Here is a 57,671-nt window from a genome sequence, read left to right as displayed (position 1 = left end):
CAAATCTCTGCGCGACTTGAGCTGGTTTTTGCGCTACATCACCTACGCAATTGTCGCTGGCGACCCGAACATTATTTCGGTGAACGTGCGCGGATTGCGGGAAATCATCGAAAATGCTTGCTCTTCGGCGGCCACAATTGTGGCAATGCAGGAAATGAAGGCAGCATCTTTGGGCTATTTCCGAAACAATGCAGAGGCAAGCGCGATCGTCGGACAGTATTTCGACGTAGCAATTACCGAATTCAAAGCTCCCACACCTTCAGACAAGGTGCGGCAGCGCGAAAGCAACGACCAGCAAGGGCTGCAACTGCCTCAAATCTACTTCAACGCAGCCGAGCGGCGATCGAAATTCGTCATGAAAACCGGTCTGTCGTCGGCCGAAAAGATAGAAGTAATCAAAGCAGCTTACCGCCAAGTATTCGAGCGCGACATTAGCCGCGCATACAGCCAAAGCATTTCTGACTTGGAATCCAAGGTCAAAAATGGCGAAATCTCGATGAAAGAGTTTATTCGCCGCCTTGGTAAATCTCCTCTGTACCGTCAGCAATTCTACGAGCCGTTTGTCAACAGCCGCGCTGTAGAACTTGCTGCCCGTCACTTCCTAGGTCGCGGTTTGAGCTCGCGGGAGGAATTTAGCAAGTATTTTGCGATCGTCAGCAAAGGCGGCCTGCCAGCCCTTGTAGACGCGATGGTTTATTCCCAGGAATATTCCGATTACTTCGGCGAAGAAACAGTGCCTTACCTACGCGGTTTAGGCCAAGAAGCTCAGGAGTGTCGCAACTGGGGGCCGCAAATTGATTTGTTCAATTTCAGCGCTCCGTTCCGCAAGGTTCCTCAGTTCATCACCTTGTTTGCCGGCTACAACCAGCCTCTGCCAGACCAGCACGTTTACGGTGTTGGCAATGACCCCTTAGAAATTCAGTTTGGCGCGATTTTCCCGAAAGAAACTCGCAACCCCAAGAGCCGTCCGGCTCCCTTCGGCAAAGACACTCGCCGTATCCTGATCCGTCAAGGTGCGGGGATTGACAATCAGTTGAGCAATCCGGCGGCTCGCGGTGCTGCTCCTGGTTCTCTGGGCCCCAAGGTCTTTAAATTAGACCAGTTACCGAGCAACTATGTTGCTTCCAAGAAAACTGCCCGCGGTGCCTCCAGCAGCTACAGCAATGCTTCCAGTGTCAAATATACCGAAAGTTCCACCCAAGCTGTGATTCGGGCAGCTTACCTGCAAGTGTTCGGTCGCGACGTGTTCGACGGCCAGCGCCAAAAGGTGGCGGAAATTAAGCTGGAAAACGGCGAGATTCCGATGCGCGAGTTTATTCGGATGTTGGCGAAGTCTGACGTGTTCCGCAATATGTACTGGAGCAAGCTCTACGTTTGTAAGGCGATCGAGTACATTCACCGCCGACTCCTGGGACGCCCTACCTATGGCCGTCAGGAAATGAACGCTTACTTTGACATTTGCGCCAAGAAGGGTTTCTACGCGCTGGTCGATAGCATCATGGACAGCATGGAGTACAACGAAGCTTTCGGGGAAGATACAGTGCCCTACGAGCGCTATGTGACTCCCGGCGGTTTGTCGATGCGGACGATGCGATCGGGTTCCGTCGCTGAGCAAAATGTCCAAGCTCAGACGCCCGAAACTCCTCGGTTTATCGAACTCGGCACTGCGCTCGATCGGGGCGATTTCGAGTTACAAAATAGCCTCGCTCAAGGTGTCAGCAAGCGGCGCGAACAAACTAAGGTGTTCAAGCTGACGAATACTTCGGACAAAGTAGCTTTGAAAACTTTAATTCAAGCTGCTTACCGTCAAATTTTTGAGCGCGACATCAACCCCTATGTTGTGAAGAATGAATTCACAGCGCTGGAAAGCAAACTTGGCAACAATGAAATCAATCTCAAGGAGTTCATTGAGGCTTTGGGCTGCTCGTCGCTGTACGTCAAACAGTTCTACGCACCTTATCCCAATACTAAGGTGATTGAGTTGGGAACGAAGCACTTCTTGGGCCGCGCTCCCCGCAATCAAGCGGAGATTCGCACGTACAACCAAATCTTGGCAAGTAAAGGGATTAAGGGCTTTATCAACGCCATGTTGAACAGCGTTGAATATGCCGAGGCGTTTGGCGAGGATACTGTTCCTTACCGTCGCTTCCCGACTCTGCCTGCTGCGAATTTCCCGAATACCGAAAGGCTGTACAATCAACTCACTAAGCAGAACGGTGAGTTGGTGGTTCCAAGCTTTGAGCCAGTAGCTGCTACTGACAGAAGCTAGATTGATTTGAGGTTTTAGATGTTAAATTACTGCTAATTTAACGTCTAAAATTAGTTGAAGGGCTGGTGTAATTGCCAGCCCTTTTTTATTACAGGTTTGAAGTAAAGCCTATTGTTTTATCCTTACATCAATTGTTTCAGAATTCCTAAGACTTATGTTTACAGGATAATCCTCAGTTTTTAGTCGCGCTGTCACCTCTATTTCACCATCAATAGATACGTTTGAATCTGGCTTTGTATATCTAATTCGTGCACACGGAAAATAGCTAACAGATTCTAACATTCAAAGAAGATACTCTCTTAATTCTTTCAGATCGAAGTCCTCAATCAAAATTATATGACCGCTTTTTAACTCAATTTCAATCTGATCGTATGTCCCATTAAAGTTTGTTCCAGGGTAATTAGCAATCTCTTTTCGGGTTAGTTGAGTGTAACGTTTGGCTAGCTCGTCACTACCGTAAAGAGTCCCTATCTCTTTTGCTGTAAACTCGATAGATTGAATCTCAGTAATATAAAATATGTGAGTGTTGTTGAGGTTGATAAATTTTCCCATGCTGCTTCACCGAAAGACCTAGTAATAAACCCTTATCTAAGAATATCGCTCCACAACAAAGAAGATTATTCTCTGTTTACGCCATAACCGCCAAGGCGGTTGCTATACATGGCATAAAGACATCTTGTAAATGTAAGTGATTGTTAGCAAAAGTTAGAAAAAATTTTACCGTTAATCAACCCTTTCTTCCCTTCAAAATCTAGTTACCTCCTTGCTCAGTCGTCAAACTCAGGGCAGTAATATTTAGGAGCCAGAGCGTTAAGTGCATCAATTTCAGCATTGCCTTGAGGTTGCAGCAAGTCGATCGACATTCCCGCACTGAGCGCATTACATATCCCGCGCGCACGTTCGATAGTGGCTTGGGGATTTCGCTGAACGCGAGACACGGCATCGGATGAGGCTGAATTGAGCCGTTTGCTCAACGATCGTTGATAACTATTAAGAAATGCCTGGTCATTGGGCTGTAAAGCGATCGGGCGGCCGCTGCCACTACTTCCACAAAGCTTACCTAAGTCGATCGTTCGACCATCACTCGTCTGTATATAGCAAACATAATCAACGGGTATTTGAGCGACTGAATCCCTAGATTGAGATAAATCAACGCCAAAGGCGATCGACACCATTACCAGAGTATAAAACACTCGTTTCCACTGGCGGACATATTGCACGGCTATTTAAACTCCCACAAACCGTTAAAATTTCATAAACTTATAGAGAACCCACACCGGATGTTGCCACAATTGGGGGTGATTTTATTCTGTATAGTGCGAACAACATAAGAGCGTTTTACAGGCAAATAAAATGCTCGCACCATAAGGCAGTAATGTTATGCTCCTCTATGCTCCTCGTTGAGACTTCCAAGGACCCCAAATGGCAAACGTGATGCCTGGGGTTTGCATATTAACGAACAAAGTTTGACCATCCGGCGAGAAGCAGGCTCCCGCAAACTCGCGATCGTTGATAGCATTTTTTGCCAGACGATACAGTTCCCCGTTGGGAGTTACGCCCACCACGAACTGCTCATCATTGCCATCTTCGCAAATAATCAGATCGCCATGAGGTGCCACAACAATGTTGTCAGGACCATCGAGTTCGTCAGCCGATTTAGCCTCAACAAAAAGTTCGATCGTATCTCGATCGGGAAGATACCGCCAAACCTGACCAAATCCGTTCGGTCTGCCATTAGCATCAACAGAACCACCGTTCGTACAACAGAAGTAAACTTCACGATTGCCGTACCAGATGCCTTCCCCACGAGCAAACTGGGCAGCACCTTTACCGAAACCTTCGACCCGTACCGTATCCGTAGCAGGGTCAGGATTGTCAATTGTCACCCATTCCACCGGTATCGGTTGGCCCTTGGGAAAGCCTGCAAAAGTCTTTGCTTGAGGCATATTCTTAATCTTCAGCGCTTGCAGAGTGCCCCCGGCGCTTAAATTATTCGGTTGAGATGGGATAAAGCGATAGAAAAGGCTATCTCTTTGGTCTTCAGTCTCGTAGACAATTCCGGTTTTGGGGTCGATCGCCACCGCTTCATGGTTAAACCGTCCCATCGCAACTAAAGGTACGGGATTCACCGGAACCTTTGCCTCAGCCGGAACTTCAAAGTTGTAGCCGTGAGATTTCGAGACATTTGTGGCATTGCCAGGCCTATTAGTCGCCAGACTAGAGACATTCTCCTCGCAAGTAATCCAAGAACCCCAGGGAGTCGGGCCGCCCGCACAATTTCGATAGGTGCCGCTAAGCGAAGCGTAGTGATTGACGAGCTGACGATTGGGTCCAACCTGTAGTGTTGTTGTCCCCCCTTTGCAAAGAGGATCGTAAGGATTGGGGCCCACAACTTGTGTTGTAGAATTCGGGCTCAGTTCGTGATTGCGAACCAGAATCACCGTGTTTTGGGGACCTGGGAAAGCTGCCATGCCATCGTGACCACCGGGAACAGGGGAACCATCGCTCATCATTTCGCCGGTTCGTGAAAAAGCCCGATACTGAAACCCACGAGGTAAATCTAACAATCCATTCGGATCAGCTACGAGGGGCCCATACCCTCCCCCAAATACTGATTGACCATTCGCCTTTCTGGCATAAAGCGCTTCTAAAGGAGACATCATCAAAGTGCCAGCAGCACTCGCTCCTGCCAAGGTAAAAAACTTTCGTCGTGATAGTTGCATCAGCTTTTCCGGTGAATTAAACAAAGCATACTAAAGTTGCATCAAGGCCAAGATAAGGTTGGTTTAACTTCTCATTAAGGTTGTTTCATAGTTGTTCAATGTCAATCCCAGTGGCTCGTAATTGCGCCGCTAACCTGGCTGTTCGTTGCTCTATCTTTTCAGCCTGTCTCAGTAGGGAATTGTAGGTGGATAGTACCTGGGTTGGCTTTCTTCCAAGACGTTTTTATACAGGAGTGTAGGTCTATTAATTTGTTAAGAATTAGGATAAGTTACTAAAGTTTATCAGCCTTGTGTTACCACAGTTATTTTTTTTACTTTATATTTTTATTTTTTAACAGCTAGTATTTGGGCACCATTTACCCCAATACTAGTTGTGTCACATTTTACACAACGGAGCTGACTTCAAGTATTTCTACAAAAATTGCCTATTTAAAATAGCCGTTTACAATTGGATAAAGTACACCCCAAACGAGGAGCTTATTATTTTCTGTTTTTTTTACCCAAGCAAGCTGCACACAAGTAGTCGGGAAGAACGCTAATTTTAGGAAAGTTCCTAATTTTCAAGTTGGCGTTGTGGCCAGAGGCTCGTCACAGGCCACAATCCCGCTTCGGCAGCAGGTATCGGTCACAAAATGGTAGAATTGATCAAAAATAAGTATATCAAAAAAAAATCACACCGAGAAACCTGGTTTCTTACACCACACCTTCGCGCCTAAGTCAAAATGCTCTAAGAAAGTAGCTTGGGTTGAGGGATTCGTTCCCAACGTCATCAATTTTAGATTTGAGATTTTGGCTCCGATCTAAAATAGCCAATCTAAAATCTTTTGTTTGTTTCGTTCCTCTAGGGTTCAACCTACAAGGTATGATAAAAAAACCTGGTTTATGGATACCTGATTTCTACCTGTTTTTTCTTCGGTTAACCGTACTTCACTACTCACTTTCTTGGAGAACATTACTGCCATTTTTTCGTCGGTGATGTCAATGAAGTCGTGCTCGCTACCGAGGATAAATCACTGAGTTAGGGGAGGCTTGAGTAAGTTTTATTTATTCCCATTACCCCAAAATAAAGTATAATTTGGGAGTGCTGATTTAGGCAGGCATCAAGATATTGATTGCCACGTAATACAGCGAAATAAACTGAGAAGCTGTGCTGATTATTACCAGAGCGAAACGAATAAGCTATGAGGGCATAATGTTGTGAAAGATGGAACAGGGTATGGAACTAAATTTACAGAAATTTTATAGCGCCTGCAATCCCAGCTACACGCTGGCAGTAGCAAATCAAGAAGACCGACAATACTATATCGATTTTTCATCAGTGCGGGGCGGTACAATCGTCGAACAATTGGAGCGTACCATCAGCCGTTTGTCCCCCGATGCACCTACCTGTCAATTATTCACCGGTCACATCGGCTCTGGTAAATCAACAGAATTGCTGCGGCTGCAAGCTCAATTGCAGCAACAAGGATTTCATGTTGTTTACTTTGAGTCTAGTAAAGACTTAGACATGGCAGATGTAGATATCACTGATATTTTGTTGAGCGTTGCTCGTCAGGTGAGCGAAAGCATTGAGAAAATGAAAATCAAGCTGCAGCCAACGGGTTTTAAAGCTTTGCTCAAAGGGGTTGCTGATGTTTTTCAAACTCAAATAGACTTGAGGGCTGAAGCTAATGTCCCTGGTTTTGGGGAAATAAATGCCAGCACGGAGGGAGAGTTTTCTCTGGCGTTGGGAATTGGCAAAATTACTGCTAAGGCGAAAGATGCTCCGAATCTGCGATCGGAGTTGAGGCAATATTTGGAGCCGCGAACTAACGTAATTCTAGATGCGCTTAATAAGGAGTTGCTAGAACCGGCTAATCAAGAACTCAAACGCCAAGGGAAACAAGGACTTGTAGTAATTATCGACAATCTCGATCGCATACACCTGTGCGCGAAACCGACGGGGCGGCTGCAGCCGGAATACCTGTTTGTCGATCGCGGCGAACAGTTGGCAAGACTAAATTGCCACGTCGTGTATACAATTCCTTTGGTGCTGATTTTCTCTAACGATTTGGGCCAGTTGACCAATCGATTTGGGGTAGATCCGAAGGTTTTGCCGATGGTGCCGGTGCAGTTGAGCGACGGTTCAGAGTGCTCTGAGGGTGTGGAATTGCTGCGACAGATGGTTCTGGCGCGGGCTTTTCCGACGGTGCACCCTTGGCAGCGCAATGCTTTGGTTGGCAAAGTTTTCGACTCTGCGGAAACTCTCGATCGCCTCTGTCGAGTCAGCGGTGGCCATGTCCGCAATTTGCTGCAACTACTGTATGGCTGTCTGCAGAAACAAGACCCTCCTCTGTCGCGGGAAACTTTGGAAAATGTGATCGTCCAGCGCCGCCACCAGCTTACTTTGGCGATCGAACCTGATGAGTGGCAATTGCTGCGCCAAGTATCCGCTACCAAAACTGTGAGTGGGGAAACTAAATACCAAATCTTGCTGCGTAGTCTCTGGGTGTTTGAATACCGTTACGGCGAGGATTACTGGTTTGATGTCAATCCGATTTTGGCTGACGCCAAAGAGTTTCGGGAAACAGTTGACAGTTGACAGTTGACAGTTGACAGTTGACAGTTGACGATTGAAATCGCTGTCGAGAGTCAAACGAAGTCCCAGCAGAGGGGGACTAAAGAATAAGGGCGTTATTTTAGCAGGATCTGGTATGAAAACTCACAACAGTCAACCGTTAACAGTCAACTGTCAACACTCAACTAACAAAAATGATTAAAGGCACTACTAAACTGTTGGGAGTAATTGGTCATCCTGTCGAACATTCTCTGTCGCCGGCAATGCACAATGCTGCTATTTCCCACTTGGGAGTCGATTTTGTTTACCTGCCGTTTCCGGTAAAACCAGGGGATTTAAAAGCTGCTCTTGCAGGATTTGCGGCGATCGGCGTTCGGGGATTTAGCATCACAATTCCGCACAAACAAGCAATCTTACCGCTGCTGTCGGAAGTTTCCCCGATCGCCCGCTCGATCGGCGCAGTCAATACCGTATACCTGACTGACAAAGGTTGGTGCGGCACAAATACAGACGTTGAAGGCTTTCTCGCGCCGCTGCAAACCCCCCCAACCCCCCCTTACCAAGGGGGGGCTAAAGACGCGACCTCTCCGTTAGAAAGGGGCAATACGGCTGTTGAATCCTGTCCCCCCCCTGACCAAGGGGGGTCTAGGGGGGGTTCCGATTGGAGTCAGAAAGTAGCGGTAATTTTGGGGAATGGCGGGGCGGCGAGAGCTGTTGTGGCTGGATGCGCTCAATTGGGATGTGCAGAGATTCACGTTGTCGGCCGCAGCGAACAAAATTTAGCGGAATTTAAGCAGAGTTGGGTCAATTCTCCGATGCCCGTGCAGAATTTGCAGGTCCATACTTGGGAGAATTTGTCAATGTTAATCTCGCAGGCAGATTTGCTGGTGAACACGACCCCTGTGGGGATGTATCCGCAGGGGGAAAAGTCGCCGGTTGGGGAGGGTGCGCTCGATCGAATTTCAGCAGGGGCGATCGTCTATGATTTAATTTACACCCCTAATCCTACGCAGTTTCTCAAAGATGCACAGCTTCGGGGAGCACGAGCTATTGACGGACTCGAAATGCTAGTTCAACAAGGAGCAGCCGCCTTAAAAATTTGGCTGGATAAAGAATCCGTCCCAGTCGATGTGATGCGCCAAGCCTTGCGACAGCATTTAGGTCTAGACTAATGCCATTTCTTCAAAAAGTAGCTGTAGTTTTCAGAATTCCTATAAGTAGGAATTTGAGGCTGAATTCGCGCTAAGCTGAGAATTAAAATATACTTGCCCCGCCATTTATGAAATTTCGAGCTATCAGCCTTTTTTTTGCTACTTGCCTAATCGGAATTTTTAGTTTGGTATTCACTCCACCTGCTTGGGCTCTGACGCAGATTAAACTTTCCGACCTTTCTTATCGCGAATGTCCGGCAGAAATGGGAGAAGGAACAGTCACCAGCGGCAGTTCTATGGAAGCTACCTGCTTTTTGATTACTGGGAAAGCTGAAAATAGCACCGGCAAACCAGTTGTCAATGCCGATATTTTTGGCCGCATTTATGATGCCGACGACAATCCGGTGATGCAAAACCGCACTCGCTTGGGTTCTATAGAAGAAGTTCCTCCCGGAGTTAGCGATTTTCAGCTCAGAATTTCGGTTGCCGCCAATCAACGAACACCTTTGAAGCTGAAGCAATTTAAAGCTACAGGTTTTACTGGCGTGGTTCGCCGCTAACGAAACTATTTGAGATTTTAGATTGCTGATTTGAGATTTTGGGTTGGCTGCCCGTGAAACCGCGAGGCAGTTTTGGATTTTAGATTTGAGATTGTTGAGTGGCTGGCAATTTCTCATTTCTCATGTACGATGAACTCCCCAGCTTTTCAACCGGGGAGTTCATCTAAAAATCTCAAATCTAAAATTTAGTTGTCGGCAGCTACGTCTGCCAAACAATTTACGCTCGATGCTGAAAAACTTAAGCTTTTCAAACTACAAAGATGTTTGCAAGCTGGTCAAAAGACCGATCAAGAATTCCGAGCCGAACTGAAGTACAAAAAACGCAATCAGTGGCGAAAAGTCAATCCCTCCCAAGGGGGGGATTATCGATCGGAATAGATTGAGGTAAGGGTCTGTTAACTGACTCAAAATTGAAAACGGGGGGTCGTACCAATTGATATTGGGGAACCAGCTTAACAGCACTCTAAAAATCATCAGGACTAGATAGATTTGCAGAAATGTGGACAGCGTGGTTGCCAAAAGGGCTATTGAAGAACTCATAAATTTTGCTTGTAGTTTGAGTAAAGTTTACAGACACTTTAACTGTGAGTTTAGCATAGCTGGGGGAGTGAGAGAGGACCCAGAGGAGCGAGAGGGGCGAGAGGGGGAGGATTAGGCTTTTTACGGGCGGGCAGGATAGGATGCCCAACCCCTACTCCCCACAATAAAATTCACTCTTTGTGGAACAGACCCAAAAGCCAGTTTTTGAGAATGGCGCAAGATGTTAGTAGCCCCCATTGATCTGCCAGACTAATCTAAAATTTTAAATGGATTCAGGAGTCTGGGGCGATCGAGCCCTCGCTGCCTGGCGCCGGCGCGTTGCCGTTTACGTCTCCAAGTTGCAGCCGTACGTCATCTATTGCCTGATTGAGCTGGGCAATTTTATCTTCTAAACTCAGCCTTGCTACTTCCATCCCTTCGGCTTCGAGTTGGCTGGCTTTCCTCTGGCGGATTTTTCTGGTTTTTGTGTCTGAAGGTTCACTCAGCAAAGCTTCAGCAGCGCGCCGCGACAGCACCGCACCCAAAACTGCACCCACCAAGCCGCCAAGGGCAGCTCCGGCAATAAATCCCCCTGTAAAACCCTCTCGATTACTCATAGCTCAACTCAACTGCGCGATATTTCCTTAATTTGTTTATTTTGACACTCTCCCGGTGAGAAACCAGGAGATTGTTAGTTGTCAGGTAGGCGTTGGAAAATTTGAGGAGGATGGTTGTGGGGTGTCCCGCCTGCTGTGAAAATACACGTCTTCGGGTTCATGGACCCATCCGCCAAAACAATCAAAATCATCCCGCAATTATGCAACACCGTCAGGTAAGGCGAGAATTCCGACTTCAGAGTTAAAGCGGATCATTTCCAAAGATCGATCGCCATAAAGGTCTTCAATGTGCTCCAAGCAGCAGTCGATCGCAAAATCGTTTAATTGGGCAGGCTCAACGCCGTACATTTCCTCAAACACCTCTGAGTCTACCCGACAAAAGCGCGGTCGATCGGCGTAAATTCCGCATTCTCTGGTCGATTTGTCAAAATTTATACACCAACCGTCATCTCCGACTAAGCTCAAGTAGAGCGATAATTCGTCTTCAGATAAATACTCGTCTAAGTCTGGGCGCTCTGTTGGGTCGAGGTAACAACAAGCACCGCACTGCTTTACGCAACGCCAAGTAGCCATAGTTTGATTTTAGATTTTAGATTTTAGATTTTAGATTTTAGATTCGGAGCATTATGTGGAAAATGCCAAACTTTAGGAGACTGGAGCTCTTCAAGTATATCAATTGCCAGTGCCGGAGACGGATCTCCTTCAAGGGCGTTCGATTTTAGATTTTAGATTGGGGGCACTTTCCGGGAAGGGGCATCAAGTCCCTGGTTTGCTGTCACTGAGAGGTCGATCGCAGTTTACATTTTGTTGAATTTTGTAAAGTTCCTTAAAAAATATGGTCGATCGCCCGGTAAAATCAGAAGCGGATTTTCTAATTCAACAATCTAGACTTAATCACTACAGTCAGGAGGACACATGGACTTTATAACCGATCTTTTCAGTGGTATGGCTGGTGTAGACTACCAACTCATTGTTCAGGTAGCTTTACTCGCAGCCGTCGTGCTTTCTGGCCCGATCGTGATTTTTCTCTTGGCAGCTAGAGGCGGCGACCTGTAATTATAGCACGCTCCGGGGCGATCGAGAGTTGGGAGTTTTGAGTTTTAAATGATGCAAAATTCACAAGGCTCGATCGCCAATTTTCGCTACTGCACCTGCTTTGTTATCAAATACCTAGGGCGTGTTTAGCAGTTTGAATCAAATTCTCAAAAAAAGGTAGAGAGACATCGACTTCTCTAGCATCTTTGCGAGAGTTGCCTAACAAACCGATGTTTTGTCCGGGTGCAACAGCCAAAACTTGTCCTTGAGAGTTGCGAATTCTCAATTCCTCGATCGAGCCTGCTGGAGACAGGCTGCAAGAATAAGTGCGATCGCAATAATCAAACTCAACTTTTCCGAACCTCGGTGGCCTGGAAGTAGCAGCATTTGCCGGTAGCCGAACGCCCAACAATTCTAACTCAACCGATGTCTTGCCATTAAAACTATTTTCCCGCAATCGGTAAGCAATATCAACCCGCCGAGGCAAAGGAAAATATTCCCCCCAACGCCAAGCAATCGCCTTCACACTAGCCGATACCTTTCCATCTTGAGTTGCAGTTAGTTTAACGTGGCCTCCTTTACCAACAATTTTCTGTTCAGTTATGCAAACATTAGGCGTCCAAAATACAGGAGCTTTATTTTCTATTCCGCAAGGTTCCAGAGCATCAATTTGTCGGTAAAGGTCAAGATTAATCTCAGCCAAATCGGCTCGCACGTCAACTGAAACCAGCGGTTTTAGGTGTTCCGGCTGCAAACATTGATTAGCAAAAATTGACAGTTGATTGCGGAATTGTTCGAGATTATCCGCAGGCATCGAAAAACCGCCAGCAGCTTTGTGGCCGCCAAATTTAGTTAATAAATCCGCGCAAAAATTCAGCCCGTCAAATACATTAAACTCTGGAATTCCCCTCGCCGAACCCCTGATAATTTTATGGGCAACCGCCCCTACAGCCTCGTTTTCGCCAGCCTCATCCTCAAAAGTACCAATAAACACAGGTACGCCGTAGCGTTCCACTAACCGAGAAGCCACAATCCCGATCACCCCGTGATGCCAACCCGGTTGCACAACAACTAAAACTCGTTCTTGCTGCAAGTCGAGATCACTTTCCTCGCACCAAGCAATTGCTTCCTGCTCAATTTCCTGGCACAACTCCTGCCTGCGCTGATTAATTTGTTCGCACTGCATGGCGTTTTTGAGAGCCAATTCGCGATCGTCCGTGGTCAGCAACTCTATCACAATTTGAGGATCTGCCAGCCGCCCCACAGCATTAATCCGGGGGCCAAGCCTAAAACCAATATCTTCAGGCTTTAACGTATTGCTAGCTTGGTTTTTTGAATTCAGAAGAGGTAAACTTTCCGCACTTCCCGGCTGCACTCCCGCCACCTGAATCAAAGCCTGAATACCCGCCAATTGCGAGTGAGGCAACAGCCGCAAACCCCGCTTCACCCACCGCCGATTAACTCCAGTCAAAGGCGCTAAATCCGCAATAGTTCCCAACGTAAATAACTCCAGCAGCGGATTCACCAACCCGCCAACTTTCTGCATATCAATCGCCAAAGTAATAGCCAAAACATAAGCAACGCCTACGCCAGCCAAACCGCGATAGGGTGAAGATTCCGCGATTAATTTCGGGTTGAGAATAGCATCGGCCGGCGGCAGTTTTGGCGGCAAATCGTGGTGGTCTGTAATAATAACTTTGACACCGAGTTCTCGCGCTCTGGCAACCGGGCCATAGGCTGCAATTCCGTTATCAACCGTGAGAATGAGAGCGATACCTTCCGAATGAAATTCTTCTACAATGCGATCGTTAATCCCGTAACCTTCTCGCATCCGGCTGGGAATAGCATAATCCACATTCGCACCCAGAGTCCTGAGAGCTCGCAGCAACAAAGCCGTGCTCGTCATCCCGTCAGCATCGTAGTCGCCGCAAATCGCAATTTTTTGCCCTCCTGAAATCGCCTCCCGCAAAAGTTTGACACTCGCATCCAAATCTGGAAACTCATCGGTTGGCGCGGGCAAAACCAGAGATTCCGGTTCGATAAACCCTTGCACTTCTTTGAGAGAATCGATGCCCCGGTTAATCAGCACCTGTGCCAGCAAGGGCGACAAACCGATTTCGGCGGCAAACTGTTCGGCTTGCTGTGTTTGAGGCGAATAAATTTGCCACCGTTGGTTTGGCAATCGGTGAAAACGCGGAGGCACAGATGTCGGTATCTCTTGCACGGAAGCTGAGGTTTAAATATACATAGTTAATCTTACCGAATTAAGTCACTGCGTCAATCAATTGTAGATTTTAGATTTTAAATTGAGCCTAAAGATGAGTTTTTTGGGTAAAATCCAAAGGTTGTTTGTAGGAAAGCTTTTTTTGGAAGCTCTCACCCCACCCAAATAGGGATATAAGCCCTGCTAGCAGTCGTGGAGACCAAAAAATTTTAGACCGTAGTTCAAACGCCCCAGATTTATCTGTGGAGTCAATCTAAAATCTCGAATCTCAAATCGACTGGGGGGAGCAGAAGAACTAAGTTTACCAGGCATTTGCGCCGCCCGCGCTAGGGCGGGGCTAATTTAATTTAATGAGGAGACTTGCATGAGTGGCGATCGACCACGTTGGTTTAAAATTGCATTACAGGTTCGGGGGTCTGTCATTCCCTCAATTTTGCCCCGCGTTTTGCTGTGCGGCGGCTTTGGAGTTTTTATTTCCCTGCTGCACTTTTTAAAGTTGCCGGTGTCCATGCCCATTTTGTCGAGTATTGTACCGAGTATTGTCCTGGGTTTACTGTTAGTTTTTCGGACAAATACAGCCTACGAACGATTTTGGGAAGGTCGAAAAATGTGGGGAACTTTAGTCAACAACGTCCGCAATTTGGCGCGCCAAATCTGGGTAGCAATTGAGGAAAAAGACCCGCAGGATATAGACTTAAAAAAGTCAGCCCTGCGCCTGTTACCTGCCTTTGCAGTGGCGATGAAACTGCACTTGCGGCAACAATCAGTCAATCCCGAGTTGGAGCCGTTAATGTCCCCAGCGCAGTACCACAAGCTCAAATCGATGAACAATCCGCCCCTAGAAATTGCCTTTTGGATTGAGGATTATATGCACGAGCAGTATGAGCGCAATTGCGTGGATGTTTATCAGTTAACAGGTATGAATCAATTGCTCAACTCTATGATTGATGTATTAGGCGGCTGCGAGCGGATTTTGAAGACGCCTATCCCTTTGGCTTACGCGATTCACCTGAAACAATTATTGTTGCTTTACTGTTTAGCACTGCCCTTTCAAATGGTAAACGATTTGACTTGGGGAACCGGCCCTATTGTGGCTTTAATTAGTTTTACTTTGTTCGGCATCGAAGAAATCGGCATTGAAATAGAAAATCCCTTCGGACACGATGCTAATGATTTGCCTTTGGACAATATTTGTGCTGCCATGCAGCGCAATATCGACGATTTAATTTCTTTATCTCCTAGCGTTCACGAACACGTGAAAGATAAGTAAAGTCATTCGATTTTAGATTTTAGATGGGTAGATAAAATCTAAAATCTAAAAGCTTGGGGTTAATTTTTAACAAAAAACCGCATTAACCCAGCCAATACTAACAATACAGGTGTCAGCCAATCTCCCCACCGCACGTACAAAGTTTGAGTTTGTCGGCGATAAATAGTAGCATCTCGGACTTCATAGGTATTAATTCTCGACTTCCAAACCGTCTCGCCGCGAGGATTTACAAAAGCAGAGTAACCCGTATTAGTTGCGATAGCTGCCCATCTATCAGTTTCAATTGCTCGCATTACATCGAGAGCATGATGTTGATCCAACATGGGCGGTTTGTAATGGGCATTGTTGGAAGCGGTGATCATAAATTCGCCTCCATTCGCCGCCTGATATCGGAAAATTTCAGCAAACGCGGAATCGTAACAAATTCCGACAATCGCGCGGCCAAACGGCGTATCAAACAATTGTTTAGAATTGCCTGGTACTAAATGAGCATCTAAGGGAGAAAGGCGATTAATAATCCCGCCTAAGATTTCATAAAAAGGGATATATTCGCCTAAAGGTACTAGCTTTAGTTTATCGTAGCGGCCGACAATTTCTCCAGTGCGATCGATCGCCAATAAGCTGTTAGTAATACTATTCTCTTGCTGTCCGAATCCTCCCACCCAAGCCACAACGCCGCGATCGAGAATAGCTTGGTAAAAAGAAAGAGTCGAACGTTGATACTCATTTGTCCAGATAAAAGGCAAAGCTGTCTCTGGAATTAACACAGCATCGACTTTCCTGTCTGCTAACTGTTTGTATCCAGTGGTGTAACCTTCCAAAGCGCGCCCCCAACCCCCTGAATCAAACTTAATTTCGTTAGGAATATTGCCTTGAATAATGCCAATCTTTAAAGCGGTTGCAGCTTCTTGATTCAAAGGACGGTTGTATAAACTCCACCCTACAATATGCAAAACTACACACAAACTAGCAGGCAAAATATAAACAATCCAATTGTTCCTTCTTCCTTCTTCCTTCTTCTTTCTTCCTTCAATAAAAGCTTCGGCGATTAAGCCATTTACTGCTACAATAGCGGCTGTTACTGCGCTGGGTCCGGAGAGTTGACCGAGGTGCAATATTGCTAAATTGTGGGGGCTTTGCGTATATGATAGGGATGTCCACCACAGGGAACCTGTACTCCAAATACTTTCTAAGGCACACCACAAAGCTGTGCCAATTAAAACGCGAGTTAATGCTGAAAATTGAGCATTACTCCCGCCAGCTACCCCTTGTAAAGGGGGGGAGTTAAGAATAACAATAGGATTTTTGCCGGGTAATGTAAGGGAGTTTAGAATTACAAATAGCCACGCCCAAACAGCGACTAAGGTGGCTCCCCACAGCGTGATAAATGCCCAGCAAAAAAGTGCGATCGCCAAACTCGGCCACCAAGGAACTCCCAACCAAGTCATCGGGTGAATTCCCATAATCCAAGATAAAGCTAATCCGTGATAGCCAATTCCCCAGAGTGAAGGAAGAAGGAAGAATGAACCAGGAAGAAGGAAGAATTTTTGTTGTTTTACTTCTTGAAGAGGCCTTTCATAACTAACCACCAAAATCCAGAGGGGAACTAAGGCTAGCCAAGCCAATAGCCAAGCATTTACTGGTGCGGTTGTCAATGCCATCAAAATGCCGCTAAAAAATGCGATCGCCCAGGCTAATGTTTTGGATTTATGAACCAGAAGTTTTTCAAATTTGTGCCTGTTAAATATCGCCACTTTGATGATTGCCAAAAATAATAATTCTTAATCAATATATCAGATCGATCTGGAAGTTCGGCAAGGCGCAGTTTATGGGATTTAACGGATTTAATGGATTTAACAGAAAAAAATCTCTCAAATTCTACTTGCCCAAACAAAAAGCGCCCCTATTTTTAGGAGCGCTTTTTGTTAATCAAAAGCTAAATTTAGCCGTTGATGGAAGGAGCAACCATTGCTACGGGAGTTGTTTCGCCAGCAGCCAAATCGAGGGGGAAGTTGTGAGCGTTGCGCTCGTGCATTACTTCCATACCCAAGTTAGCGCGGTTGATGACATCAGCCCAAGTGTTGATCACGCGACCTTGCGAGTCGATAACCGATTGGTTGAAGTTGAAACCGTTCAAGTTAAACGCCATCGTGGAAATACCCAAAGAGGTAAACCAGATACCGACTACTGGCCATGCACCTAACAAGAAGTGCAAAGAACGGCTGTTGTTAAAGCTCGCGTATTGGAAAATCAAACGACCGAAGTAGCCGTGGGCTGCAACGATGTTGTAGGTTTCTTCTTCTTGACCGAATTTGTAACCGTAGTTCAAAGATTCAGTTTCGGTTGTTTCACGAACCAAAGAAGATGTTACCAAGGAACCGTGCATGGCGGAGAACAGAGCACCGCCGAAGACACCAGCAACTCCCAACATATGGAAGGGGTGCATCAGGATGTTGTGCTCGGCTTGGAACACGATCATGAAGTTGAATGTGCCGGAGATACCCAAGGGCATACCGTCAGAAAAGCTGCCTTGTCCGATCGGGTAAATCAAGAATACTGCGGTGGCTGCTGCAACTGGTGCAGAGTAAGCGACGCAGATCCAAGGACGCATACCTAAACGGTAGGACAGTTCCCATTCACGACCCATGTAGCAGAAAATGCCAATCAGGAAGTGAAAAACTACCAATTGGTAGGGGCCGCCGTTGTACAACCATTCATCGAGGGAAGCAGCTTCCCAGATTGGGTAGAAGTGAAGCCCGATCGCATTCGATGAAGGAACAACAGCACCAGTAATGATGTTGTTGCCGTACATTAAGGAACCAGCAACTGGTTCGCGGATGCCGTCGATGTCCACTGGAGGAGCAGCGATGAAGGCGATGATGTAGCAGATGGTGGCGCTGAGCAAGGTGGGAATCATCAAGACGCCGAACCAACCCACATAAATGCGGTTTTCGGTGCTAGTTACCCACTCGCAGAACCGTTCCCAAACGTTGCCGCTTTCGCGACGCTGTACGGTTGTTGTCATTTGGTTTATGATTGCTTAATTGAATTTTCAAGGTTCGTTGTGGGGATGCCCCACGCTTATATTAGTAACACCATTCACTCTAGTTTGCCAAGGGATTACTGCTGACAATTTAAACATTTTACAAACTTTTACAATAACTTGATATTTCGTAAATATTTGTAGTTTTTTACAAAGTAAAATTACAGATTCAACGGGTTACATATAGCGACCACAAGAACAGAATCTATTGCCTGTAGCTGGGTTCAGCAGTTCAAACACATTATTTTTGTTCAGGTCGATTCTCTTTGTACTTAAATATTTCTTAATTAGGTCGTGAAGAGATGATTTTTAATATTTATTCACATATAACAGGTGGATTCTGCGAGGATAAATTTGTATCGGGAGAATAGTAAAAACCAGGTTTATCGTGCGATCGGGCTGCATTCTCAATAATCTCCAATCAACCGGGTTTATTGACGAAAAAAGAAACCCGGTTTCTGAAGCGCTGGGCAATAGAAATCAACAGGGTTTCTGAGGATGAGTCCGCAAGTTCGGCGTAAAAATTAGTCTTTAGCCTGGGGGCCAGTTCATCTGCCGTCCGCCGAGAATGTGAAGGTGCAGGTGGTCTACAGTTTGGCCACCGTCGCTCCCGCTATTAATGACGACGCGATAGCCGTTGCTAAGTCCGAGTTGTTCTGCTACCCGCTTGACAGTCAGCAGCAAGTGTCCCATGAGAGCATGATCTTCCGACTCGGCATCGGCTAATTTGGCAATAGGCTGTTTGGGAATGACGAGGATGTGGACGGGTGCTTGCGGATGGATATCTCTGAACGCGAGGGCTAAGTCGTCTTCATAAACGATGTCTGCGGGAATTTCTTTGCGGATGATTTTGCTGAAAAGCGTTTCTTGAGTTGTCATGAGTGTTAACGAAGGAAGAAGGAAGAAGGAAGAAGGAAGAATGAAGGAAGAAAGAAGAGGGCGGAAGTGAGAAGTGGGAAGGGGAAGAGGGAAGAGGGAAGACCCAGCAGGAGAGAAGGAAGAGGAGAAAAAGAAGAGGCAAGGAAAAGTTTTTCTTGCCTCTTCCGATATTCATTAGTCATTGTTAATCATAATAGATGATGAATCAAGGACAGGCAAATTAAGGATAAAGAAAAATGCTTGCTAGGGTTTGGAGTGCATCGATCGTTGGAATTGACGCGGTAAAGGTTGGTGTTGAGGCTGATGTGTCAGGGGGGCTACCTAAAATTGTGGTTGTGGGGTTGCCCGATTCTGCTGTGCAAGAAGCTAAAGAAAGGGTTAAGGCCACGCTAAAAAATTCGGGATATGCTTTTCCGATGCGGAGTATTGTGATTAATTTGACTCCGGCGGATTTGCGGAAGGAAGGGCCGAGTTTTGATTTGCCGATCGCCATTGGCATTTTAGCAGCATCGGAACAAGTCAGCGGTCAACTTTTGGGAGATTATTGGTTTTTAGGGGAACTTTCTTTAGATGGGAGTTTGCGGCCTGTGGCTGGGGTTTTGCCGATCGCCGCTGCTGCTCAAAAAATGGGTATTTCAGGGTTGGTTGTACCGGCTGGTAACGCGCAGGAAGCGGCTTTGGTGCACGGAATATCTGTTTATGGTTTTGAGAATATTTTTGCTGTTACTGATTTTTTGAACAATCCTGAAGCTTATTCACCTGTAGAAATAAACGGTAGAGAAGAGTTAACAAAAACGCGGTTTTCTGGTCTAGATTTAAAGGATGTAAAGGGGCAAATTCACGCGCGGCGGGCTTTGGAAATTGCGGCGGCGGGGGGACACAATTTAATTTTTGTGGGGCCGCCAGGGAGCGGTAAGACGATGTTGGCGAGGCGTTTGCCGGGTATTTTGCCACCGCTGACTTTTGATGAAGCTTTGGATGTAACTCAAATTCATTCGGTGGCCGGGTTGTTGAAGGATAAGGGAAGCTTGGTGGGCGATCGACCTTTTCGCAGTCCTCACCATTCAGCATCGGGGCCTTCTTTGGTAGGTGGCGGCAGTTTTCCGCGTCCGGGTGAAATTTCTTTAGCACATCGCGGCATTCTTTTTCTCGATGAATTAACTGAGTTTAAAAGAGATGTTTTGGAATTTTTGCGACAACCGCTGGAAGATGGTTATGTGACGATTTCTCGGACTAGACAATCGGTGATGTTTCCGGCTCAATTTACATTAGTTGCGAGTACGAATCCTTGCGCTTGCGGTTATTACGGCGATTCGATCCAACAGTGTACTTGTTCGCCGCAAAAGAGAGAGCAATATTGGGCAAAACTTTCGGGGCCTTTGATGGATCGGATTGATTTACAAGTGGCGGTTAATCGTTTGAAACCCGAGGAAATTACTCGACAGCCGACGGGGGAGGAGTCGGAACCGGTGCGGGTGAGGGTGCAGCGGGCGCGAGAGCTCGCAACTCGCCGTTTTCACTCGGAATCTAGTTTGCGCTGTAATGCCCAGATGCAAAGCAGCCACATTAACACATGGTGTCAGTTGGATGATGCTTCTCGGAATTTATTGGAGATGGCGATTCGGAAATTGGGGCTTTCTGCGAGGGGGAGCGATCGAATTTTGAAGGTTGCTAGAACTATTGCTGACTTGTCGGGGGATGAAAGCTTGAAAACTCATCATGTGGGGGAGGCGGTGCAGTATCGGACGATCGATCGGATGCAGTAAACAGCGGCTCAAAAGACACAATCCCCGATCCCCGACTTTTTAAAGGAGTTGGGGATCTAACAGTTGATTCGGCGATTTACATCGCTTCTAAACATACGAAGTCCCAGCAGAGGGGGACTAAGGGATTAAGGGGGTATTTAAGCTCGGTTAATGGTGTCCAATTATTTAATTGAGCCACTGAAACGCCCCGATGTTCCCATGTTTGTTGTCTGATTTTGTGCTGCATGGTGCCAGGATCACTGGTGAGAGTTGCGTAAGTTCTGTTAGTGTTATATTGGGGGAGGCGACGGGAAACCAAGGCAGTAGTTAAAGTGGCGATCGAGGAAGCTTTAGATCGATTTACCGAAAGCTACTCAACTGAAGTGTATTAGCGCAAATATTAAGCTGTTTATCAGCACGTCTACGGATCTTATGGTGAGGCCACACGCAGTATTTATACCACCGCAGCTTGAACCTGGTGTCAATGCCACACACCCACAGCTTTTGTCAAAAATTCCTCATAATTTCATCAAAAATTTATCAAGTTTTTACCCAGTTTTTGGCAGTTTTACTGTAATTTATGATACCGATCACCAAAGTTGCACCAATCTTCCCAACGGCTGAATTTTTAATATTTAATTTCTCGCTCTCGCTCTCCCTCACTCTTCCTCACTCTTCCTCGCTCTTCCTCTTTCCCTGGCCCCCTCTCGCTGTTTCACCTTAAAATTTTAAATTTTTGAGTGACAAATCATGGCACGATCGCAGCGCGTTTTGATACCATGCAATCAAGCGCAAGACAATCAGGGAATGCACTGGAGGTGTGTAAATGGAGCTTTTGGCAGAACAAAAACGGTGCTTGGATTGCTTGGTAAGCTCGATCGAGCAATTGGGAGGTCGAATAGACATTCCAAAGCTAGAGCAGATAGCTGAGCTAATCATTCAAACGATGAGAGGGCCTTGGCGGTACTTTCACACGTCGGAACACATTTTTGAGGTCGGGGGGTCAGTCGATCCGATCGAGGTGCTGGCTGCGCTGTTTCACGACCTCGTGTACGTGCAAGTCGATCAGGGCGTTAGTTTCAATATTAGTAGCGCCCTTTGTCCTTTTGTCAAAGAAGTGCGATCGCAGTTAGTTATTAGAGATGAAACCGAACTGCCCGACGATACAATGTATCAGCTAGTGGCCTCAGTATTTGGGTTTATTCCCGGCAAGACTCTCTCTCCGTTTGGTGGCCAAAACGAATTTTTGAGTGCCGTTATTGCTGCCAAATCTTTGGAGCCTTTTTTGCCAGCTAGTACGATCGCCGAGATAACAGCTTGCATTGAAGCTACTATCCCTTTTCGTCCCGTTTCGCCCAGCGGTTTTAGCGCGATCGAACTTTTGCACCAGCGTTTGGTAAGTGCGAACCGCGATTTTAACTTGGGATGGAGCGATGCCCAAACCGTAGAAATTGTCAAGCGTTCTGTCAGGTTAGCAAATCGGGATGTCGAGAATTTTGCCTCTCGAAATTCCTCTAATTTCTTAGACAATACCTGGAATTTGATGCCAGAAACCAACCACGAATTGACTAATGTTAATTCCTATACCGTTGCCGGATATCGCAGGTCTCTGCAAAAAATGGAAGGATTTTTGAACTTCCTCAAACCCGAACTGGTTTTCCAGCAGTTTATGCAAGAGCCGGACGATGAAACCTACGCTAACCTGATTGCCCGAACTCGCAAAAATATCGAAGTTGCTAAACTGTATCTGGGGGTCAAGCTAATTACTATCGCCATTTTAGAAGCTCTTTCCTACCGTTTGGGCCGCGATATTCCCCTTTCAACTATGATGGGAGAATTGCGTACACCAGGATTTAAAACCTCGGTTTTGGAAGATTACTTGCCCAACAGACAGAGCGCCTACCCATTAGAAAGTCAGTTACAAAGAGAAGTGTTAGACCTGCTAGAAATAGGACGAAATCAAGAATCGCGCTATGATATTAAAAACTCCCCGGTTTCTACGTTTATTATCAAATCTATCGGCTTTGCTGAAACAGAAAACTTTTTGAAGAAAGCTCAAGAGTTTTTTGCAGATCCTACTTCTTCGGAAGAGTTTCTCTCTTACTGCGCTCCCGATGTCATCGAGACCATCTCCTCCGGCGTGATGAAACTCTTTGATAGCAGAAAGACGGCTTTAGGGAAAGTTAAATTAGTTCACCAAACAGTTTCTTAGGATAGGTTGGCACAATCTTAAAACGTTTTCCATCGCAGAAACCTGGTGTCTTGAGTTCAGCCACAATGTCCGGTTAGTCTGAGATGTTGCACTATTCTCAATAACGGGCTCTGGGGCCCGTTCCACAAAGAATGAGTTTTCTTGTGGGGAGTAGGTGTTTGGGAAAAGATCCCGCCCATAGCAGGCTTATTGACAATGGTGCAATATCTCAGTTTAAACCATAAAAAAAGTCCTCTTTAAAGGACTTTAGCTATGAGTCTGGGGTTTGAACCCCTGGCGGACTAATTCGACATCCAACTTCTATTGCGGTGAACCAGCCGCACCCTCTGCGCCGGAGTTGCTCTCAGGTACAGCCGTATCCGTAGGATTAGAATCGCTCTGGCTTTCGGTATTAGTTGAGCCGCTCGTACCTGCTCCAGAAGCGCCCTCACCTTGAGTTGGAGATGGAGTAGCTGAACTCTCAGGTGCTGGAGTTGGCGGAGTGGAAGCGGGCTCCCTCTGCGAATTTGGAACCGTAGTATCGGTATTATTTGACGGCGAAGATGGAGACGGCGCTGCTTCCTGAGCGGGTGCATCTTGCTGCTGTGAATTTGGAATTGTAATATTGATATTGGGAGCCGGACTTGTTTGAGGAGCCGGAGTTGCCTGTTGAGCTGGACTTGGTTGAGGAGCCGGCGTAGCTTTTTGAACAGGAGATGGTTGAACCGGAACCGGAACAATCTTTTGAATGATCGTTTTTTCTCTCTCTATAGTCCTAGTCGGAGCTGGTGTTGCTGAAGGCTGATTTGCTTTCGGTACAACAATCACAGGAGCAGCAGTAGGAGTAGGAGCCTCCTCGCCCCGATTGAAGTAATATACACTGCCCAGAACTAAGCCTACCAAAGAAGCCAGAAGAATCCCTAACAGTAACCCGCGACCAGCATTCTCGTTATCCCGGACTTCTTGGACTCCAACTTGGCGGTGGTTTTCGGCCATTTCACCCTGTACATAACCTTGGTGATGAGCTGCTTCTTTAGAAGCCTTACCCGTTGTACTCGGAACATTTGTAGTGGTTCGCGTTGTACTGACGTGACCGTTAGTTGCATCTGTGTGAACTTCTTGATGAATTTCACGGCTAGAGCTATTTTCTTCGTTAGGTTTCATAATTATCTTAGCCACAATTATTCAAAAAATATTTGTCTCTAGGAGATTCTCTGGTTTGAAAACTTGAGCTAAGCTGTTGAGCAGTTAAATCACTTATTTTGATTTACTGTCAAGATTTAGGTGTAAGCGTTGGGTGTTTGGCTCATACCAGTTTAAATGCTTAACAGCTTTCTGCTTAGGGAGTTTATAGAACTGTTGGTTTCTCCTTCATCTGTATTAAATATAACGGGCCAAGGTATTAAGCAGGCTCTACCCTTAGAGTGATTGCCAGAGTCCCCAAAGGAATAGAATTAGCCGGACTTCAACAAAGAAGACCGGCTAAATGAGTTATTTATAATGCTTGCATAGCAAGCATATAGCAATCGCAGGAGTCGTAAATTTTTGAGCCCACCCCAATCCTCCCCGAAGTTGCGGAGAGGAAGTAATAAATTCACAAATGCTGCGAGGATTGTTATAGATAATTCATGACACGCTTAAAAGTGGCAACTTTACTGTCGGAGTGGGAAGACAATTCATCAGAGAAATCTGGAAAAAAGAGAAGGGAGTAGTAAGAGTTACTAGCTTCCTATTTATCAAGCCACTTTCTGCTTGAAATTTGTTTAAATCCGGTTAAATAACCCCAATTAAGTTTTTAGTAATCAACGCAAGTTTTTTCTTCTCCATCAAGAGAGGATAGTCGTACTCACGACCAACAAGCTTTATTACGGGAAATTAACCGGACAGGAGCCTTACTAACAACTGAATTTTTTTTACTCGGTTCTTTCAATGATGATAGTCATGTGAGCAACTAATGCACCTATCGCTCCTACTGCTGCAATGACTGGAAACAATGCCGCACCAATCACTCCACCGACTACTCCCACCGTCAGAGGAACTTCTACCAATATCCGTCCCTCTTCATTTTTGATAATGATGCGGCGGATATTTCCTTCGTGAATCAGTTCTTTAACTTTAGCAACCAAATCGTCGCCGTTAATTTTCACCTCTTCGACGCTAACTTTTTGCTGAGTATAAGCTGGGGTTTCTAAAGGAGTCGTTTCAAAATTAACCTCACTAACTTTTTGGGAAGAAACCTTGTCAGATACAGGTATTGATTCGAGTTCTCTTGTCCCGACCGGTTCTTGTAGGCGCTCTGTAGGGGTGTCCATTTTTTGTTCTCCTTTTAGGTAAAAGTATTTTTGTATAGAATTATTTAGAAATATAACACGCAACTTTTTGTCGATCAATCATTCTTTTGGGTGATATTGCTGTTGGTGCTATTGTGCTTTTTTCTCTCGATCTTTAACGGCGATCGCCTAAAATCCTTCCTCGGTAGGCCCTAGCTGCCGACTTCCCTAGTGCCACTTGGTTAACAGTCTAGTTCTGGACCTCGCACCGCCCCACTCTTCAAAAACCTCCGATCCAGACAGCCCAAGGATTAAAGGGACTTTCACAGACTCAGAGACTCAGACTCAACAGGTGTACCGGTTGAAATAGTGACATTGTACTGAAAGTACGATCGTCCCGCCGTGTATAGAGTTACAACCTCTAATTCGGGAAACCGCACATGGAAACCGTCGCTTACTTTCCTCAAATGTCATTTGAATTTAACTCAGTGCGATCGCCCAACCAAACCCGACGCCCCGATGTTCCTCAAATCAACATCTTAGAGTTTCTAATGAGAATTGCCTAAAATCAAGGGGGAGGAGAAATAATAATGCTCGAAATATTATCGTAACCAAACCAACTTCCTGAAATTGAAGTTGAAGTTGGTGGGGAAAAGTCGGGTAAAATAGAATTATTTCTTTCTGCTTCCTCTTGATTCTCCGTGTCGGATTTGCCAGCGAGAGAGTTTGAATCTCAAGTTCGTGGCCCGACGGTACTTTTGTGGAAACTTTTAAGGCACCTGAAGCGGATGTGTGGAATGTGAGTTTTAGTTGCGATCGCACAACTTTAGCATCTGCCAGGAAAAATTTCGTCGGTGAAGCTTGGGAGTGTCGATGCGGCTAAACTATAAGCTGCCGAACTTGACAAATTGCTCGCCATCGGCTCTCCTTAGCTCGGAGACTACCTACAATACAATCTTCGGGTTGAGTGCGATCGGCATTTGTGCAAAAAAACTGACAATTGAGATTCATTGGCAATTGCCGGAAACCTGTTTTGCCTGAATTTTAAAATCGGGCGATCGGCTGCCGATTTGTCGCTATTGTTGTGTTATTGTAATATAATTTTACGCAAGGGGTAATACGAAATTTACTGCCACAGGTCGCAGATGTCTATCCATATGAACCAAATTAATGTCATCAAAAATTAAAAATAGTTATGACTGGTATATTCGGATTAGTAAAATCTTGGATATATAAAATTCAATACATAGTCAGGTTTCAAAGTGGTATTTGGTGTTAAATCAATCTAACCTGCAATATCGTTTCGGGGGACACCAGCATGATTTAAGGAAAAAAAAATCCTGCTGAATTAACTGGATTCCAGGGAGCAGAGGGAAGTTGATAACTAAGCTATAAAAAAAGTTAAAAACGCTGTCTAAATAGTAGGCAAGACTCTAGCAGCCAACCGCAACTGCCAATTACCAAAGGAGGGAGCAGTGTATGAACCTGACGGGTTGAGTCCCCTAAAATCGCCGCTTGGTTTGCGATCGACTCTACAGGAATTAACCCTGTACGACTTTCTCCTAGAATCTGAGTGTCCGGGGAACGAAGTTGCTAAAATTTTTCAAGCAAACCCTTTAGTTCCCGGCATCATCATCACTCAGCAAGGAAAGTTTATAGGGATGATTTCGCGGCGGCGTTATTTTGAACACATGAGCCGCCCCTACAGTTTGGAGTTATTTTCTCAACAGCCTTTGTTCATACTCTACCGCTTTACTCAAACTGATATGTTGGTTCTCGATCGCGAAACCTCAATTATGACGGCAGTGCGACAGTCTTTGGAGCGATCGCCCGAATTAATCCACGAACCCATTGTAGTACAAGTCGAACCGGAAACTTACAAACTTTTAGACGTACACCAACTGCTGCTTTCTCAGTTGCAAATTCACGAGTTGTCAACAGTGGCGATGCGCGAGTCGCAAGCGCAATTAAGACATCAAGCCCAACAGCTCGAACTTGCCCTGCTGGAACTTCAGCGCACTCAAACTCAACTAATTCAAACAGAGAAAATGTCTTCTTTGGGGCAGCTAGTTGCAGGAGTAGCTCACGAAATTAACAATCCGATCGGCTTTATATCTAGCAATTTATACCACGCTCAAGAGTACACGCAAGCTTTAATGCGGATGCTCGACATCTACAAGCAGCACTGTCCCGAATTCATACCGGAAATTGCAGCAGAAGCCGAAAAAATAGAACTCGATTATTTAGTTGAAGACTTGCCGAAAGTGTTAAATTCCATGCAGCAAGGTGCAAAAAGAGTCCGCGACATCGTTTTGTCGCTGCGGAATTTTTGCAGGTTGGACGAAGCTCAAATGAAGCAGGTCAACATTCACGACGGTATCAACAACACGATTATGCTTTTGCAAAGCCAGCTTAAAGGGAAACCGGGGCAGGAGGCGATCGAAATTCACAAAGAATACAGCGACTTGCCACTGGTGCAGTGCTATCCCGGACAGCTCAATCAGGTATTTATGAATATTTTACTTAATGCAATTTACGCTCTGGTTGAGTCTAATAAACACGACAAGGTTGATAAAAAAAGCACGAAAAAGTCGCAATCAGCCGAAGAAAAGCAGCCTTGTACAAAGACTCAATCATCAGTTTCTCAGTCTACCCGCCTAATTCCTACGATTCGGATTCGCACCGAGTTAAGTGATAAAAAAAAGGTAATAATTAAAATTTCTGACAATGGGCCGGGGATGACAGAAGATGTTCGGAAGCGGTTGTTTGACCCTTTCTTTACTACTAAGCCGGTCGGCCAAGGAACGGGTTTGGGACTGTCGATTAGCTATGAAATTGTTGTCAACCAACACGGCGGCGAATTGAAGTGCTTTTCGGAACCGGGAAAAGGAGCAGAATTTGCGATCGAGATTCCGCTTCAACAGTCTTCCGTAGCACAGATTTTGCCTCGCTTTGCGTGATACAACAGAAGGAAGAAGGAAGAAGGAAGAAGGAAGAAGGAAGAAGGAAGAAGGAATAAAAGTTAGGGACTCGGCAGTTGAAACCGCTTAAGAGTCAAACTTTCGTTTTTGTGGCTTGAGACTAAAGAATAAAGCCTGTCGGCTACCGCGAACCTTTGCAAACCCACTTCCACAAAGGATGACTCGGCCCTCGCTGGCGAATGCGGCGAACTTGTTGTTCCAAACCCTGTTTTTCCCGCATGGGCAATCCTCGCACTATATTGCGACTTTGCCACGTTAGCACTGCTAAAGTCATTCCCAAGCACAAACCCAAACCGAGACTCGGCCACCGATTAAAAGATAAACCGTAGCGCACTGCCGCCCAAGTGAAGTGTTCTAACCACAACGCTATTTCGCGGCGCAAACCCCAAATGCTCAAAGAACCGACGCTAATCCACAGCAATATCACAGTTAACCAGCGGCCGTAAACTGTTAGTTTGTGAAGCCTTTGGACTTCAATTTGAAAAGTTTCCTCAGTAGTCATTTGTTATTTGTCATTTGTCCTTGGTCATTGGTTATTGGTTATTGGTTATTGATGATTTATTATTAGTCAGTCAACAGTTAACCGTCAACAGTTAACCGTCAACAGTCCATTAAACTTCCTCTGACTGGTTGATTCCTTCTGCAGGGACGGGGATAGAGTGGGCCGTCCGAGTGCGCCACCAAGCTAGCAGCGTACTGGCAATGAAAATACTCGAATACGCACCCGCAATAAAGCCGACAATCAATGCTAAAGCAAAGTATTTGAGGGTTTCGCCGCCAAACAAAAAGATTGAAAACAAAGTCAGCAGCGTTGTCATCGTCGTGTTAATTGACCTTCCCAGCGTCTGCATGACCGCATCATCGACAATTTGATTTATCGACTGTCCCGGATTTAGCTTGATTACTTCGCGCACGCGATCGTAAATTACCACTGTATCGTTAACAGAAAAACCGATAATTGTCAAGAGAGCGACCACAAATAAGCTGTCAACTTCCACTCCTTGAACTAAACCCAAAAACGAGAAAACACCAAGAGTAACCAACACGTCGTGGAAGAGAGCAACGAAAGCAAAAAAGGCATAATCCCACTGAAACCGGAATGTTAGATAAACCGTAATTCCCGCAAAGGAAAGGAATAAAGCCAACAATCCCGAAGTAAATAATTGTTTACCGAGGGTAGGCCCAACCGTATCAATTTGAGTAGATTGAGGAGCAAAAGCGCCTATCTTTTCGCTCAAAGCTGTTTGCAAATTAGTCCGCTGTTCGACATCCAAAGTTTTTGTTCGCAGTGACAAACCTCGCTGTTCTTGGCCGATAACTTGAATGCTGCTGCCTGCCAAACCTTGGGCGTCCAGGACTTCGCGGACAGCAGCAAGATCGATGGGTTTACAATTTTCCGGTTTCGTGCAGTCGAGTTCAAATTGCAGGCGAGTGCCGCCGATAAAATCTAAACTGGGGCGCAGCGGTGCGCGAATGTCGGGACGAGTCCAAGAAATCGCCATCGACACTATACCTGCGAGGATTATAGCGGCGGAAATACTCCACCAGAGCGATCGTTGTTTGATTACACTGAATTTCATAATTTGAATGAAGAAGGAAGTTCGGCAACTGATTGTGTAAGGGATAGAAGGAAAAAGGAAGAAGTCACTCGTTATTGGTTATTGGTTATTAGCTAATGTAGGGTGCGCTGGGCGCACCTTACCTAATTAGTTAACTATTAGCAGTTTTCGACAAACCGGGACAGAACCACTGAGGTTTCCGCAATGCTGGAAAGCTCAATACTACGAACAGCAGAGTGCGGCTGCAAGTGAGCGCAGTAAACATACTCACTCCCACCCCCAATGCCAGAGTTACAGCAAACCCTTTAACTAAACCAGCGCCCAACCAGAACAAAGCAGCACAAGCAATAACTGTTGTGACGTTACCGTCTAAAATGCTGGAAAAAGCGCGGTAAAAACCCGATTCGACCGATCGATAAAGCGATTTCCCCGCCCGCAACTCTTCCCGCGTGCGCTCAAAAATCAGCACGTTAGCATCCACGGCCATCCCGATGCTGAGCACAAAACCAGCAATTCCCGGCAGCGTTAAAGTCACTCCCAAAAGCACGAAAGCTGCCCAAGTTAACAGAGCATAAATTAACAGCGCAATATTGGCAATTACGCCGGGGAGCCGATAGTAGACAACCATGAAAATCAAGACTAAAACTAAGCCGCCGATACCTGCGTTAATACTGCTTTGAATGCTGTCTTTACCCAAGCTAGCGCCGATCGTGCGGTTTTCTACAATTTCGACCGGCACCGGCAAAGCACCGCCACGCAATTGCACTGCTAAATCGTTTGCTTCTTGCGTTGTAAAGTTGCCTTGAATTACGGCACTCCCACCAGTAATTCCTGTCTGGGCAAATTCAACGCCGACGACGGGAGAACTGATCATTATGTCGTCTAGGAAAATACCGATACTGCGTCCGGTGCCTGCTAAATTTTTAGTGAGTTGGGCAAAGAGTTCGCCTCCTTTGGTATCGAAAACAAGAGCAACGTTCCAGTTGTTCCCAGCCGCCAAGGGTTGAGGTTGAGCGTCTTTGAGGTTTTCACCACCGAGGCCGGTGCTTTTGAAGAGTTTGGCGATCGCCTCATTGCTTCTTTTCAAAGCAGCCTGATTTTCTTTAATAGCCGCCTCATTCGGGCTAGTTTTCAATTCTGCTTGTTTGACCAGCAATTCCTGCTGCAACTGCCTTTCAATGGCTAATTGTGCTTCTGTTCCGGGCAGTTGTTCCAGAAATTCTAGCTTGGCAGTGCCGCCCAAGACTCGTTCTGCTTGCTGTGGGTCATTTACTCCGGGCAACTGCACGAGAATTTGGTCTTCTCCTACTGTTTGGACTAATGCTTCGGAAACGCCCAAACCGTTAACCCGGTTTTCGACAATCCGCCGCACTGCTTCTAACATTCCCTGGTCAATTTTGGGAATTGTGGGGGTAGTTTTTACTTGAATTGTGAGTTGCGACCCTCCTTGCAAGTCTAATCCCAGCCGCGTCGGAATTGTTACTATTACAGTAATAGCGGCGATGATTAAAACAAAAATTAGGGCTAATAGGGAACGTTGTTTTTGCATATTTAATTATTAGTCATTGATTAGTTGGCAGTTGTCCGTTGGCAGTTGTCCGTTGGCAGATTTTAGTCATCAGTCATCAGTCAACAGTCATCAGTCAACAGTCAACAGTCAACCAATGACTACTGACTAATCACTATTTATACTCGCAAAGCTACCATTTTTTGGACTGCCTCGACAATTTGAGTGGGCTGGACAATTGTCAGTCTTTCCAAATTGCCGTTGTAAGGTGTGGGAATATCTTGTGAAGACAGGCGCAAAACCGGTGCGTCGAGCTCGTCAAAAAATCGATCGCTAATCGAAGCAATTAGTTCGGCACCGATGCCTCCTGTTTTCATGCACTCCTCTACAATAATTACTTTGTGAGTTTTGCGAATGGATGCGCCGATGGTCTCCATGTCCAGGGGTTTGAGAGAAATCAGGTCGATTACTTCTGGATCGTAACCTTCTTTTACCAGGGCGGGCACGGCTTGCATGACGTGGTGTCGCATCCTCGAATATGTCACGATTGTGACATCTTTGCCCGATCGCACAATTTCTGCTTTGTCCAGCGGCACTAAATATTCTGTTTCTGGCAAATTTTCTTTGAGGTTGTAAAGAAGAACGTGCTCGAAAAACAGAACGGGGTTATCGTCGCGGATGGCTGATTTTAAGAGTCCTTTGGCGTTGTAGGGAGTCGAACAGGCGACTATTTTCAAACCGGGTACTGCTTGGAAATATGCTTCTAAGCGCTGGGAGTGTTCCGCGCCGAGTTGCCGGCCCACGCCGCCGGGCCCGCGAATTACCATTGGCATTTTGAAGTTGCCGCCGGATGTGTAGCGCAGCATTCCGGCGTTGTTGGAAATTTGGTTGAAGGCCAGCAGCAAAAAGCCCATGTTCATGCCTTCGATGACCGGCCGCAGTCCCGTCATTGCTGCGCCTACTGCCATGCCTGTAAAGCTATTTTCGGCGATCGGGGTGTCGAGCACTCTAAGTTCGCCGTATTTGTTGTAGAGGTCTTTGGTGACTTTATAGGAACCGCCGTATTGACCTACGTCTTCGCCGAGTACGAATACGGCGGAGTCGCGGGCCATTTCTTCGTCTAACGCCTCGCGGAGGGCGTTGAACAATAAGGTTTCTGCCATAGGAGGTGAAGCAATGATTGCAGGAGGGTCAGATTAGAATCTTAACCTTTCGGGGGTGTCGATCTAGGAGTCGATCGCAAATTTGACAGTTAAAACCTGAGATTTGGCCAATCTTTATCATAACATTTGTATTATGTCAACGAATATTTAAGTTAAAATAATACTAACTTGCCTGCCCACAGCAGAGGAATATTATGCTACAGACAAAAACTCAACTAACTCTGGAAGAGTTTTTCACTCTTCCCGAAGGAGAAGGCGATATTACCTACGAACTTATTGACGAGCAAGCAGTACCGAAAATGTCACCTAAAAAATTTCATTCTCGCCTCACCAGAAGCCTCATAAAACTCCTCGAACAGTGGGGTGACGAACGGGGAGAAATTGGTGTAGAATGGGCGGTGAAATTAACCCGCCACGGGCGAGACTGGGTGCCAGTACCAGACCTTTTATATGTTTCTTACCAACGCTTATCTCCTGACTGGAATCAAGATGAAGCTTGTCCTGTAGTCCCGGAATTAGTCATAGAAATTATTTCACCAGAACAAACTTTCGGTCAGTTAGCTGCTAAAGCGAGAGATTATTTAGATGCTCAGGTATTGCGGGTTTGGGTAGTAGATAGCAAGGCGAGAAGTCTTACAGTTTTTTACCCCGATGCAGCACCGCAGACTTATATGGGAGATACCCTATTAAAAGATCCACTTTTTGAGGGATTAGAATTTACTGCGGTCCAGCTATTTCAAATGGCAAAAATACCGCTAACCTTCTCTTAGATCCCGGACTTCCTCTAGAAGTAGGGTTCTGGATATTCGGTTTTTTTGAGCGAGGCTTACTTAATTGCTCGTTAATTTGCCAACTCCACATAAGAACTAACAACTAAAGAATAACTAATGACTAATTTCAGCAAAATGTTTTTGCAATAAATCGTGAATAAATCGATAGCGCCGATCGCCCGTTTTTTGCAGCAGCAGGCGATCGGTCGCAGCATCGAGAAAACGCCTGTAATCCCAAGGAATGTAGCCGTTAGACCACAGCACGAGGCGCAATATAAACCTTTCACTTCCCGGAATTCCCGGCAACAAAGCACTAATTACCGCAGCAACAGCACCTGCAATTAATCCCCAAATTGACCCGGAAACTAGGCTGGCAATTAATCCCAAAATCACCCAAATCAGCCCGCCAAGCAGCTTAACTCCAAACTGATACTTGCGCCGTTCATCGGCTGTTTGCAGCCAGCTAGACGATATGCGATCGAGGTAAAATTCTTGAATTCCTTGCTGTTCCATCCTTCTGGCCAACCATCCCAGCCAGTGGCGAATTTGTTCCGGCCGCAGTTCCTTACCTCTGGGATACTGCTTGACTTGTCCGGTCATTTGGTGGCGAATATAGGCAGTTAACAGATATTTGCGCTGTTCTTCGGCAGAAGTTATCCGCTTCCAGGCTTCAATTAAAATATCGTCGTAAGCCAGAGCCATCATGCTCAAAAGCAAGGGAACTTTTGCCATTTTCAACAACTCCGGCTCGCGCTCAATGCTGTACCAAAGTTCGCGGCTTCGGGCTTCTTGCAGATAATTTTGAATTTGAGTTTCTGTTAAAGGTTTTAATAAAACTGCAGCTTGCAGGCGAAATCTTGTTTCGCAGTTTTTGTAAGCTTCAAAACTGCTGCAAGCTACTAAATGTTTGGGTTTAAATTCGCTTTCAACAAACTGATTGATTGCTTGAATGCAGATATTTTGGCGGTGGGTTTCCACTTCGTCCAAGCCGTCGAGGAGAGGCAGCAATTTTTGTTCGGCAAGCCATTTTTTGCCGACAGCAGGAGAGATGCCGTATTTGAACTGAAGTTGAGCAATTAACCAATCGGCGATCGCCCCGGATTCTGCTTTCCACGATCCGAGTTCAAACAGCACTGGTACGGGCAAACTAGCATCTTTTTGGGCGCGGGAAACTAACACGCGAGCTAATTCTAGCAGCGTCGTAGTTTTGCCTGCACCCGTCGCTCCCAAAATTACCAATTTACCGCCGGCGCGATCGAACACTTTAGCCATGCTTGCTTTGGGAGGAAGCCGAAAACTCGGACGGTTGCCCGCTTTCACTTCCACATCCCAACAGCGGTTAACACCAACAGGCGACGAGTCTTGACTGAGGTTAGCCAGCACAGCCGCGTGCAAAGACTGCGATCGTCCTGCTTGGACTTCCTGCTTCACCTCCTCCAACAATCGATCGCGGGGAGGTTGTAATCTCAGAGGAATCAATTTTGACATTTTATGTACCTCGCGCTGAACGCTTACCTTCGCAAATTTGCGCGCAAATACCCCAGAGCAAGATTACCATCAGTATAGGCGTCCAGTATATATTGACTCAAATTATTGCGACAATTATGGCTCTGAAATTTTATCTAAAAATCCTGACCCTGTGGGCAGCACTAGGTATTTCCACTGTAAATTAACTGGCGATCGCCCCAACTCCCAAACAAAAATTATTAGTATAGATACAGAGAGGGTTTTTTATGTCATTTACGAAGGCTCAAATCATCACAGTAAGCTTAGCAGGAGTGGCAACAGCGGTGGGAGTGGCTGTTGCAACTATACAGTCGGGTGCGATGAAACAATCCGATCTTCCCCTTGCAGAATCCCCGGCATCCACCAGAAACCAGATTGCAGGGCCGACGAACAACCCTGAATCTCGGCAACCAAAATCTGTGCAAGCACAAACCCAGGCTGCAGAATCTCCGAAATCCCAACCCCAACCTGCAAAAACCCCGGCTGTTCAATCCTCGCTAGTTGCAGGAGTCCCTCCACGAAAAGTTGAGGCAGTAGTTGTCACACCCCCAGATTCGGGTTGCAAAATCAGCCAAGCTGTAGTCAGCGATCCGAATCCACCGCTAAATGTGCGATCGATCCCGCAAGTAAGGGGCAGCAACATAGTAGGAAAACTTAAAAATAATACCTTTGTTTCAGTCGCAGAAGAACAAAACGGTTGGCTGCGAATTACCGATCCAGTTCCCGGTTGGGTTGCGAAAAAACACACCGAAAGCAGTTGTTCTAATGTCAACCAGGAGATTAATTTTCTGCCGGGAGGAGATGAGGCGATCGTCAAAGGTCGAATTATCGGCGGCGGCAGCCACTCTTACCGGATTCGCGCCCGAAAAGGTCAAACAATGACTGTTACGAATCGGCAAGAAGTTTTCCCGCAAATTATAACTCCTCGTGGCAAACTTTTAGCCGGAAATCCTTATCAAGGCAATGAAAAAGAGTGGACTGGAAAAGTCCCAGTAACAGGCAATTACACATTACAATTAGACTCTAATTTCCGGGGATACGAATACGAATTTTCGGTTAAATTGCGCTAATTTACTTGACATCTGTGGGAACAGGCACTGCCCTGCCCGGATCTGCGACTTTTAATCAATAGTATAATTAAGGAATCGTTCCCAGCGAGATATCAAGAATCGCAAATTTCTGCCAATCTTCCGAATCAAAGTGCCACCATTCGGTTGTGATACCGATAAATCCGTGTTTTTTCATCGCATTCTTAAGCACTTGACGATTTTTCCGAGATTCCGCGCTGCCGCCTTGATAATCTCCGTGAGCTTTTTCGGTAAAATCATCGTAAGGTGTGGGCATTTCTAATTCTTTGCCAGTGCGATCGACTAAAGTCAAATCTATAGCAGCACCGCGATTGTGCCGCGAACCCCTAGCAGGATTAGCAACATAGCGGGGATCTGGCCAAGCTTGCCACATTTGCTTAGTGACAGAGAAAGGTCTGTAGCAATCGTAAACTTTCAAACCCAATCCGATTTTTTCCAAATCTGTTTGAACTAGCCCTAACTGTTGAGCAACAGAACTTCTCAAGGCGCATTTCGATATAGGGTAAAGCTTTCGTTTCAAGAAATTGTTAGTAGTGGCGTATCGGATATCGAGGCGAATGTTGGGATTTACGGTGCGGATGTCAACGAGTCGTGCGGAAGGGGGAAGTTGACTCATGAAAATGCTTTCAGGTACTACAGGGTTTGGTTCTGGTTGGGTAATTTGCACTTGTGGCGGCTCCTGGGCGCGAATCGACCTTGTATAATTCAGTAGGGTTGTAGATAGTAATATTAGAGCGAATACAATTAAATATTTTGTAAATCTGTTGAATTTCATAGCTCTGTTAAGTGGATATTTAATAGAGTTTTTACATTTCATATTTTGGGGAATTTTCGCGCTTTTCATGTTGTCTGCCAGCCCGCCAGACCGACAGGGGTTGAAACCCCTGTCTCATAGCTAAAGTCCTCTGAAGAGGACTGAAATATTTCTCTAAAACTTTTATTTTATGAGTCTTTCAGTCGGTTAAAACCGACTTTAGCTATGATACGGGTTAAAACCCCCGGCAGACTGTGGGACAAGCGCGAGAACGCTCGCTTTCTTCTCTCTCTGAGTCATTTTTAATTATTAATTGTCCTCAAATTCCCAAGCGCTGATACACTAAATCTAAGTGCCTCAATTGATACTGCGGATCGAAACAATCATCAATTTCTTTGGTCGTCATTTTAGCTGTTACGCGCTCGTCCTTAGCAATTAAATTGTAGAAATTGCCGCCCGGTTTGTTCCAAGCTTCGTGAGCACAAGATTGCACAATTTTGTATGCGTCTTCGCGACTGGTGCCTTTTTCTACTAAGGCTAACATCACGCGCTGGCTGAAGATGACTCCGCCGTAAAGGTTCATGTTTCGCTTCATGTTTTCGGGATAGACTAGCAGGTGTTTTACTAAGTCTGTGGTTTCTACTAACATGAAGTGAGTTACTGTAGAACTGTCGGGCAAAATCATCCGTTCTACGGAACTGTGAGAGATGTCTCTTTCGTGCCAAAGTGCAACGTTTTCTAAGGCTGCGACGGCGTTGGCGCGGACGATTCTTGCCATCCCTGTGAGTCTTTCCGATCGAATCGGATTGCGTTTGTGAGGCATGGCGGATGAGCCTTTTTGCCCTTTGGAAAAGAATTCTTCGACTTCGAGAACGTCGGTGCGTTGCAGGTTGCGGATTTCTACTGCAAAACGCTCGATCGATGCTGCTAAGAGTGCTAAGGTTTGGACGTATTCGGCGTGTCGATCGCGCGAAATGACTTGAGTGGATGCGGTATCCGGTTCGAGTCCGAGGTTTTGACAGGCGATCGCTTCAATTCGCGGGTCAATATTAGCATAGGTTCCGACTGCACCGGAGATTTTGCCGACTGCAATGGACGATTGCAAATTCACTAATCGGTCGCGGCTGCGAAAGACTTCTGCCAGCCATCCTGCTAGTTTAAAGCCAAAGGTGATGGGTTCGGCGTGAATTCCGTGCGATCGACCAACCATGACGGTATTGCGATGCTGTTGAGCCTGATAGCGAATAGCTTGGCTCAATTCTTCGACACGTTCTAACAAGATATTGACGCTGGCGACTAATTGCAGCGCCAAAGCGGTATCGAGCACATCGGAACTGGTTAAGCCGAGGTGGATGTAGCGGCCGGCATCGCCTACATATTCGTTGACATTTGTCAAGAAGGCGATCATGTCGTGGCGGACTTCGGCTTCAATTTCGAGGACTCGTTTCGGGTCAAAATTAGCCTTAGCTTTGATTTCTTCGACTGCGGCGGCGGGGATGTAGCCGAGTTCGGCTTGAGCTTCGCAGACAGCGATTTCTACTTGCAGCCAGCTTTTCAGTTTGGCGGTTTCAGTCCAGATGTTGCCCATTTCGGGCAAAGTGTAGCGCTCTATCACGGTGGGAGTTGGGGAATGCGATCGTCCTATTGTACCTCTGCGAGGCATCCGTCTTGAGTCGGGATGGGGAATTTCGGGCGATCGAACTTTCCACATATGTGACACATCGTCCGTAGACTGATAGTCCGCAGAGACTGAAAATTGGCAGATGAGTCGATCGAAACAGAAGATTCTGCGTGCTTTAGGTCATCTCGTAAAGCAACGCAGGACAGCGTTGGGAATTTCGCAAGAGGAGCTCGGAATGCGGGCTAATTTAGACCGCACCTATATATCTGGAGTCGAACGCGGAGTCAGAAATCCGTCCATCACTGCAATTGCAAGTCTAGCTATCGGCTTGGACACAACAGTTTCCAATCTTCTCGAAAATCTAGAAATAGAAGCGGAAAACGTAGAGTGAGCAATCAAGATTTAGCAGGAACAATTAAAGCTCAATTAAAACAAGACTCAACTCAATTCAAAGTCTTTAATCTCCTCTCCGACCAAAAATGGCACTGTCGGGAGTGCGAAGGCAAACAGATAGCATCAGCTCAATATGCTGGCGGTGGCGGAATTCAGGGATTGCAGCGCGGAACAAGGAAGCGCCCCGGTCTGGTTGTTGTAACAGAAAAGAGATACTGTCAAACTTGTCAGGCAACACGTTTGGGCGATTTGTGGACAGGAGAAATTAAATCAGCAAATTCTGCAGCTAACATACCAGCTTCTCTGGTAAAAAGAATTCTCGAAGTTTACTTTTATACAGATGTAATCGAACAGAGAAAACGAGCAGCTCATGAGTTAGTAATTGACCATAGATTCCCAATGGAGCGTTGGGGAGATAATGAGCCACCACACCTGGCATCTATGAGCGAATCTGAAATCAAGGCAAAGTTTCAGTTGCTCAAAAAAGATGCTTCAGGCAATCACAATCTTCTAAAATCTCGAAGTTGCGAACGCTGCATCAAAACAGGGAAAAGAGGCACACCTTTCGGAATCAAGTTTTGGTATGAAAGAGGCGAAGACTGGCCTTCCATACATCAGCGCGGCGCTGAGGCTGAGGAAGGCTGCACAGGATGTGGCTGGTATGATTTTGAAACTTGGAGAAATGCTCTCAATCAAAAACTAGCTGAATCTGTTCGAGAGGTTTAACAGTAACTAAGCTAGGTTTGTTAAGTGCAATATCAGTCAAATATGGAATAAGTGCAAAACCGATACACTCTGCTAAACGGGGCGGCACGGCATTTCCAATTTGCCACATTGCCTTTTTCATTGAACCTTCAAAAATAAATGAATCCGGGAAACTTTGCAATCTAGCCATTTCGCGAGCTGAAATCACGCGGTTGAGATAAGGATGAATATGAGTGCCGCCGTGATTTTCTTTAACAGTCATGCTCGGTTTTCCCGGATACTGTCGCTTGAAAGCATCGGCGTAGCTTTCATACAAAGAACCGCCTGGTGGAACTTTAGCAAGTCTTTCCATATACTCAACAGAATGACGAGTCCATTGGTGGTTAATTTCGGGTATGGGACTATACTCTGGTAAATCATCAATTGCTGACTCAATCGCTTTGTATTTTTCGGGCAACAATTGCGGCTTCGGATAGGGGTTTGGCATCCCGAATCTATTGGCAATAAAAATAGCTCGCGGCCGGATTTGCGGGACTCCATAGGCGGCTGATTCCAGAACAGCAACGGACATATGGGGATAGCCAATTTCCTCAAAAGCCTCGCAAATGGCTTGCTTAACAGCTCCTTTTTGTATGGTCAATATTCCGGGTACGTTTTCCATGACAACATACCAAGGACGTATTTCAGAGACAACGCGGACAAACTCTCTAAATAAGCGATTTCGAGGGTCATTGGGGTCGCGTTTTCCTGCAACTGAGAAGCCTTGACACGGCGGCCCGCCTACAACAACATGAACTTGTGGCGAACCGATTTCAGCGAGCAAGTTTTGGGGATTTAAGTTTTTTATATCGTCGCACAAGTGATGGCAATGGGGAAAGTTTTTTGTATGAGTTGCCGAGGCGATGGGATTAATTTCAACGCTTGCTACTGGTCGAAAACCTGCTTGCAATAAACCTTGGGTCATGCCGCCCGCACCGCAAAAAAGATCGACAAATGTATAGTCTGATTTTGGCAGTGACTGAGATTCAATATCAATGAATATCTTGTAGGGGTCGCAGTCATTTGCTTCGAGTTCGCGTTGGATGCGTTCGTAACGCCCTAATTTTGCTTTCTTCTGCTTTTTGGCAGGAATTGGTTCTGACTCATTTGAGAATAAAGACAGTTGTATTGCTTGCATTTTATATTTTTTTACTGCGTTCTATCTGATGTTGCCCATTTCGGGCAGGGTGTAGGGATCGATCGCGCTTGGAGTCGGAGAGTGCGATCGTCCTATTGTACATCTGCGCGGGGATGAAAGACTCAGAAACCCTGTTTCTGAAAGCAACCAGGTTTTTGTAGTTTGGGCGATCCGCTACAATATGCTAAACCTCGTTAGCTGGCATTCTTCTCTATTCGCCAATAAATGGTTCCAAATGAATAGCCATTAATATTTTGGGTTGACTTCGCCCTTGAGTGCATTTACTCAAAAAGTATTGCGGTTTTCAGGGTTATTCGCTAGAATAGCCAACCTGTCAAGTAAAAAAATCCCACCAACGAGACAGACATTTCCGACATTCGCTTATGACCATTGCCTATACTCCACCTTGGCTGCTGAACAACGGCATATTAATGACGTTGTACACCGCATTAAGGGCTAGTCGCGGTTGGGAAAAGACGATCCCTTACCCAGAACCCCCTTACCGAGAACACATCTTTACTGGCGCCTGTGGAGTCCCGATTTTCGGCTGGGTGGCCATCCCCGAAAATCCCCGATATACCATTGTCGGCACTTACGGCATTACTGGCGATCTGGATAATCAATGGTATCTCAAGCTACTAGGCCGTAAAGCCTATGCCCAAGGCTGTGCAGTGGTATTATTTGACTGGCGAGCTCACGGCAAAACTGCCCAACTCTCTCCCACCCTGACTTCTGATGGTCTATACGAAGGCGAAGATTTCGTTCGGATTGCTGCCGCTGCTAAAGAAATGGGATGTCCCGCCCCTTTTTGGTTCACGGGTTATTCCCTGGGCGGACAATTAGCCTTGTGGGCCGTAAAATCAGCTCAGACGATCGCAGATTGGGGGCCTGACTTAGGGATCGAAGAGTCAGAACTAGCAGGCGCGGCGGTGATTTGCCCCAGCTTGGACTCGAACCGTTCTCTGTCTTATCTAGTTAAAGATGAGTGGGGGAAATTTTTAGAAAAAGCGATCGCGCGACAGTTAAAAAAACTAGCAAAAAACATCGCTAAAACGCATCCAGGGGCGATCGATCCTGCAGCTATTGAACGCGCCAACAGCATTTGGGGCTTTGACCACGAACTGGTAATTGGCCCGTTAGGTTTCTCCTCTGTGGAAGAATACTATGACGCTAGCAGCGCTCTACACATTTTACCTCACCTCAAAAAACCCACTTACATCCTTTATGCAGCCGACGATCCGATGTTTGACCCGGTGCTTGTCCCTGAGTTGCAAGCCATTAGCGCGAACAATCCTGCCTTAGAATTAGTGGTGACAGCCTACGGCGGTCATGTTGGGCATATCAGTAGTAAACGTTGTCAGCATCAATTTGCTGATAGCGATCGGTGGTGGGCATGGAATCGGATTTTACAGTGGTTCGATGCCTTGAGTGTTGATTGAGATTATAAAATAAAATCTGAACACTCCTCGGCAATAGTTGCGGGGAGGAAAGGATTAGGGGGTTTAATCCCTCCAGTCCAGAACCTTAAAACTATTTCGCAAAAATACTAGACATCTGGGCACAAGCTGAATGGCTCACTGGGACACAATTGTACATATTTGCACAGTCAATTGACTTAACCTTGATGTGACGACAGCATAAGGATTAGAAGCAATTCTAGTTAAAAACGGGTGAATAAATATCGATTCATTTATTCGTTTTTTTGATAATTGTGTCAGCTATTAACTAGGTAAAACTAAAGCTCATACTCTCAATTTAATTAAGCCGCAAACTGCGAGAATTACTCTCTCGTAATGCCTTTTTGTTAACCAAAATTTTTATTGAGCCACTCGAAACCAGCATTCCCCCACCACAAGCCGGGTCTAAAATTCGCCCATAGTTCGGCTCTATTACATCGATAACCAGCTTTACCAGTGAAATTGGAGTAAAAAACTCTCCGCCTTTGTGCCCTTCTTTCTGAGCAAAATTCCCTAGGAAATACTGATAAATTTCCCCAAAGCCATACTCAGTAATATTCTTTCGGCGAATCCGATTTAAGATTTTCAACAAGTCTCGCAAAATCGGTTTTTCCAAGCTGTTATAATTTCTAGGCAAAGCGTCGCCGAGTTCCTCATTTTCATCGGCGATCGCCTTCATGGCCGCATTAATCGCCCCGCCAATATCCTCAGCTTCCGGGCGATCGATCAAATAATTTCGAGTTCGGTGTAGTTGGCTGGCATTGTTAGTGTTATCTTCCCACGTCGTTGATAGATTCCCTCGTCTTGGGCAACAACAAACAGCACCGCCTCGTACAAACCGTTATTTGAGTTTAGATACGGGGCGATCGCATCAAAACCAAAGAAACCGGGTTTTTTGCCGTTGCTATCGGTGGTAACTCACATCTTGCACCACTTCCAATAACCGCCAGGGGTTGAAACCCCTGTCTCATAGCGAAAGTCCTCTTGCATAGGACTAAAAGCCTTTTCCTATCAGCTTTTGAGTCGGTTAAAACCGACTTTCGCTGTCAGACGGGGGTTGAAACCCCCGGCGGGTTAAAGAGAATGCGACAAGATGTCATTTGTAACGCTGTATTCTCCTAAAAAACCCGGTTTCTGACCACCCGCCCCTCGATTTTCAGCTTTTAGAGAGAGGTAAAAACTCCCCCGATCGCTACACTATGATTAACTAGGAACTCAGCAATTTTGGAGAAGAGGTGAATTGAAATTCGTTTCCGACCCGCAAATAAAAGTTAAAATCCGCAAAATGAAAGAGCGGGTGCGGTGGCAAGAAAAATCGATCGTCGATCGGGGAATCGACCAAACTCGGATGGTTTTGGAATCTCCAACCACCGACTCTCCAGAGTTTTCGTTTTTAGTCGTAGGCGACAGCGGCACGGGCAATCACCGCGGCTACAATCCCCAGCGGCAGATTGCCGAACAGATGCTCTCGGAACGCGAAACTTGCCGTTTCGTCCTCCACACGGGCGATGTCGTTTATCTCGTAGGTTCCAGCGAATATTACTTGCAAAACTTTATTCGCCCCTACCGAGAATTTATAGTCGGCGGCGAGCATCCCTCTCGGATTGCCTACGATCGCATGGTGTTTAATTTTCCGTTTTTGCCCGTACCGGGAAACCACGACTATTACGACTTGCCGATAGTCTACGGCATTCTCTCGGCGACAGCTTTGCCGCTGCGCCGGCTGTTGGGTTCCAAGTTGGATCTCGATGTCGGCTGGCACGGTTCCGATCGCGGAAATACCTACGCCAAAGCCTTTCTCGACTACCTGCAAGCTCATAAAATGCCGGGAGAGCTCGATCGCCACCTAGACGCCCACTACACCGCCAGCACCAGCACAGGCCGCTGCCTCCGCTACCAACCCGGACGCTTTACCCGCTTACCCAACCGCTACTACACCTTCCGCAGCGGCGGCATTGACTTCTTCGCCCTCGACTCCAACACCTTCAACGAGCCCTTACCAATCCCGAAAACCAAACAGGGCGACATTCGTCGCCAGAATTTGGAACTCGATCGCCAGAAATTGGAACAAGAAAAATTGGCAATGCTCGAAATGTGCGATCGGCTCAAGCCCGAAATTCCCGAGGAAGACGAACAGCTAGACGACTTGACCGCCAAATTAGAGCAAGTTGACGAAATGCTCATGGATATTGACAAACAACTGTCGCCCGACAGAACAGCCGCCACCGACGTTGAACAGCTCGAATGGCTGAAAAAAAGGCTGATTGAATCTTGGCACGATTCCGAGGTGCGGGGGCGGGTAATTTACCTGCACCACCCCCCCTACGTGACAGAGGCGACAAAGTGGAATCAAGCTCAAACTTTGGCGGTTCGGTTGCGATTGCGCGAGGTGCTCGACGGGGTGGCCGATGCAGTTGGGGAAGTGGCGCGGGGGCGTCCGCTAGTAGATTTGGTGCTGACGGGCCACGCTCACTGTTTGGAATACCTGCGGACTGGGAATACCGGACACGGCGACTCTGGGATTAATTGGATTGTCTGCGGGGGAAGCGGCCACAGTCTCCGCCGCCAGCGCCCGGAAGGGCCGATGTTGCAGGAAGCATTGAGTCCTGAAGCTTATCGGTTGGCGCGGCAGTCTGGTTCCGAAACAGCCAGCCGGCGGGTAGCGGAATCTTTGCTATTTGTCGGCCGCAGCGGTCAAGGTTCCTACAAACGCCGTCCTTATTCGTGTTTGCGGATTGATGTTCTCGATGGGTGTCCTCCGAAGTTCCGCATCCGACCTTTGGTTGTCGAACGATTTGAGGGGAAATGGCAGGATATCTCGATCGAACCTTTTGTGATTTAACTTTCGTTTTTCTGTAAATCTCCATCCCCTTTAAAAACCTGGGCTTTGACCGATTCCGGTTCCCGCTTTTTTAAGGCTACGGGCGATCGAGATCCGAATGCTGTCACAAAATACTCGTATTAACTTAATTGAGGAGAAAAATTCAATGATTGCTAATTTAACCGCCACCGGCTGGGAAATTATTTACCACCGCGCCCACGCTTTGCTCGCCGCGCAACTTGGCGGACAGTGGAAGCGCTCGAAATCTCCGCTTCGCCTCTATGAAACCATAGCGGCGATTTCGCATCACGACGATTTGGAGAAAGAATGGGAAGAAAATATTTTGACTGAAGCGGGCGCGCCCTTTGATTTTACCTTGCAGACGGAAACTTCTCTGCCTAAAATTAAAGCCATGACGGAGAATTCCCTCTATCGCGGTAGGTGGGTAGCCATGCTGATTTCTATGCACATGAGCTATCTCAATGAAGGAAAGCGGGGAGAGTCGAAGGAACTCGACGAGTTTTTGGACGAACAACTGGAAAATCAAAAAAAATGGCAAAAAGAGTTGAATATTTCCGAGGAAGATGCTAAGGCAGCTTATGCTTTTTTCCAGTGGTGCGATCGGCTATCATTAATTCTTTGCAGCCGCGAGTTACCCGCCGGAGAACGAGCTTTAGAAATTAGTGTCGGCCCGGACGGAAAGCGCTACGATATTGTACAGCACAGCAACGAACTCGTGACTGTAACTCCTTGGCCTTTTGAAGAAGATAAGTTTACGGTGAACGTCGAAGCGTGCGTTTTGGATAAAGTCAAGTTCGACAGCAACCAGGAAATCAAGGAAGCGTTGCACAAAGCTCCCCGCGAAGTCTTAGAGTGGACTTTTGTCAAGTCTTAATTAAACCTCTAGCACAAATACTGTACCGTTCTAGGTTTGTAGCGAGAACTTAAGTCCCAGCGAGTTTGATGAGGACTGGAGCTCTCACTACAAACCAATTTGATTGTTGCCAATTGACCGGACATAATATTATCAATGAGCAATTACCAATTATCAATTACCCCTTACCAATTACCAAAGATGAAACGTTCAGCTTGCCTAATTTTCAATCCTGTCGCCGGTAACAGCGACCCTGACCAAGACTTAGCTAGAATTCAGGAACTTTTAGAGCCTCTTATTGACTTAGACATTCGGCTGACAACCCCCGAATTAGACGCAGATCAAATCGCTCGCGAAGCAGTTGATAGAGGTGTTGAGGCAATTATTGCTTGCGGGGGCGACGGCACATTATCCGCAGTTGCTGGGGCGATTGTGGGCACAAATATTCCTTTAGGAATTATTTCGCGGGGAACCGCTAATGCTTTTGCTAATGCTTTAGAGATTCCGAATACAATTGAAACCGCCTGCGAAAATATTTTGGGAGGGTTGACGCGGGTGGTGGATGCGGCGATTTGCAACGGTGAAATGCCGATGGTTTTGTTAGCTGGAGTGGGTTTTGAGGCGGAAACCGTCGAACTTGCAGATCGCGAAATGAAGAATCGCTGGGGAATGCTCGCTTACATTCTTTCAGGAATTAAACAGTTAAACAATTTAGAAAGATTTGAAGCGGAAATCGAAACCGACGATAGAATTATCAGCCTTACTGCTGTGGCCGTCACTGTGGCGAATGCAGCGCCACCTACTTCCATTTTAGCTCAAGGCCCGGCAGGAATTATTTTTGATGACGGCTTGCTGGACGTGACGCTGGTGGCGCCTCAGAATAAAGCTGGGGCGATCGCAGCTTCTTATCACCTATTGCAAACAGCTTTGAGCGGCAATGCTACGGATCGCGACGACATCGGTTATTTGCGGGCAAAAAAAGTAACAATTAGTGCCGATCCGCCTCAAAAAGTGGTTGTAGACGGCGAAATCATCGGCATGACTCCGGTTTCTATTGAGTGCGTTCCGGGAGGTTTAACTATTTTTGTACCGCGAATTGAAGAAGAGCCTGTGGTAGAAAAACTCACCGGTTTAGCGGACATCGAAATTACATTGAAACCCTTAGATGAAAATTTTTAGCGATACAAACAATAAGAAAGACCGCGCGGGCGGTCTTTTATTTTTAGGCGTCTAAGATTTGGCGAATGCGGCGCTCCAAACGTTCGAGATCGAGTCCGCCTTCATCGCGGCTGATGCGGCGCACGGTGACGTTAACATTGCTCAAATCGGCCAGCAAATCTTGGAGGATTTCTTGTTGCTGCCGAGCTTGAGTTATTTCGCGCGGTTCCTGCACCAAATCGCGAACAATGGTATCTTCGGCGCGCGAAGCAACGATCGGGTCTGCTTCACCGTCTACGTGCACGAAAGTGCGCCGACCGGGCCCCCGTTCTTCTTCAATTGGTATTACTGCTGTTACTCTATCGGAGCGTACATATTTGCCAAATCCCAGGTGGACTAAGACGGACGATTGTATTTTCATAGATAGCAACTTTTATTTGTTAGTTATCTATATTTTAACTTTTAAAAATCCCATATGACAACTAAAATAGACCTATCCTTACTACAATATTTGTCGGTTTTCCCTCGGTATTATAGTGGTCATATTTAGTAAAAAATGCTAATATCTGTGGTAATAGCATGATGGCTCAGAAACCGCGTTTTTTAGCGAATCTGCAGGCTGCAAGGCGTCTTTTGGTAGCAACCCGGTTTCGAGGAGTCGGAGGGCATGGGAACCCAAAAACCAGGTTTTTACGGGAGCTTCGGGCTACAGTGCGTCTTTTGGTAACAACCCGGTTTTTTGGTCGGAGTGTCTAAATGATGGGTTAACATAAAAATAGAGCAGTTTGCGATCGCCCGCAGCGCATTTCAGGGACATAGCCTACCGATTCTAGATTTGAGCATTACTTCAACGGAAAAATAGGAAAGCCTAAATCATGCTAATTAGTCTCGACTTAGTTATCAGCCTCCTGACGGCAATTCCCTTCGGCACTATCAAAGACAAGCTTCAGCGCAACGAAGCTGTCATCAAATTATTAAAAAGATTTAACCTCGATCCGGATGCTCCGCCCGCAGATTTTAGCGGAGTTTATGTTTATACTTTAGTAGAATACGGCGCTGGTAAACCGAAGCAGATTTTAGAACTGTTTCGCCAAAAAGAGATTGAATCAGCATTTCGCAAAGCTTTCGAGTCCGATAGCCCAGCCATTTTAATTCAAGCAGGCGATGAATATCTGAATGAGAGTGCTTTAGGCAAAGAAATTCGAGATTTAGGCATTGACCCCCGACGGGAATTTATGGCATTTGCCGCCGTGTTTATGGAAGTAGCAAAGCGGACGCGGACGCTGGGAGATGTGATGGTGGGAAATGCGCTCGCCTCTTTGCAAAAACGCCTATCTATGGTAATGGATCGCATCGAACGCCTCCCCACTATCGAAGGAATTCGCACCGAATTTGCACGACTGGAAGCTGAAGATTATCCCGCACTTCCCGCTGCAGCATCAACTAATATTCAAAAGTCTAAAGTTTTTATTTTATCGCAACAAGTTCGAGGTTGGTTTGAAACATTAAGTTATCGGTTTGAGAAATATGAAATTTGGGAAGATAACTATTTTGAATGGATTATCAATGTTCCCGTCAGACGCAATCGGTACGATCGCATTTTAGTGCGCGGAATTGCCGGAGAAGCGGGACTCAGAGACATCTCAGCTTTGCGCGAGTCGGTGGAAAGACAGCGCACCGATGAAGGGTGGTTAGTCACAGCCCGCCGCATCAGTCGCGCCGCGCGGGATGCGGTAGAGAAAGCCGAAAATCTTAATTTAGCTTGCTATACTTTTGATGAATTACTCGACCAAGATGCCGATTTCACCGCTTATCTGGATTGGCTAGAAACAGAAATTACTAGCCGAGAAATTGATACCAAATATGTGCCGCTAGCCTGTACGAAAGAAGAAATTGACCCCGATACTCACCGCAAGATAGGCGTGAGTCATTATGACGGGCGAGATGGCTGGATCGAAGGTTATATTGACCTGTGGTTGAATGACCCAGTAAAAGAACATATTTCAGTTTTAGGAGAATTTGGAACCGGGAAAACTTGGTTTGCGATGCACTATGCTTGGATGGCGCTGCAACGCTACAAAGAAGCTCAAAAACGCGGCTTGGAACGTCCGCGTTTGCCGTTAGTAATTCCTTTGCGAGATTACGCGAAAGCAGTTAGTGTCGAGTCGCTATTTTCCGAGTTTTTCTTTCGCAAGCACGAGATACCTTTGGCGGGTTATTCTGCTTTTGAACAACTGAATCGCATGGGCAAATTTCTGTTGATTTTCGATGGTTTTGATGAAATGGCCGCTAAATGCGATCGGCAAGAAACCATCAACAACTTCTGGGAACTAGCAAAAACCGTCGTTCCCGGCGCAAAAGTCATCCTCACTTGCCGTACCGAACACTTTCCTGAAGGCAAGGAAGGACGGGCATTGTTCAATGCAGAACTGCAAGCATCAACAACCATTTTAACAGGCGAAACTCCCCAATTTGAAGTCTTAGAATTAGAAAAATTTAACGACGAGCAAATTGGGCAAGCGCTGTCATTTCAAACAGAAGCCGCGACAGTGGAAAAAGTGATGGGGAACCCGCAACTATTGGATTTAGCGCGTCGCCCGGTGATGACCGAGTTAATTTTGGAAGCATTGCCCGATATTGAAGCAGGAAAACCAGTGGATATGTCGCGGATATATCTGTATGCGGTGCGGCGGAAGATAGAGAGAGATATCAAAGCAGAACGGACTTTTACTTCTTTGGCAGATAAGCTTTACTTTTTGTGCGAGTTATCGTGGGAAATGCTGTCAACCAACCAAATGAGCCTAAATTATCGCGGTTTTCCCGATCGCATCCGCAGCCTGTTTGGTTCCGTCGTCCAAGAGGAAAAAGACTTAGACCACTGGCACTACGACATGATGGGTCAGACAATGCTGATCCGCAATGCTGATGGCGATTATACTCCGGCGCACCGTTCGTTATTAGAGTTTTTTGTCGCTTATAAATTTGCAGCGGAATTGGGAGTTTTGGCGGCAGATTTTACAGAATTAGTTGCGCCTGAAGAGTCTTGTGTAAATCGTAATACTGAGGCTCAATTATACACTTGGTCTAATTATTGTCAGCTTCAGGCCCAGAAGAGAAATAACAACGAACTTATTGCCCCCTTGCAGGGATTTGTTGCTGAAAATTTAAGTAAACTTCGTCAGAGTTTCGGACAAGCACCACTGACGAAAGCAGTCATGGATTTGTTGTTGCCGATGGTTTCAGAAACCGGGATTGTGCCACTTCTGGAAATTGTGGAAGCAACGCGGGGTCAGACTGAAAGTGAAGTAGGTTATGTGGGAGGGAATGCGGCTACGCTGTTGTTAAAAAAGGACAAAACTGCTTTAGAAGGTAAAGACCTCTCTAGTGCCGTTATTTTAGGTGCTGATTTTACAAATGCGACGCTGCGCCACGTCAATTTTGCTGAAGCGAATTTGGCTAATTCTGCTTTTACTCACATCTTTGGCAGTGTTCGGTCAGTAATATTTAGTTCTGATGGTCAACTGTTAGCTACAGGTGATAGTGATGGCGTAGTTCGCTTGTGGGAAGCTAGTAGTGGAAGAGAAATATTGACCTGTAAAGGACATACCAACGTGGTGGAGTCAGTGGCTTTCAGTCCTGACGGCGAGATATTTGCTAGCGGGAGTTATGACAAAACAATCAAGTTATGGGATGTCAATACTGGTGAATGTTTAAAAGTGTTGCAGGGACATACCGAATCAGTAATGTTTGTCACCTTCAATCATGAGGGAAATATACTCGCTAGTGGGAGTTTCGATCGCACTATAAGGTTATGGGATATCCGCACGGGTGAATGCCTCAAAATTTTGCAATACCATACTAAAGTTGTATTTTCAGTGGCTTTCCATCCTGCTGGTGAAATACTTGCTAGTGGAAGCGGCGACAAAACAGTGAGGCTGTGGAATGTCGGTACTGGTGAATGTGTCAAAACTTTGCAAGGTCATACTAAAAACGTGTTTTCAGTTGCTTTCCATTCTGCTGGTGAAATGCTTGCTAGTGGAAGCGGTGACAAAACATTGAGGCTGTGGAATATCGCTAACGGTGAATGTCTCAAAACTTTCGAGGGACATTTCGATCAAGTACGGTCAGTAGCCTTCAGTCCAAATGGCGAAATACTCGCAAGTGGAAGTTACGATCAAACAGCGAAACTGTGGGATATCCGCACTGGTGAATGCTTAAATACTTTGCAAGGGCATGGCAATCAAGTAGGGTCAGTGGATTTCCATCCTGCTGGTGAAATACTTGTTAGCGGTAGTTATGACCAAACGCTGAGGCTGTGGGCTATTAACAGCGGTGAATGCTTGAATACGTTGCAAGGGCATAGCACTCAAGTAAGGTCCGTAGCCTTTAGTCCAAACGGTGAAATTCTTGCCAGCGGGGATGACGAACAAACAATCAGGCTGTGGGATGTCAACACTGGTGAATGCCTCCAAATCTTGCAGGGTCATCTCGATCGGGTACATTTAGTTGCGTTCCATCCAAACGGTGAAATACTTGCTAGCGGAAGTTACGATCAAACGCTGAGGCTGTGGGATATCCGCAGGGGTGAATGCCTCAATATTTTGCTAGAAAGTGGAAAAGAAGTACGGTCGATCGCCTTTAGTCCTTCGGGTGAAATACTGGCCAGTGGTAGTTATGACCAAACGGTGAGGCTGTGGGATGTCAACACTGGTGAATGCCTCAAAACCTGGCAAGGGCATAACAGTTCATTATACTCGGTTGCCTTCAGTCCTTTGGGCGAGATATTTGCCAGTACAGGTTATGACGGAACGGTGAGGCTGTGGGATATCCATACTGGTGAACGCCTCCAAATATTGCAGGGACATACGGGTTGGGCACGCGCGATCGCCTTTAGCCAAAACGGTGAAATACTTGCCAGTGGAAGTGTGGATCAAACAATAAGACTATGGGATATCAACAGCGGTGAATGCCTCAAGATTTTTCACGGTCATACTGATTGGATACGTTCAGTTGCCTTTAGTTATTCTGGTAAATTAGTTGCTAGTGGAAGTGTCGATCACACGGTAAGATTATGGGATATCCGTACAGGTGAGTGTCTCAAAATTTTCCAATATAACCCCAGTAGAATTAACTCATTTGCCTTCAATTATGATGATACACTGATTGCTAGTTGCAGTCGGGATGGCACAATTATGATTTGGGATATTGAGACTGGTGAGTGCCTCAAAATACTCAAAAGTGACAGACCTTATGAACACATGAATATCAAGGGTGTTACGGGTTTAACGGAAGTTGAAAAATCCACGCTCAAAGCTTTAGGGGCTGTGGAAAATTAATCATCGCAAAGGAGGAAGTATGCAGTCAGCAATACGGATTACCACCAAAGTTGTGGCAGTAAATAAACTTGAAATTCAAGTGCCGCCTGGATCTGTTAGTGAAGAGGTTGAAGTTTTTGTGATTATACCCCAAAAGCTCCAGAGATCCAAAGAAAATCCTTGGAAAACTTTTTTTGATAGTTTAAATATGTTCTCGGACGATTTTATGCGAGTCAGGGCTCACCCTTCTGTGGAGACAAGAGAGGTTTTAGAATGAGATTTTTACTATAGTTATCCCCAGCATCGCTTACGCATGGGTAAACAGAAACCGGGTTTTTTACGAGCATACTTGGTTGAGGCCAGCAGAAACGGCCAAAAACCCGGTTTCTAAAGTAGCCTACTGACTAAACTGTTGAGCATAGTAGCCAGCATATCGATCGCCCTTTTCCAGCAACTCCTCGTGCGTCCCAGATTCCACAATTCTGCCTTTTTCCAAAACAAAAATGCGATCGGCTCTTCGCACAGTCGCCAAGCGGTGAGCGATAATAAACACAGTGCGATCGCGCATCAATCTTTCCAGCGCTTCCTGCACTAAACTTTCGGACTCCGAATCCAGGGCCGATGTCGCTTCATCCAAAATCAATATTCTGGGATCGAGCAAAACTGCACGGGCGATCGCAATTCTTTGTTTCTGTCCCCCAGATAAGTTTACACCCCTTTCTCCCACCCAAGTTTGATAGCCGTCGGGAAACTCACTAATGAATTGATGAGCGTTAGCAATCTCCGCAGCTTTTTGCACATTTTTCAGTTCATAATAAGATTGACCGAAAGCGATATTTTGAGCAATTGTACCCGAAAATAAAATTGTTTCTTGCGGTACAATTCCGATTTGCCTCCGCAGAGTATTTAAGGTGACATCTTGAATATCAATACCGTCAATTAAAATCTGTCCCGCTTGCGGATCGTAAAATCTGGGTAACAAGTTTACTAAAGTAGTTTTACCCGCACCGGATGCACCCACGAGAGCAATCATTTCTCCGGGAAGCACCAACAAACTCATGTTTTGCAGAATCGGTGTCTCTGAGTTATAGGCAAAATTAATGTTGCGATATTCGACTTTTCCGGTAACGTGGGGAAGTTCAATTGCACCCGATTTTTCGACTACAGCGGGTTGAATTGCTAATAATTCAAAAATGCGATCGCTAGAAGCTTCTCCCTGCTTAAAATCCCCGTAATTAGCAGTAGTAATGGCGATCGGGTCAATTAAAAGTGCCACCCCTGCGATATAACTGATAAATTGAGTACCTGTGAGATTTCCTTGAGAAATTTGCCAACCTCCCAGGAAAAAGAGCAAAATCACGCTCATCGCTTCCAGAAAGCCAACTACAACGAACTGAAGTGCTTTTATTCGTTCTGACAGATACTTAGCGCGGCGGTTTTGTTCTGCTTCTTCTGCAAAGCGGGCAATTTCGTAGTCTTCAGCCACAAATGCTTTGATTAAACGAATGCCGCTGAATACTTCTGTCAGCAAAGCGGATAAATCAGAGATGCGATTTTGACTTTGGCGCGAGTAACTCAGCAGTCTCTCGCCAAACCAGCCAATTAAAATAGCCATCAGCGGTGCAATAATTAATGCACCCAAGGTTAATTGCCAGTTGAGATAAATCATATATCCCAGGACGGCAATTAGCTGCAAAATACAAGGAATAAACTGATGAAAAAATTTATTTACGACTTCGCCAATGCGGTCAATATCTTCGGTGAGGCGGTAGGATAAGTCTCCGGTTTTGGCAGTTTCAAAGTAGCCGAAATTGAGTTTTTGCAGGTGGGAGTAGACTTTTTTGCGGATTTCTAAAGCAATAGTCAAAGCTGCTTTTGCCATCAGCGTATCTTGACCGTACTGGGCTGTACCGCGAAGTAGAAATATAATGGCGCTGAGTGCAGCAATTTGAGCGAACCCTTGTAAATCTCCTTTACCTATAAATTTGGCTGTTTCGCCAACCAGCCACGCTATAATCGGCCAAAATACGGTAAATACTACGGTACAAGCTAATGCTTTACCGATGGTTTGTTTTTGGGGACGGAGGTAGGGTAAGATTTGCCAGTATGTCGATCGAGTTTTCAAGATATTTTGCCCTCGCAAATTCTGTTTTTGGGAATCTCTGCAAGAATATTCAAATTTCGATCCCCTCTAACCCCCCTTAGTAAGGGGGGGACAAGATTATTATTCAAAGTCCCCCTTTTGAAGGGGGATTTAGGGGGATCTCTGCGTAAGTCATAGAGATATCTGAGCCAAAACATGATAACAGCGATCGGGCAAATCTCAACAATCATTCTTCACCGAAAGCATCCGGGATACAAAGCCCCCGGATTCATCCGGGGGGTTCATTGTCCAATTCTTCAATCTAAAATCTAAAATCTAAAATCTAAAATCATTCTTGACCATCGGCATGAGTAGCCTGTACTTTAGCCCCCGCGACAACTTCGCCCCGAAAGGCGGCTGACTGTCCGGGCGCAAGAGTAACTGGTTCAGCGTAGATAAATCCGTTGTCAATTAAATTGCCTGATTCGTCCAAAACTTCATAATTGACTTTGACATTCTTGATTATTTTGCAGCCTTGATTAAGGACTTTACCGCTAAAAAAGTTGCCGTCATAATTAGTCGCTGCAATTGACACCTTCGCAGCAATGTTGGAACCGGGAATGCAAGTTTGGGAAGTTCCTAAAGCTGGCTGTTTCTCGCATAACTTGCCTAAGTCTATTGTTTTGCCGTCGGGGGTTTTCATGTAGCAAAACGGCTCGTCAATTTCGGAGTTTTGGGCAATTGTATTTGTAGCGTCTGCAATCAAAGGGCGAGCTGATATCGGGGACATTAGTAAACTAGATAAAGCTACTGTTAAATGTAAATAAATCATGCTTTTTTAGGCAAGTTAGGAAATTAATTCTACAATACTAGACAGCTAAAATTTAGGCTAGCATATCTATATTTAGGGGGCGTCGCACTCACCCTGCATTGTGCTATAATAAGACATCAAACTTTAGAAAGTAAAGTAAAGTCATGGTCGTTACTCAAGATAACCCAGGACAAAAAACGTTAGAACTGATCGTGGTGTTCTTGAGTAGGAAAGGAGTGCATTGACCCCATCCCACGTTCTCAAAATTGTAGCGACTGCCGACAAGCGGGTCGAGGTTGAGGGGAAAGTTTCGCCGCACTGGCTAAGGCATTCTCCCGCCAGTCCTGCATTGAATAGGGGCGTGCCCATCCACTTGATGCAAGCAACATTGGGACACAACTAAATTGAGACGACGGGTCGCTATCTTCACGCGAACCCTGCTGATAGTAGCGGGTTGCATCTGCTGGTGTAGGACTAGGGCAGCAGAACTATAACTGCTTTCTCCACTACATCTTTTCAAACATGGCGATCGCTATCAGTATACTGCGTTGGAGTCTTCATCAACTGCTTTCAAGTGATGTCAATGCTATGGCAACACGCTATTGAAAAAGGCGTTGCTTAATCAGGGTATGAAAAAAATAAGTTGAAAATTCATAAGCTTTGTGGATACTGGTTTCTATGATTTGCATATTTAGTCTTTCATACCCTAAATCAGCAACGCATGAAAAACTCCTAAAAGGGAAGTGATGGACGGGTACGGTAAAAAGTTACTCTGTTCTACCCGATCGCACGCCTGGAATTTTGAGGCGGATACGGTAAAGACCATTACTTGCAGTTCGGCAATTGCATTTTTCAAGCAAACTCGGCGAGATCGGGGCTGTAATCTTTAGCCGATATCAGATGCCAATTGGTATTACCAACTAGCCTTAAGACCTGCTCGTGATACTGTACCAAAGTCGGACGGTGACCGACACTGATAAAGGCAGTTCCTGTTTCTTTGAGCAACTGATAGAGCCGTCTCTCGTTAGCCACATCCAATGCACTCGTTGATTCATCCAAAATAGCGTAGCGAGGTTTAGTCAGCAGTAGGCGTGCAAATGCTAACCGTTGTTGTTCTCCTAGTGACAAAACATCAGCCCATTCCAATTCCACATCAAATCCACCTACCCGTTCTGGCAAATGGGAAAGATTGACTTGTTCGAGTACTTGGTGCAGTTGTTCATCAGTAACTTGACCGCTGGTGTTGGGATATAGCAATTGGCTGCGTAAGTCCCCTAGCACCATATAAGGCCGTTGGGGCAAAAACAGCGTTTCCTCCGGTTTAGGACGGACAATGCAACCCGTACCCCCATTCCACAATCCTGCGATCGCTCGCATTAACGAACTCTTGCCAGCCCCAGAAGGTCCAACAATCAAGACGCTTTCACCCTGCCCCACCTTGAAAGATAAATCTCTAACTAAGATTCGCTCATAGTTAGGCGTCTCTAAGGTAACCCGTTGGAGGGCTAGATAGTCCTGTTCCACAACATCAATCGTTGCCATGCCGGCTTGAGGTGCTGCCATTTGCTCGGACAGAACCCGATCAAATGTTCCTAAACGATTAATCTGAGTGGTAAAGTTAGTTAGCATATCAAAATTCTCGGCAATAAAGCCCAGGGCACTTAAAATAGACACAAACGCTCCAGAAGCTTGCGTTACCTGCCCAAAATCTATCTGACCCGCAAAGTATCGAGGAGCTAAAAAAACTATAGGTAAATTTGTAAATATCATCCCGGTTCCTTGGGTAAAGAAACCAAGGTTACGCTGCAATACAATCAGGTTATTAAAATTATTCAAGACTTCATTAAATCGCTGTGATACAGCACTAAATTCACGGTCTTCACCTCGGTAAAATGCAATGGATTCACTATGGTCTCGAAGATGAACTAAACTATAGCGAAAATTTGCTTCTCGTTGTAACTGATTGAACTTTAATCTACTTAATCTCTTACCTATAAAGATAGTGAAAACAGTTCTAAAAGCAGCCAGTATGAAGACAACTAAAGTCAGTGTCTTGTCAATTGTAAAGAGAACGCCGAGAAAAGAAATTATTGTGACAACTTGGCTGAATAATAATCCCCAAATATCAATATTTTGCTTAACAAACAAATTAACGTCTTCAGCTAAACGCTGATCGGGATTATCAACCTTATCATTGAACTTAATTTTGTAGAAACCTTGATTGCTAAAATATTTCTTCAGTAAGTGATTCGTTAGCCACTTTCGCCAGTAGAGTTGCAGTACATTTTGCGAATAGAAGAAGAAAACCATAATGGGCGTGAATATGGCAAACAGACCCAATAGCATCAGCCACATCTTATAGAAGTCTGAAACATTCTTTCCCGTGACTGCATTCATCAAGTCCCGCATAATATAGCTCTGGACTATGCTGACAGCATTGAAACCTAGCATTAATAACATTACGAGGGCGAACAACCCCCTAGCTCCCCATTTTTCTCTGGAAAAGAAGTAGGGGTTTGCGATCGACCAAAACTGCTTTACCGACTGCTTCAATTGATTCATCTTTTCTTATGGGTAGGAAAATTGTGCTTTGGTCGAAACTACCTGTAGCGGATGGGGGCAATTCTCATCGTTCTTGTCCATCAGCGACACCTGGTATCGGTGATGCTCCCGTGGTACTTCCCTAATGATGCTCGGATAACTTCATGATTTCTATCTTAAGGTAGATGACACATCTTAAACATCAGTATCTTTACTGATTAAACGGAACTTACCCCGCACACGGGGTAAGTTCCGTATGAAACCATTGCGAGGTGAGACTTGCCCGGAGCGTCCAAGTCTTTTACATGACTACAATCTCTTACAACCCTTATGT

47 protein-coding genes (1 of these 47 running past the window's edge) are annotated in these 57,671 nt (G+C 45.9%); 22 read left to right on the top strand and 25 right to left on the bottom strand.

Going from position 1 to position 57,671, the window contains the following annotated elements; translation table 11 throughout:
• Positions 1–2,269: the 3' portion of a phycobilisome rod-core linker polypeptide gene (locus QUA23_RS24635; RefSeq protein ID WP_333077792.1), read on the top strand. Its footprint begins 500 nt before the window's first position; only the last 2,269 of its 2,769 coding nucleotides appear in the window; its start codon lies beyond the left edge, outside the window; its stop codon occupies positions 2,267–2,269.
• 282 nt (positions 2,270–2,551) lie between these two features.
• On the opposite strand, the gene QUA23_RS24630 is transcribed toward QUA23_RS24635, so the two are convergent.
• From QUA23_RS24630 to QUA23_RS24620, 3 genes are all read right to left on the bottom strand, one after another.
• On the bottom strand, positions 2,552–2,821 hold the full coding sequence (locus tag QUA23_RS24630) for a hypothetical protein (protein WP_333077791.1): 270 nt from the start codon (positions 2,819–2,821) through the stop codon (positions 2,552–2,554).
• 215 nt (positions 2,822–3,036) lie between these two features.
• Positions 3,037–3,489, bottom strand: coding sequence for a hypothetical protein (locus QUA23_RS24625; protein ID WP_333077790.1), 453 nt, complete (start codon positions 3,487–3,489; stop codon positions 3,037–3,039).
• A 168-nt stretch (positions 3,490–3,657) separates the two neighbouring features.
• Complete coding sequence (locus QUA23_RS24620) at positions 3,658–4,992, bottom strand: alkaline phosphatase PhoX (protein ID WP_333077789.1); 1,335 nt, start codon at positions 4,990–4,992, stop codon at positions 3,658–3,660.
• Positions 4,993–6,208: 1,216 nt separating this feature from the next.
• Here QUA23_RS24620 and QUA23_RS24615 point away from each other — a divergent pair.
• From QUA23_RS24615 to QUA23_RS24605, 3 genes are all read left to right on the top strand, one after another.
• Positions 6,209–7,573: a P-loop NTPase fold protein gene (locus QUA23_RS24615; RefSeq protein WP_333077788.1), complete on the top strand. Its 1,365-nt coding sequence runs from the start codon at positions 6,209–6,211 to the stop codon at positions 7,571–7,573.
• Between the two features lie 170 nt (positions 7,574–7,743).
• Complete coding sequence (locus QUA23_RS24610; RefSeq protein WP_333077787.1) at positions 7,744–8,721, top strand: shikimate dehydrogenase; 978 nt, start codon at positions 7,744–7,746, stop codon at positions 8,719–8,721.
• Positions 8,722–8,828: 107 nt separating this feature from the next.
• Positions 8,829–9,260 (top strand): hypothetical protein, encoded by a 432-nt coding sequence (locus tag QUA23_RS24605; RefSeq protein WP_190657424.1) that lies wholly within the window; start codon positions 8,829–8,831, stop codon positions 9,258–9,260.
• A gap of 252 nt (positions 9,261–9,512) precedes the next feature.
• Here the strand turns inward: QUA23_RS24605 and QUA23_RS24600 are convergent, their stop codons facing one another.
• The 3 genes from QUA23_RS24600 to QUA23_RS24590 all read right to left on the bottom strand — a co-directional run bounded on the left by QUA23_RS24600 (position 9,513) and on the right by QUA23_RS24590 (position 10,969).
• On the bottom strand, positions 9,513–9,800 hold the full coding sequence (locus tag QUA23_RS24600) for a YggT family protein (protein ID WP_333077786.1): 288 nt from the start codon (positions 9,798–9,800) through the stop codon (positions 9,513–9,515).
• A gap of 272 nt (positions 9,801–10,072) precedes the next feature.
• The gene (locus tag QUA23_RS24595; protein WP_333077785.1) at positions 10,073–10,396 is read right to left on the bottom strand and encodes a hypothetical protein; all 324 of its coding nucleotides are present in this window, start codon (positions 10,394–10,396) and stop codon (positions 10,073–10,075) included.
• Between the two features lie 198 nt (positions 10,397–10,594).
• The gene (locus QUA23_RS24590; protein ID WP_333077782.1) at positions 10,595–10,969 is read right to left on the bottom strand and encodes a YkgJ family cysteine cluster protein; all 375 of its coding nucleotides are present in this window, start codon (positions 10,967–10,969) and stop codon (positions 10,595–10,597) included.
• A gap of 342 nt (positions 10,970–11,311) precedes the next feature.
• Here QUA23_RS24590 and psb30 point away from each other — a divergent pair, with 342 nt between their 5' ends.
• Positions 11,312–11,452: a photosystem II reaction center protein Ycf12/Psb30 gene (gene psb30 / locus QUA23_RS24585; protein ID WP_242717077.1), complete on the top strand. Its 141-nt coding sequence runs from the start codon at positions 11,312–11,314 to the stop codon at positions 11,450–11,452.
• Positions 11,453–11,558: 106 nt separating this feature from the next.
• On the opposite strand, the gene recJ is transcribed toward psb30, so the two are convergent.
• Positions 11,559–13,655: a single-stranded-DNA-specific exonuclease RecJ gene (gene recJ, locus QUA23_RS24580; RefSeq protein WP_333077781.1), complete on the bottom strand. Its 2,097-nt coding sequence runs from the start codon at positions 13,653–13,655 to the stop codon at positions 11,559–11,561.
• A gap of 364 nt (positions 13,656–14,019) precedes the next feature.
• Here recJ and QUA23_RS24575 point away from each other — a divergent pair, with 364 nt between their 5' ends.
• Positions 14,020–14,925: a bestrophin family ion channel gene (locus QUA23_RS24575; protein WP_333077779.1), complete on the top strand. Its 906-nt coding sequence runs from the start codon at positions 14,020–14,022 to the stop codon at positions 14,923–14,925.
• Between the two features lie 59 nt (positions 14,926–14,984).
• On the opposite strand, the gene lnt is transcribed toward QUA23_RS24575, so the two are convergent.
• The 3 genes from lnt to QUA23_RS24560 form a co-directional block, all read right to left on the bottom strand.
• Positions 14,985–16,679 carry an apolipoprotein N-acyltransferase gene (lnt, locus tag QUA23_RS24570; protein WP_445243522.1) on the bottom strand — a complete coding sequence of 565 codons (1,695 nt, stop codon included), beginning with the start codon at positions 16,677–16,679 and terminating at the stop codon, positions 14,985–14,987.
• Positions 16,680–16,867: 188 nt separating this feature from the next.
• Positions 16,868–17,950, bottom strand: a complete 1,083-nt coding sequence (gene psbA / locus QUA23_RS24565) for a photosystem II q(b) protein (RefSeq protein ID WP_333077777.1) — start codon at positions 17,948–17,950, stop codon at positions 16,868–16,870.
• A 549-nt stretch (positions 17,951–18,499) separates the two neighbouring features.
• Positions 18,500–18,847, bottom strand: coding sequence for a histidine triad nucleotide-binding protein (locus QUA23_RS24560; protein WP_333071428.1), 348 nt, complete (start codon positions 18,845–18,847; stop codon positions 18,500–18,502).
• Positions 18,848–19,083: 236 nt separating this feature from the next.
• On the opposite strand from QUA23_RS24560, the gene QUA23_RS24555 reads away from it, so the two are divergent.
• Positions 19,084–20,613, top strand: a complete 1,530-nt coding sequence (locus QUA23_RS24555; RefSeq protein WP_333077776.1) for a YifB family Mg chelatase-like AAA ATPase — start codon at positions 19,084–19,086, stop codon at positions 20,611–20,613.
• An 805-nt stretch (positions 20,614–21,418) separates the two neighbouring features.
• Complete coding sequence (locus QUA23_RS24550; protein ID WP_333077775.1) at positions 21,419–22,804, top strand: hypothetical protein; 1,386 nt, start codon at positions 21,419–21,421, stop codon at positions 22,802–22,804.
• Positions 22,805–23,104: 300 nt separating this feature from the next.
• On the opposite strand, the gene QUA23_RS24545 is transcribed toward QUA23_RS24550, so the two are convergent.
• Together QUA23_RS24545 and QUA23_RS24540 are read right to left on the bottom strand one after the other, a co-directional pair.
• The gene (locus QUA23_RS24545) at positions 23,105–23,947 is read right to left on the bottom strand and encodes a hypothetical protein (RefSeq protein WP_333077774.1); all 843 of its coding nucleotides are present in this window, start codon (positions 23,945–23,947) and stop codon (positions 23,105–23,107) included.
• A 749-nt stretch (positions 23,948–24,696) separates the two neighbouring features.
• Positions 24,697–25,095, bottom strand: coding sequence for a DUF4342 domain-containing protein (locus QUA23_RS24540; protein ID WP_190735383.1), 399 nt, complete (start codon positions 25,093–25,095; stop codon positions 24,697–24,699).
• A gap of 398 nt (positions 25,096–25,493) precedes the next feature.
• On the opposite strand from QUA23_RS24540, the gene QUA23_RS24535 reads away from it, so the two are divergent.
• The 3 genes from QUA23_RS24535 to QUA23_RS24525 all read left to right on the top strand — a co-directional run bounded on the left by QUA23_RS24535 (position 25,494) and on the right by QUA23_RS24525 (position 28,013).
• Positions 25,494–25,619, top strand: coding sequence for a hypothetical protein (locus tag QUA23_RS24535; protein ID WP_333042350.1), 126 nt, complete (start codon positions 25,494–25,496; stop codon positions 25,617–25,619).
• A gap of 194 nt (positions 25,620–25,813) precedes the next feature.
• Positions 25,814–25,936, top strand: a complete 123-nt coding sequence (locus QUA23_RS24530) for a hypothetical protein (protein ID WP_333077773.1) — start codon at positions 25,814–25,816, stop codon at positions 25,934–25,936.
• A gap of 592 nt (positions 25,937–26,528) precedes the next feature.
• Entirely contained in the window at positions 26,529–28,013 is a 1,485-nt protein-coding gene (locus QUA23_RS24525; protein ID WP_333077772.1) for an ATP-binding protein, read from the top strand.
• Positions 28,014–28,155: 142 nt separating this feature from the next.
• On the opposite strand, the gene QUA23_RS24520 is transcribed toward QUA23_RS24525, so the two are convergent.
• From QUA23_RS24520 to QUA23_RS24505, 4 genes are all read right to left on the bottom strand, one after another.
• The gene (locus QUA23_RS24520) at positions 28,156–28,536 is read right to left on the bottom strand and encodes a hypothetical protein (protein WP_333077771.1); all 381 of its coding nucleotides are present in this window, start codon (positions 28,534–28,536) and stop codon (positions 28,156–28,158) included.
• A 109-nt stretch (positions 28,537–28,645) separates the two neighbouring features.
• The gene (gene secF, locus QUA23_RS24515; RefSeq protein WP_333077770.1) at positions 28,646–29,614 is read right to left on the bottom strand and encodes a protein translocase subunit SecF; all 969 of its coding nucleotides are present in this window, start codon (positions 29,612–29,614) and stop codon (positions 28,646–28,648) included.
• A 130-nt stretch (positions 29,615–29,744) separates the two neighbouring features.
• Entirely contained in the window at positions 29,745–31,142 is a 1,398-nt protein-coding gene (gene secD / locus QUA23_RS24510) for a protein translocase subunit SecD (RefSeq protein WP_333077768.1), read from the bottom strand.
• Between the two features lie 137 nt (positions 31,143–31,279).
• Positions 31,280–32,263 carry an alpha-ketoacid dehydrogenase subunit beta gene (locus QUA23_RS24505; protein ID WP_190740298.1) on the bottom strand — a complete coding sequence of 328 codons (984 nt, stop codon included), beginning with the start codon at positions 32,261–32,263 and terminating at the stop codon, positions 31,280–31,282.
• Positions 32,264–32,457: 194 nt separating this feature from the next.
• Here QUA23_RS24505 and QUA23_RS24500 point away from each other — a divergent pair, with 194 nt between their 5' ends.
• On the top strand, positions 32,458–33,033 hold the full coding sequence (locus QUA23_RS24500) for a Uma2 family endonuclease (protein ID WP_333077767.1): 576 nt from the start codon (positions 32,458–32,460) through the stop codon (positions 33,031–33,033).
• A 114-nt stretch (positions 33,034–33,147) separates the two neighbouring features.
• On the opposite strand, the gene QUA23_RS24495 is transcribed toward QUA23_RS24500, so the two are convergent.
• Complete coding sequence (locus tag QUA23_RS24495) at positions 33,148–34,521, bottom strand: NACHT domain-containing protein (RefSeq protein WP_333077766.1); 1,374 nt, start codon at positions 34,519–34,521, stop codon at positions 33,148–33,150.
• Between the two features lie 245 nt (positions 34,522–34,766).
• On the opposite strand from QUA23_RS24495, the gene QUA23_RS24490 reads away from it, so the two are divergent.
• Positions 34,767–35,609, top strand: coding sequence for an SH3 domain-containing protein (locus QUA23_RS24490; RefSeq protein WP_333077764.1), 843 nt, complete (start codon positions 34,767–34,769; stop codon positions 35,607–35,609).
• Between the two features lie 67 nt (positions 35,610–35,676).
• On the opposite strand, the gene QUA23_RS24485 is transcribed toward QUA23_RS24490, so the two are convergent.
• A complete protein-coding gene (locus tag QUA23_RS24485; protein ID WP_333077762.1) occupies positions 35,677–36,402 on the bottom strand; it encodes a M15 family metallopeptidase in 726 nt (241 codons plus the stop codon).
• A gap of 298 nt (positions 36,403–36,700) precedes the next feature.
• Entirely contained in the window at positions 36,701–37,996 is a 1,296-nt protein-coding gene (gene purB, locus QUA23_RS24480) for an adenylosuccinate lyase (protein ID WP_333077797.1), read from the bottom strand.
• Positions 37,997–38,144: 148 nt separating this feature from the next.
• On the opposite strand from purB, the gene QUA23_RS24475 reads away from it, so the two are divergent.
• A complete protein-coding gene (locus QUA23_RS24475) occupies positions 38,145–38,393 on the top strand; it encodes a helix-turn-helix transcriptional regulator (RefSeq protein ID WP_333077761.1) in 249 nt (82 codons plus the stop codon).
• Positions 38,390–39,121 (top strand): restriction endonuclease, encoded by a 732-nt coding sequence (locus QUA23_RS24470; protein WP_333077760.1) that lies wholly within the window; start codon positions 38,390–38,392, stop codon positions 39,119–39,121. Before QUA23_RS24475 ends, QUA23_RS24470 begins: the two co-directional genes overlap by 4 nt.
• Here QUA23_RS24470 and QUA23_RS24465 read toward each other — a convergent pair.
• Complete coding sequence (locus QUA23_RS24465; protein ID WP_333077759.1) at positions 39,084–40,277, bottom strand: DNA cytosine methyltransferase; 1,194 nt, start codon at positions 40,275–40,277, stop codon at positions 39,084–39,086. The two genes, QUA23_RS24470 and QUA23_RS24465, sit on opposite strands and share 38 nt — an antisense overlap.
• A gap of 383 nt (positions 40,278–40,660) precedes the next feature.
• On the opposite strand from QUA23_RS24465, the gene QUA23_RS24460 reads away from it, so the two are divergent.
• Positions 40,661–41,716, top strand: coding sequence for an alpha/beta fold hydrolase (locus QUA23_RS24460; RefSeq protein ID WP_333077758.1), 1,056 nt, complete (start codon positions 40,661–40,663; stop codon positions 41,714–41,716).
• 316 nt (positions 41,717–42,032) lie between these two features.
• Here the strand turns inward: QUA23_RS24460 and QUA23_RS24455 are convergent, their stop codons facing one another.
• Complete coding sequence (locus QUA23_RS24455) at positions 42,033–42,464, bottom strand: N-6 DNA methylase (RefSeq protein WP_333077757.1); 432 nt, start codon at positions 42,462–42,464, stop codon at positions 42,033–42,035.
• Positions 42,465–42,974: 510 nt separating this feature from the next.
• On the opposite strand from QUA23_RS24455, the gene QUA23_RS24450 reads away from it, so the two are divergent.
• The 3 genes from QUA23_RS24450 to QUA23_RS24440 all read left to right on the top strand — a co-directional run bounded on the left by QUA23_RS24450 (position 42,975) and on the right by QUA23_RS24440 (position 46,608).
• Positions 42,975–44,576 (top strand): metallophosphoesterase, encoded by a 1,602-nt coding sequence (locus tag QUA23_RS24450; RefSeq protein WP_333077756.1) that lies wholly within the window; start codon positions 42,975–42,977, stop codon positions 44,574–44,576.
• A gap of 145 nt (positions 44,577–44,721) precedes the next feature.
• Complete coding sequence (locus QUA23_RS24445; RefSeq protein WP_333093915.1) at positions 44,722–45,450, top strand: DUF3891 family protein; 729 nt, start codon at positions 44,722–44,724, stop codon at positions 45,448–45,450.
• A 180-nt stretch (positions 45,451–45,630) separates the two neighbouring features.
• Positions 45,631–46,608: a YegS/Rv2252/BmrU family lipid kinase gene (locus QUA23_RS24440; protein ID WP_333077754.1), complete on the top strand. Its 978-nt coding sequence runs from the start codon at positions 45,631–45,633 to the stop codon at positions 46,606–46,608.
• A gap of 43 nt (positions 46,609–46,651) precedes the next feature.
• Here the strand turns inward: QUA23_RS24440 and QUA23_RS24435 are convergent, their stop codons facing one another.
• Positions 46,652–47,008 (bottom strand): hypothetical protein, encoded by a 357-nt coding sequence (locus tag QUA23_RS24435; protein ID WP_006631047.1) that lies wholly within the window; start codon positions 47,006–47,008, stop codon positions 46,652–46,654.
• A gap of 454 nt (positions 47,009–47,462) precedes the next feature.
• Between QUA23_RS24435 and QUA23_RS24430 the strand changes: the two genes are divergently transcribed.
• On the top strand, positions 47,463–51,923 hold the full coding sequence (locus QUA23_RS24430) for a WD40 domain-containing protein (protein ID WP_333077753.1): 4,461 nt from the start codon (positions 47,463–47,465) through the stop codon (positions 51,921–51,923).
• Positions 51,924–51,942: 19 nt separating this feature from the next.
• Positions 51,943–52,179, top strand: coding sequence for a hypothetical protein (locus tag QUA23_RS24425; RefSeq protein WP_333077751.1), 237 nt, complete (start codon positions 51,943–51,945; stop codon positions 52,177–52,179).
• A gap of 120 nt (positions 52,180–52,299) precedes the next feature.
• Here QUA23_RS24425 and QUA23_RS24420 read toward each other — a convergent pair whose 3' ends face one another.
• Positions 52,300–54,027, bottom strand: a complete 1,728-nt coding sequence (locus QUA23_RS24420) for an ABC transporter ATP-binding protein (protein ID WP_333077750.1) — start codon at positions 54,025–54,027, stop codon at positions 52,300–52,302.
• Positions 54,028–54,334: 307 nt separating this feature from the next.
• Positions 54,335–54,775, bottom strand: a complete 441-nt coding sequence (locus QUA23_RS24415) for an FxLYD domain-containing protein (protein ID WP_333077749.1) — start codon at positions 54,773–54,775, stop codon at positions 54,335–54,337.
• Between the two features lie 262 nt (positions 54,776–55,037).
• Here QUA23_RS24415 and QUA23_RS24410 point away from each other — a divergent pair, with 262 nt between their 5' ends.
• Positions 55,038–55,199: a tyrosine-type recombinase/integrase gene (locus QUA23_RS24410; protein ID WP_333077748.1), complete on the top strand. Its 162-nt coding sequence runs from the start codon at positions 55,038–55,040 to the stop codon at positions 55,197–55,199.
• Between the two features lie 449 nt (positions 55,200–55,648).
• Here QUA23_RS24410 and QUA23_RS24405 read toward each other — a convergent pair whose 3' ends face one another.
• Positions 55,649–57,358: an ABC transporter ATP-binding protein/permease gene (locus QUA23_RS24405; RefSeq protein ID WP_333077747.1), complete on the bottom strand. Its 1,710-nt coding sequence runs from the start codon at positions 57,356–57,358 to the stop codon at positions 55,649–55,651.
• Positions 57,359–57,671 lie beyond the last annotated feature (313 nt).

The sequence above is a fragment of the Microcoleus sp. Pol1C5 genome, from assembly GCF_036701115.1.
GTDB lineage: Bacteria > Cyanobacteriota > Cyanobacteriia > Cyanobacteriales > Microcoleaceae > Microcoleus.
The sequence above is the reverse complement of the archived record's forward strand: the minus strand, read 5'-3'. Positions and strand labels throughout refer to the sequence as shown.

Bases quoted from the DNA above. Each gene is read 5' to 3' on its own strand.
- QUA23_RS24630 (WP_333077791.1), bottom strand. From the start codon at position 2,821: ATGGGAAAATTTATCAACCTCAACAACACTCACATATTTTATATTACT.
- QUA23_RS24620 (WP_333077789.1), bottom strand. From the start codon at position 4,992: ATGCAACTATCACGACGAAAGTTTTTTACCTTGGCAGGAGCGAGTGCT.
- QUA23_RS24615 (WP_333077788.1), top strand. From the start codon at position 6,209: ATGGAACTAAATTTACAGAAATTTTATAGCGCCTGCAATCCCAGCTAC.
- QUA23_RS24610 (WP_333077787.1), top strand. From the start codon at position 7,744: ATGATTAAAGGCACTACTAAACTGTTGGGAGTAATTGGTCATCCTGTC.
- QUA23_RS24605 (WP_190657424.1), top strand. From the start codon at position 8,829: ATGAAATTTCGAGCTATCAGCCTTTTTTTTGCTACTTGCCTAATCGGA.
- QUA23_RS24600 (WP_333077786.1), bottom strand. From the start codon at position 9,800: ATGAGTTCTTCAATAGCCCTTTTGGCAACCACGCTGTCCACATTTCTG.
- QUA23_RS24595 (WP_333077785.1), bottom strand. From the start codon at position 10,396: ATGAGTAATCGAGAGGGTTTTACAGGGGGATTTATTGCCGGAGCTGCC.
- QUA23_RS24590 (WP_333077782.1), bottom strand. From the start codon at position 10,969: ATGGCTACTTGGCGTTGCGTAAAGCAGTGCGGTGCTTGTTGTTACCTC.
- psb30 (WP_242717077.1), top strand. From the start codon at position 11,312: ATGGACTTTATAACCGATCTTTTCAGTGGTATGGCTGGTGTAGACTAC.
- QUA23_RS24575 (WP_333077779.1), top strand. From the start codon at position 14,020: ATGAGTGGCGATCGACCACGTTGGTTTAAAATTGCATTACAGGTTCGG.
- psbA (WP_333077777.1), bottom strand. From the start codon at position 17,950: ATGACAACAACCGTACAGCGTCGCGAAAGCGGCAACGTTTGGGAACGG.
- QUA23_RS24560 (WP_333071428.1), bottom strand. From the start codon at position 18,847: ATGACAACTCAAGAAACGCTTTTCAGCAAAATCATCCGCAAAGAAATT.
- QUA23_RS24555 (WP_333077776.1), top strand. From the start codon at position 19,084: ATGCTTGCTAGGGTTTGGAGTGCATCGATCGTTGGAATTGACGCGGTA.
- QUA23_RS24550 (WP_333077775.1), top strand. From the start codon at position 21,419: ATGGAGCTTTTGGCAGAACAAAAACGGTGCTTGGATTGCTTGGTAAGC.
- QUA23_RS24545 (WP_333077774.1), bottom strand. From the start codon at position 23,947: ATGAAACCTAACGAAGAAAATAGCTCTAGCCGTGAAATTCATCAAGAA.
- QUA23_RS24540 (WP_190735383.1), bottom strand. From the start codon at position 25,095: ATGGACACCCCTACAGAGCGCCTACAAGAACCGGTCGGGACAAGAGAA.
- QUA23_RS24535 (WP_333042350.1), top strand. From the start codon at position 25,494: ATGGAAACCGTCGCTTACTTTCCTCAAATGTCATTTGAATTTAACTCA.
- QUA23_RS24520 (WP_333077771.1), bottom strand. From the start codon at position 28,536: ATGACTACTGAGGAAACTTTTCAAATTGAAGTCCAAAGGCTTCACAAA.
- secF (WP_333077770.1), bottom strand. From the start codon at position 29,614: ATGAAATTCAGTGTAATCAAACAACGATCGCTCTGGTGGAGTATTTCC.
- secD (WP_333077768.1), bottom strand. From the start codon at position 31,142: ATGCAAAAACAACGTTCCCTATTAGCCCTAATTTTTGTTTTAATCATC.
- QUA23_RS24505 (WP_190740298.1), bottom strand. From the start codon at position 32,263: ATGGCAGAAACCTTATTGTTCAACGCCCTCCGCGAGGCGTTAGACGAA.
- QUA23_RS24500 (WP_333077767.1), top strand. From the start codon at position 32,458: ATGCTACAGACAAAAACTCAACTAACTCTGGAAGAGTTTTTCACTCTT.
- QUA23_RS24495 (WP_333077766.1), bottom strand. From the start codon at position 34,521: ATGTCAAAATTGATTCCTCTGAGATTACAACCTCCCCGCGATCGATTG.
- QUA23_RS24490 (WP_333077764.1), top strand. From the start codon at position 34,767: ATGTCATTTACGAAGGCTCAAATCATCACAGTAAGCTTAGCAGGAGTG.
- QUA23_RS24485 (WP_333077762.1), bottom strand. From the start codon at position 36,402: ATGAAATTCAACAGATTTACAAAATATTTAATTGTATTCGCTCTAATA.
- QUA23_RS24475 (WP_333077761.1), top strand. From the start codon at position 38,145: ATGAGTCGATCGAAACAGAAGATTCTGCGTGCTTTAGGTCATCTCGTA.
- QUA23_RS24465 (WP_333077759.1), bottom strand. From the start codon at position 40,277: ATGCAAGCAATACAACTGTCTTTATTCTCAAATGAGTCAGAACCAATT.
- QUA23_RS24460 (WP_333077758.1), top strand. From the start codon at position 40,661: ATGACCATTGCCTATACTCCACCTTGGCTGCTGAACAACGGCATATTA.
- QUA23_RS24445 (WP_333093915.1), top strand. From the start codon at position 44,722: ATGATTGCTAATTTAACCGCCACCGGCTGGGAAATTATTTACCACCGC.
- QUA23_RS24440 (WP_333077754.1), top strand. From the start codon at position 45,631: ATGAAACGTTCAGCTTGCCTAATTTTCAATCCTGTCGCCGGTAACAGC.
- QUA23_RS24435 (WP_006631047.1), bottom strand. From the start codon at position 47,008: ATGAAAATACAATCGTCCGTCTTAGTCCACCTGGGATTTGGCAAATAT.
- QUA23_RS24430 (WP_333077753.1), top strand. From the start codon at position 47,463: ATGCTAATTAGTCTCGACTTAGTTATCAGCCTCCTGACGGCAATTCCC.
- QUA23_RS24425 (WP_333077751.1), top strand. From the start codon at position 51,943: ATGCAGTCAGCAATACGGATTACCACCAAAGTTGTGGCAGTAAATAAA.
- QUA23_RS24415 (WP_333077749.1), bottom strand. From the start codon at position 54,775: ATGTCCCCGATATCAGCTCGCCCTTTGATTGCAGACGCTACAAATACA.
- QUA23_RS24405 (WP_333077747.1), bottom strand. From the start codon at position 57,358: ATGAATCAATTGAAGCAGTCGGTAAAGCAGTTTTGGTCGATCGCAAAC.